Consider the following 56,012-nt stretch of genomic DNA (forward strand, 5'->3'; position numbering starts at 1 on the left):
GCTGGCAGTTGCGGTCATTGCCGGAACCATCGATTCCATTCAGTCCGTCGCATCATCGCAAGTGATCATGACCCCGATGTCGGATGCATGGCAGGATGTCAGCCCCTCGACGCTTACAGCGCTCCAGTCTTCCGTCTCTTATTATGTCCATCCGCGTTTCTACGCCTTCATCTTTCAGTGGCTCATGCTGCAGCCGGCCTTTGCCGTGTTTCTGGTCCTGTCGCTCATCCTGTGGATGATCGGCTATAAGAAGCCGCCGGTGGCGGGTCGCTTTACCGCATAGCTGAAGGGGTGGAGGGTCTGAAAAAGTGCAATCGGCAGTTCCTGAAATGGCAGGAGGATGATGCCGATGCCGCCAGGGCATTGGTTAGAAAATCCGCATTTTAGCGGCCGATTTGCCCAGAATTCAGGACCCGTGGACTGATTTTCGGCAATCGTGGCAAATCTTTACCAACCGAAAAATTTCTCGTGAATTTTTCGTTGAGCCATGCAAGGATGCGCGCAGCCAGGCCTCCGGGGGGAGGTCGGTGGTTCCGCAGACATGCCTGAAAAAGGCTTGCGGGAGGACCCCAGATAAATAGCAACAACAGGGCTGCAAACTCATGAAAAAATCCCTTCTCACCCTCCTTGCCGTGGCAGCGATGTCGACGACGGCGCTTGCCGCCGACATCAAGCCGGCTCTCGTTTACGGCACCGGCGGGAAGTTCGATAAGTCCTTCAACGAAGCTGCCTTCAACGGCGCTGAAAAGTTCAAGAAGGAAACCGGCATCGCCTACCGCGATTTCGAGCCGACCGGCGACACCCAGGGCGAGCAGGCCATCCGCAACTTCGCAAGCCGCGGCTTCAACCCGGTCGTTGCCGTTTCCTTCGCCTGGACCTCAGCTGTCGAGAAGGTTGCCGCTGAATTCCCGGATACCAAGTTCATCATCGTCGACTCCGTCGTCGACAAGCCGAACGTCCGCTCGGTCCTCTACAAGGAAGAGGAAGGCTCCTATCTCGTCGGCATTCTCGCCGGTATGGCCTCCAAGACCGGCAAGGTCGGCTTCGTCGGCGGCATGGACATTCCGCTGATCCGCAAGTTCGAATGCGGCTACGAGCAGGGCGCACGCGCCGCCAAGGCCGACATCGAAGTTTTCCAGAACATGACCGGCACGACCGGTGCAGCCTGGAACGACCCGGTTCGCGGCGGCGAACTCACCAAGAACCAGATCGACCAGGGTGCCGACGTCGTTTACGCGGCAGCCGGTGCCACCGGTCTCGGCGTCCTGCAGACGGCAGCCGACAACAAGAAACTGTCGATCGGCGTCGATTCCAACCAGAACCACCTGCATCCGGGTTCCGTTCTGACCTCGATGGTCAAGCGCGTCGACCTCGCCGTCTATAACGCCTTCAACGACACCAAGAACGACAAGTTCACCGCTGGTGTCCAGTCTCTCGGCATCAAGGAAGACGGCGTTGCCGCCGCGATGGACGACAACAACAAGCCGCTGATCACGCCGGAGATGCAGGCCGCCGTCGACAAGGCCAAGGCCGACATCATTGCGGGCACCATCAAGGTTCACGATTACACCACGGACAACGCTTGCCCGAAGTGAGTCGTAACTGAGATCGGGCGTATGGCGGACAAGGATTTTCGCCATACGCCCTTTTCTTATTTGGAGCCTGCTGTGACAGACCAGCCTGCTATCGAACTTGTCGGCATCGACAAGAAATTCGGCGCCGTTCACGCCAACAAGGACATCAACCTCACCGTCGCCAAGGGCTCGATTCACGGTATCATCGGGGAAAACGGCGCGGGCAAATCGACGCTGATGTCCATCATCTACGGTTTTTACCAGGCCGACAGCGGTGAGATCCGCGTCGACGGCCAGCCCATCACCATCCGGGATAGCCAGGCAGCGATCGCCGCCGGCATCGGCATGGTGCACCAGCATTTCATGCTGGTCGACAATTTCACCGTCCTCGAAAACATCATGCTCGGCGCCGAAGGCGGCGCGCTGCTGGCAAGGGGCGTGGCTTCCGCGCGCGCCGAGCTCAAGCGGCTGGAGACCGAATACGGGTTGGAGGTCAATCCGGACGCGCTGATCGAGCAGCTTCCGGTCGGCCTGCAGCAGCGTGTGGAAATCCTCAAAGCCATGTATCGCGGCGCCGAGATCCTGATCCTCGACGAGCCGACAGGCGTGCTGACCCCGGCCGAGGCCGATCACCTGTTCCGCATCCTCGGCGTACTGCGCGACGAGGGCAAGACCGTTGTGCTGATCACTCACAAGCTGCGCGAAATCATGGCGATCACCGATACGGTCTCCGTCATGCGCCGCGGCGAGATGGTCGCCACCCGCAAGACCAGCGAGACCACAGTCGAGGAACTGGCCGAACTCATGGTCGGCCGCCGCGTGCTGCTGCGTGTCCAGAAGGGCGAGGCGAAGCCTGCCGACGTCTTGCTGTCCGTCCGCAACCTGACCGTCAAGGACAACAGAGGCGTCACGATGGTCGACAACGTCTCCTTCGATGTCCGCGCCGGCGAGATCGTCGGCATTGCCGGTGTCGCCGGCAACGGCCAGTCGGAACTGCTGGAGGCAATCGCCGGCATCCGCAAGCCGGCATCCGGCGAGATCCTGCTCGACGGCCAGCCGATCGACAAGGCCGATCCGGCCCGTCTTCGCGAACTCGGCCTCGCGCACATTCCCGAAGACCGCCACCACATGGGCCTGGTCCTGAAATTCGAGGAATATGAAAATGCCGTACTCGGCTATCACCACCGTCCTGAGTACAGCCGCGGCCCGCTGCTCGATCTCGACGCCATCCGCAAGGATGCGATGGAGAAGATCGAGAAATACGATATCCGCCCGCCGAACCCGCGCCTGAAGACGGCGAATTTCTCCGGCGGCAACCAGCAGAAGATCGTCGTCGCCCGCGAGATCGAGCGCGATCCGAAGATGCTGATCATCGGCCAGCCGACCCGCGGCGTCGATATCGGCGCCATCGAATTCATCCATCGCCGGATCATCGAGATGCGCGATGCGGGCAAGGCCATCCTGCTCGTATCCGTCGAGCTCGACGAAATCCGCGCCCTTTCAGACCGTATCCTTGTCATGTTTGCCGGCCATGTCGTCGGCGAGAAGACGCCCGATGCCGGTGAACAGACCCTCGGCCTGATGATGGCCGGCATTGCCGCGTGAGGCCTCGATGAGCACTGCTTCCGTAACCCTACCGAGATGGATCAATTACGGTCTGATCCCTCTACTGAACCTGATCGTCGCCTTCCTGATCTCCGGCTTCGTCATCTGGCTGATCGGTGAAAGCCCGCTGGCCGCACTTTCGCTGCTCATCGAGGGCGTCTTCGGCAGCGGCGAAGGCATTGGCTTCACGCTCTATTACGCGACGAGCTTCATCTTCACCGGCCTGTCGGTAGCCGTCGCCATCCATGCCGGCCTCTTCAACATCGGCTCGGAAGGTCAGGCCTATATTGGCGGGCTTGGATGTGCGCTGGTGGCACTGGCGCTCGACAATTATGTGCCCTGGTATGTGACCATGCCGATCGCCGTTATCGGCGCCGGCATCTTCGGCGCTGCCTGGGCCTTCATCCCTGCCTTCCTGCAGGCCAAGCGCGGCAGCCATATCGTCATCACGACGATCATGTTCAACTTCATCGCAGCCACGCTCATGGTCTATCTACTGGTGCATGTGCTGATCGTGCCGGGCAAGATGGCGCCGGAAACCCGCACCTTCCTCGAAGGCGGGCAGCTTCCGAAGCTCGGCTGGATCATGAGCATGTTCGGTTCCAAGCTCGGTGCTGCGCCGTTCAACGTCTCCTTCATTATTGCCCTGGTTGCCGCCTGGTTCGTCTGGATGCTGGTCTGGCGCAGCAAGCTGGGCTTTGAGATGCGCACGCTGGGCGTCAGTCCGACCGCCGCTGTCTATGCCGGCGTTCCCTATGCGCGCACCGTCATCATCGCCATGCTGCTTTCAGGTGCGCTTGCCGGCATGATGGCGCTGAACCCGGTCATGGGCTCGTCTGCGCGCTTGCAGGTTGAGTTTGTCGGCGGCGCGGGCTTCGTCGGCATCGCCGTGTCGCTGATGGGACGAAACCATCCGCTCGGCATCATCTTCTCCGCGATCCTGTTTGGCGCTCTTTACCGAGGCGGTGACTGGATCTCCTTCGAAATGCCGAACATCACCCGCGAGATGATTCTCGTCATCCAGGGTCTGGTGATCCTCTTTGCCGGCGCGTTGGAATATATGTTCCGCCCGGCGATGGTGCTCATCTACCAGCAGTTCAAGCGAGCCTGAGGAACGGACGATGGATTATTATGAAATTTTCATCAGCGTTCTGAGCTCGACGATCCGGCTCTCGATCCCGCTGATCTTTACCGCACTGGCCGGCCTGTTTTCCGAACGCGCCGGCGTTTTCGATATCGGTCTCGAAGGCAAGATGCTGGGCTCGGCCTTTGCCGCAGCCTGCGTGGCTTACCTCACCGATTCGGCCTGGCTGGGGCTCGGCGCCGGCATCGTGTGCTCGGTGGCGCTAAGCCTGGTGCACGGCTTTGCTTCGATTACCAATCGCGGCAACCAGATCGTCTCAGGTGTGGCGATCAACTTCTTCGTCGCCGGCATCACTATCGTGCTCGGCCAGGCCTGGTTCGGCCAGGGCGGCCGCACTCCGCAACTGGTACCGGAGGCCCGCTTCGCGCCGATCATCCTTCCGGGCGCCGATGCCATCCGCGAGGTGCCGATCATCGGCCCGCTCTATGCCGGCGTCATCTCCGGCAACAATATCCTGACGTACCTTGCCTTCCTCGCCGTCCCCTTCTCCTGGTGGGTGCTCTACCGCACGCGTTTCGGCCTGCGCCTTCGTGCCGTCGGCGAAAATCCGGGCGCGGTCGATACGGCAGGCATCTCGGTCACGTGGCTGCGCTACCGCGCCGTCATGTGCGCCGGCATCCTCTGTGGCTTTGCCGGCACCTATCTCGCGATCGCCCAATCGGCTGCCTTCATCAAGGACATGTCGGCCGGCAGAGGCTATATCGCGCTTGCAGCGCTCGTCTTCGCCAAGTGGAAGCCCGTGCCGGTCATGTTCGCCTGCCTGCTTTTCGGCTTTCTCGATGCTCTGGCGAATTTCATGCAGGGCAAGTCGGTGCCGCTGATCGGCGAGGTACCGGTTCAGGTTTTCCAGGCTCTGCCCTATATCCTGACCTGTGTTCTGCTCGCCGGCTTCATCGGCGTTGCAATTCCGCCGAAGGCCGGCGGCGTGCCCTATACGAAGGAGCGTTGATATGTCTCACGACCTGTTCGAAGCCGCTCGCGGCGCCATGGCCTTCGCGCACGCTCCGTATTCCAAGTTTCCGGTGGGTGCTGCGATCCGCGCCGAGGATGGCAAAGTCTATACCGGCGCTAATATCGAGAACCTCTCCTTCCCGCAGGGCTGGTGCGCCGAGCCGACGGCAATCGGCGCCATGATCATGGGCGGCGCCAAGAAGATCGTCGAAATGGCGGTCATCGCCGAAAAACTGCCGCTCTGCCCGCCCTGCGGCGGCTGCCGGCAGAAGATCTCGGAATTCGCCTCGAAGGAGACGAAGATCTATCTCTGCGACGAAGCCGGCGTGAAGAAGACGATGACCATGGAAGAGCTTCTTCCCTTCAGCTTCGAGACCGAACTCGGATGATCGCGACCGTCGATCTGCTCGCGGCTCTGCTCGGCGGGCTCAAACCGCGCTACGGCATCGTGCTCGGCTCTGGCCTCGGCTCGCTCGTCAGCGAGCTCACTAATGTCGTTCGCATTCCCTACAAGGATCTGCCGGGTTTTCCGGTCAGCGCCGTCTCAGGCCATGCCGGAGAGGTCGTCGCCGGCCATCTCGGCTCGGTGCCGGTCATCATGCTCTCGGGTCGTGTGCATTATTACGAAAAGGGCGATGCCAACGCCATGCGCCTGCCGATCGAGGTTTTGCAGGCCCTCGGCGTCGAGGCCCTGATCCTCACCAATTCGGCGGGTTCGCTGAAGGATGACATGCCGCCCGGCTCGGTCATGCAGATTGCCGACCACATCAATTATTCCGGCATGAACCCGCTGATCGGCGAAGAAAGCGATCATCGTTTTGTCGGCATGACCAATGCCTATGATGCCGAACTTTCGGCGGCCATGCGGAAGGCAGCCAAGACACTCGGCATTCCGCTCGCAAGCGGTGTCTACATGTGGTTCTCAGGCCCGAGTTTCGAGACGCCGGCCGAAATCCGCATGGCCCGTATTCTCGGCGCCGATGCGGTCGGCATGTCGACCGTGCCCGAGGTCATCATCGCAAGAATGCTGGGCCTGAGGGTTGCGGCCGCCTCGGTAATCACCAACTATGGGGCTGGCATGACCGGAAACGAGCTCAGCCACGAGGAAACCAAGGATATGGCGCCGGTTGGCGGTGCCCGTCTCGCCGCCATACTCAAAGAGATGATTGCCGGTAATTGATTGCCGGCGGAGAAAGCGAAATGAATAGCCATTCCAGCCGGGAAACGGCCGCCGTCGCCCTTTCCCTTCTCGATCTGACCAATCTGAATGACGAATGCACGCAGGAGCAGATCGACACGCTTTGTGCCCGCGCGCAGACGCTCTATGGCAATAGCGCCGCGATCTGCATCTGGCCGCGTTTCGTCGCCCATGCTCGCACCGTGCTCGGCAAAGGCCATCCGGTCCACATCGCGACCGTCGTCAATTTTCCCTCCGGCGACCTGGAAATCGCCGATGTCGCCGCCGAAACGCGTGAGGCGATCGCCGACGGCGCCGATGAGATCGATCTCGTCATTCCCTATCGTAAGCTGATTTCGGGCAACGAAAAGGCCGTCACCGATATGGTTTCGGCCGTGCGCGCCGAGTGTGTCGCACCTGTGCTCTTGAAAGTCATCATCGAGACCGGTGAGCTGAAGGACGCGGGCCTCATCCGCCGTGCCTCCGAGCTTGCGATCGAGGCCGGCGCCGATTTTATCAAGACCTCCACAGGCAAGGTTTCCGTCAACGCCACGCTGGAAGCCGCCGACATCATGATCCGCTCTATCAGGGAGAGCGGCCGGAAGGTGGGTTTCAAACCCGCCGGCGGTATCTCGACTGTCGCGGATGCGGCCCTTTATCTGAGCCTGGCCGAAACCATCATGACGCCGGACTGGCCGATGCCCTCCACCTTCCGTTTCGGTGCCTCCGGCCTGCTCGACCATATCCTGGCCGTCCTCAGCGGCACGGAACCGAGGCCGGCGGCTGTCTTGAGCTATTGAGATGATCCCGCAGGAGATCATCCGCCAGAAACGCAACGGCGCCGAATTGCTATCAGGCGATATCGACGCCTTCATTGCTGCGCTTGCGGCCGGCGACCTCTCGGAAGGCCAGATCGGCGCCTTCGCCATGGCGGTCTGGTTCAAAGGCATGTCGCGCACGGAGACCGTGGCGCTGACGCTCGCCATGGCGCGTTCCGGTGACATGCTGTCCTGGGCGGGGATCGACCGCCCTGTCGCCGACAAGCACTCGACCGGTGGTGTGGGCGATAATGTTTCGCTGATGCTTGCCCCGATCGCTGCTGCCTGCGGTCTGGCCGTGCCGATGATATCAGGCCGCGGCCTTGGTCATACCGGCGGCACGCTGGACAAGCTCGAATCCATTCCAGGCTATACGATCAATCCGGATGCCGCTCTCTTCCGAAACGTGGTGAAAGAGGCCGGCTGCGCCATCATCGGTCCGACGGGTGCCTTGGCGCCAGCCGATGGCCGGCTCTATGCCGTGCGCGATGTGACGGCAACCGTCGATTCCATCCCGCTGATAACGGCCTCGATCCTTTCCAAGAAACTTGCTGCCGGCCTTCAGACACTGGTGCTCGATGTCAAGACCGGCAACGGCGCCTTCATGGCCGATCCGGCGCAGGCGATCGTGCTGGCGCATTCGCTGGTCGAGGTCGCCAACGGTGCGGGCGTGAAGACATCTGCGCTGATCACGGATATGAACCAGCCGCTCGCCGATAGCGCCGGCAATGTCGTGGAAGTGCGCAACTGTCTCGATTTCCTGGCTGGCCGAAAGGCCGGTACCCGCCTTGAAACCATAGTGCTTGCCTTTGCCGCCGAAATGCTCGTGCAGTCGGGTGTTGCCGGCTCGCTTATGGAGGCGGAGAGCAAGGCGCAGGACGCGCTTTCGTCCGGCAAAGCTGCGGAGATCTTTGCGCGCATGGTCCATATGCTCGGCGGCCCGGCCGATCTTCTGGAGCGGCCGGATGCCTATCTGCGCAGGGCGCCCATTGAGCGGCCTGTTGCGGCATCGCGCGCCGGCTGGCTCGCCGCCTGCGACGCCCGCGATGTAGGCATGAGCGTGATCGACCTTGGCGGCGGGCGACGCCATCCCGCCGACAGGATCGACCACAGCGTCGGTTTCACCGGTCTGCTGCCGCTGGGAACGCGTGTGAATGAGGGCGATCCGATCGCGCTCGTTCACGCGGCCGACGAGGTTTCCGCCGAACGGGCCGTCGTCGCACTTGCCGCAAACTATCGCATTGCAGACGAGAAACCGGAGCTGCCGCCCGTCATCGCCGGCCGCATCTGACGAAAATTACTGCTTCAGGCTGAGAGAGCCGTCGGCAACGGAATAGGAGGCAAGCTTCTGCAGGAAGCTCATGCCGACCAGCGTGCCGCTCAGCGCCTCGTCTTTCAGCACGAAGGCTTCGACGCTGCGAACCCGAATACTGCCGATTTCCACGCGGTCGAGCATCACATGTGCCGCCTTGGTCTGGCCGTTCGCCGTATTGACCGCATAACGGAAGTCGAGCTGATTGCCGCTGAAGCCGAGCCTGCGGGCAAGGCTTTCGTTCAGTGCGACATAGGTGGCGCCGGTATCGATCAGCCCCTGCACCGGCTTGCCGTTGATCCTGAAATTGCCGGTATAGTGGCCTTGCGCGTCGGCCTGCAGGCGGATCATGCCGCCATCGGCGATCGTGGCCGCCGCGTCGGGCGCGCTGTCGGTCGAGACGAAATTTGCGGAGATCGTATTGCCGGGCTGCGTCGTGCGGGTGAGCAGAGAAGGTACTTGTGTCGCCAGCGCAGCCGCGATGCTGGCAAATATGACGGTGCGCATGAGCATGAAACAGAAATCCTTCCTGTACAAAACCCGCCTCATGCGGACCTCATGCTTCAAGCAGCTAAGCCACAACTGCTGAAAAGTTGCTAACCGCGATATAAAAAGGCCCGGAATGAAGCGCCGGGCCTTGGAAGTCTTTCGAATTGGTAAAGGAAGTCGAAATTACTTGGTGCCGTACATGCGGTCGCCGGCATCGCCGAGACCGGGCACGATATAACCCTTCTCGTTCAGATGGCTGTCGATCGCCGCCGTGAAGACCGGAACGTCCGGATGGGCGGAACGGAAGTTCTTGATACCTTCAGGGGCGGCCAGCAGGCAGAGGAAGCGGATATTGTGAGCACCGCGCTCCTTCAACTTGTCGATGGCGGCAATCGAGGAATTGCCGGTCGCAAGCATCGGATCGACGACGATGATCAGGCGCTCGGAGATATCTTCAGGCGCCTTGAAGTAATATTCGACCGGCTGCAGCGTTTCGTGATCGCGGTAGACGCCGATATGCGAAACGCGGGCGGAGGGCACGAGATCGAGCATACCTTCCAACAGGCCGTTGCCGGCACGCAGGATGGAGGCGAAGACCAGCTTTTTGCCTTCGAGGATCGGCGACTGCATCTCCTGGATCGGCGTTTCGATCGTCTCCATCGTCAGTTCCAGATCGCGGGTGACCTCATAACAAAGCAGCGTCGAGATTTCGCGCAACAGCCGGCGGAAACTGCCTGTCGAGGTTTCCTTGCGCCGCATGATGGTGAGTTTGTGCTGCACGAGCGGGTGATCGATGACTGTGACGCCGTCCATAGGGGAAACCTTCCAATTCTTTGTTCTTATCGGCTGTTTCTTCCATGGAAACCGCCTTCACTTCAAGAGCGGAGGCAAATTTGCCTGGAGCTTTGACAATCCCACGCCCTTAAAGGCGGGCGAGCAACGCCTTGCGGGTCTCTTCATCGACGAAGGCCGCCTCGATGGCCGTACGCGTCATCGCATTGATCTCAGCATCGCTTAAGCCGAAGGCCTGCGAGGCAAGCTCGTATTCCCGCTTGAGCGACGTATGAAAGAACGGCGGATCGTCGGAACTGATCGTCACTTTCACGCCCGCATCCCTCAGGTTGCGCAGCGGGTGCAAAGTGAAATCCGCAAAGACCTTGAGCGCGATATTCGAGCCGGGGCAGACCTCCAGCACTGTGCCGAGATCGGCAAGCCGCTTGACGAGATCGGCATCCTCGATTGCCCGCACACCGTGGCCGATACGCGAAGGGCGCACCTCATCCAATGCGTCCGAAACACTGAAGGCGCCGCAAACTTCACCGGCATGGATGGTCAGGCCAAGCCCGGCATCGCGAGCAATGTCGAAAGCGCGCGCATAATCGGCAACGCGGCCCATCCGCTCTTCTCCGGCAAGGTTGAAGCCGGTGATCAGCGGATTTTTGGCCTTCGCCGCATATTCCGCAGCGCCGATCACGCTTTCCGGGCCGAAATGCCGTTCCCCGGTCACGATCAGCCGCGCTTCGATGCCGCTCGTTGCCTTCGCCCGGCGGATGCCTTCGCAAACACCGGATATATAGGCGTCGGCGCCGAGGCCGATGCGCTTGCCGTGGTCGGGCGAAACGATGAGCTCGCTGTAGATCGTGCCGATTCCTGCAAGCTCTTCAAGATAGGTTTCCGTCAGCAGCGCATAGTCTTCCTCGGTCTTGTAGACCTCGGAAACCTTGTCATAGCATTCCAGAAAGCTTGCGAAATCATGCCAGACATAAGTGCCGTCCTGCAGATAGGCACTGATGTCGACGCCGTATTTATGTGCCTGCGCTTCCGTCAGTGCCGGGGGAGCCGCACCTTCCAGATGACAGTGCAGCTCTACCTTCTTCAAATGCGACGTCACAGAAAGCTCCTTCCATGCGGTCCGGAGGGAATACCGAGATGCCGCGCAACGCTCTCGCCGATATCGGCAAAGCTCCTGCGCACGCCGACAGAGCGCGATCTGACACCGGGACCATAGGCGATAACAGGCACGCGCTCGCGCGTATGATCGGTGCCGCGCCAGGTCGGGTCGCAGCCGTGATCGGCCGTGAGGACCACGAGATCACCGTCCCGCAGCTTCTGATGAACCTCGCTCAGGCGCGTGTCGAAGGCTTCAAGGGCCGCCGCATAACCCGCAACGTCGCGGCGATGGCCATAGAGCATGTCGAAATCGACGAAATTGGTGAAAACGAGATCGCCATCGTCAGCTTCGTCAATGGCAGCAAGGGAGGCATCCATCAGCGCGTCGTTGCCATTAGCTTTGATGACCCGTGAAATGCCTTGATGGGCGAAGATATCGCCGATCTTGCCGACGGCGTGCACATTGCGGCCATGCTGGACGAGCCGGTCGAGCAGCGTCGGTTCCGGCGGCGGCACCGAAAAGTCGCGGCGGTTGCCCGTTCTCTGGAATGTTGCCACGCTCTGGCCGATGAAGGGACGCGCGATGACGCGGCCGATATTGTAGGGATCGAGAAGGCCACGAGCGATCTGGCAGAAGTTGAGCAAGCGGTCGAGGCCGAAATAGACCTCGTGGGCAGCAACCTGGAACACGGAATCCGCTGATGTGTAGCAGATCGGCTTGCCGCTGCGCATATGCTCTTCGCCGTAGCGCGCAATGATCTCGGTTCCCGAAGCATGGCAGTTGCCGAGAATGCCGGGCACATCGGCTGCGCGGCAGAGCGCTTCGATCAGTTCCTGCGGAAAGGCATCGCCCTCGCTTGGAAAATAGCCCCAGTCGAAGGTAACAGGCGTTCCGGCGATCTCCCAATGCCCAGAAGGTGTGTCCTTGCCGCGTGAGGTTTCGTTGGCGGCGCCATAGACACCGTAGATCTCGTCCGGCAGCGGCATGCCGGCGGGAAATTGCCCGGAGGCCGCTCGCGCAATATGCAGTAGCCCGAGCGCCGACATGTTCGGGAGCGAAAGCGGGCCGGACCGCAGGCCAGCCCGGTCGGCAGCACCGGCCGCACAGAATTCGGCGATATGGCCGAGCGTGTCGGCGCCCTCATCGCCATAGGTTGCGGCATCCGGCGCCCCGCCGACGCCGAAGGAATCCAGAACGAAGAGAAAGGCACGCGCCATTTTTCACCCGTATGATCTGCTGTCGTCAGCGTATAGCTGGAACGATCTGACTACAGCGCCGCGCGTCTTTTCAGACGCGCAAAGGACGCTGTAGCACCTTAAATTACTGCATAATTCCTTAAACCGATTCTGATTTAAGGAATTATGCAGTAGCGCCCAGCCATATAATGACGGAAACCGCTTGGCAAATTCGAGGTGTGGAAGGGCTAGCGCAAAAGCGCGACGTGCTTCAGCAATCGCCGCAGGGAATATTATCGTTTTGCCGCTGGCGATAGAAATAGCTGCGGCTGATCGTGATGGTGCGCATCTCCGCCGGCATGAAGTTGGGAGCAAACACGAACAGCGCATAGGGTATGCTGAGTTCGCTTCGGATGAGGAAGCTGTTGGCCTTCTTCATTTCAGTAGGCACGTCGGAAACCGTGCTGTTCTTGGCATAAGGCGCTGCCCCCGTTGATGCCCAGGACCACATGACCGTAGGATTGGAGCTGCCGTCGATCTGAATTGCGGTGACCTTCACCAACATACCCGCGCTGTCGTAGGGCGAGTAGATTGGCGGCGCGGCCTTGGCAATATCTGTGAGCGAGCTCTTTGTGACGCTCTGTTGTTGTGTGACGATATCGGCGATCGACCCGGCGGCACGTGTCGTGCGCTTGCTGACGCTGAGACCGATCGTGATCTCGAACGCGCCGAGATAGAGCATGACCAGAACCGGGAAGATGATGGCAAACTCGATGGCGCCGACACCCTTCCGGTCGGTCGCAAAGCGCCGCGCCGTCGAAGCCAGCCGTATGAGAAGTCCGCGACGCGCCATTATGGATATTGCTCGTTCTGGAAGGCAGCCGTTGAGACGATCAAATATTCGCTCGGCATGGAACTGCCGGCCGGGCGCAGCCCCGTAATATAGGGACGCACGAGATCGACAATGATGGACCAGCGATAGTAGGCGCGCAGCATGTTGATCGAACCGGGGCCGCCGGGCGTGAACTTGAAATCCGAAACCTTCAAATCGGAATATTTGTCCGAAGACACGCGCGGGATCGTCGTCGGGATCGAAGCAAAGGTCGTGAAGTTGCGCACATCGAGATAAAGCTTGCTGGGTGTCGCCGCTTCCGTTGCCGAACAACGGATGATGATCGAAATTTCCTCGCAGAAAGCTTGCCGGAATTGGGTCTGCGTCTTGTAACTCGCACGCGCGGGATCGACAAAGGTGATCTGCCCCGTACGCATCTGGCGGCTCATCGTATCGACGGCGTTCGAGACGAGTTCTTCTGCTGCAAAGGCAATAAAGGTTTCCAGGATGGCGAATATGACGATGAAGTAGGGGATGGCCAGCAGCGCGAACTCGATCGCTGCGGAGCCGTCGCGCGAGCGGGCCAGGGCGCGAAGTCTGGATAAACGGAGGGACGCACGCACCTTGCCCGTCTCCTGCTCACTGATCGCCATAGTCTGGCCTCGAAAATGTTCTTCGGGCGCCACACTAAGGCGTGTTCGTTGATTTTCCGTTTCAGGCCGGAGCAGCTATTTTAACGAATGTGCGTGAGTCTCGTTGATGTCGTTCAGTTTGCGGACGCGGCCCCGCCTTGCTGTGAATGCTGCTCGCAATTGGGCGTGCAGGAAAGAACCGAGCGCTCCGTCTGGCGATAGACGCGTACCGTATTGCCTTCATCGATGGAGACCAGAATGCGTTCGTCCAGAATGGCGTTGCCGTCGCCATCGAGCAGCACGATGTTGGTCGTACCGAAGGCGCGGCCCGTCAATACGATTGTCTTGGCGTCGGCGACGGTCGCATCGGCAACCTTGGCATTGCCGACGATGACCTTGCTGACCGGCCGGTCGAGCTTCAGGACGCGCGCGTGGTCCATATAGACGCGCAACATGTCTTCCTGGGCGCAGGCCGCGGATGCCGTAAGAGCCGCAATCACCCAGGCAAAGAAAACGGACTTGCCGTTCGATGGCATTTTGGCCTCTTTCACGATCGCAATGCAAATTGCGGATAGAATGGAAAAAAATGGTGAACGAAGCTTTAAGCTTCCCATGCCCTGTTCATGAGTGAAACGCATCGGATCGTTTCGGTACGCGTCGATGAGGCGTGAAATCGACGGACAGCAGAAATTCGTACCATTTCTGGATGCTTGAAAGCTATTGTTCCACTTTGCTCCCGGAAATTCCTTAGAAATGCAAGCAATGCAGTAAGGAGTTACTTACCCTGACGGACCCACTTGTCTCGTTTACACCCTGTTAACGTATTTCATTAAGTCGATGGAAACGGCCATTCGGTACGTTGCAGCCATCCGATCAACGGCAACAGTTGGCGGACGTGCTGAACATCAACTGGAGTTAGGAGTAACCATGACCAAGCTTTTTAGCCGTTTTCTGAAGGATGAATCCGGCGCGACCGCAATCGAATACGGCCTGATCGCCGCCCTCATTTCCGTAGCGCTCATCGCCGGCGCCACGACGCTCGGCGGCAAGATCGGCACCACGTTCAACAATCTGGGCAACCAGATGACCAAAGCTGCGACGGCTTCTCAGTAATACAATCGCCGTCGAGCGGTGCAGGCAAGTGCCGGATTGATCCGGCAGATGGATTGATTGGGCTCACAGCTGTATTGCCGTGGGCCTTTTCTCATCCCCGTTGAGGTCGGTTGGAACATGATCGCGGCTGCAGTTTTTGTTATATTGCCACTCTGCCTCGCTATGGCGGCATTCTCGGATCTGTTTACGATGACGATCCCGAACCGCATTTCCCTGATCCTCATTACCTCTTTCGCTGTCATCGCGCCGCTCTCAGGGATGAACTGGGATGCTATCGGTATGAACCTTGCTGCCGCTGCCATAATCTTCTGTGCCTGTTTTGCGCTTTTCGCACTCAATGTGATGGGCGGCGGAGATGCCAAGCTCTTGAGTGCCACCGCACTCTGGTTCGGCTTCAATCAATCGCTTCTTTTCTTTGTAGCAAATGTCGGATTGATAGGCGGTTTCCTGACGCTGCTTATTCTACTGGTAAGGTCGCAATCGAATACTATTCTGGCCATCGGCCTGCCCATTCCCAATTCGCTCCTGCTCGCCAAGAAAATTCCCTATGGCATCGCCGTTGCGATCGGCGGCTTTCTGACCTTCCCGTCCTCGCCGCTCTTCGTTGCCGCGCTGGAAAGCCTGAAATAACGGCGATTTTTAATAAGCCGTTAACTTAGAATGTAAGTGCTTCATTAACTATAATTATACCAATTCCTGAGCATTCTGCGGGCGAACGCGTTGTGCCCCAAGGAATGATCGATGAGACCGGCCCGCCTTATTATTCTAGCTGTCGCCGTGGTGGCAGCCGGCCTTGCCGGTCTTCTTGCCATGAACATGGCCGGTAGTGGCGGTGTCGTGACGAAGGTCCAATCCGTCATCGAGAAAGAGCCGACCGTCAACGTGCTGGTCTCCAGCGCCAATCTTCCCGTCGGTGCAAGGCTGGGCGAGAATTCCGTCCACTGGATGGCCTGGCCTCAGAATGGCGTTGTCCAGGGCTTCATCACCGAGACCGATCGGCCGGACGCCATCAAGGATCTGCAGGGCGCAGTCGTGCGCTTGCCCGTCTTCGAAGGCGAGCCGATCCGTCCGGAAAAGGTCGCCGATTCCAACAGCCGTATCCTGTCTTCGCTGCTGCCGGCCGGCAAGCGCGCCGTGGCGACCGAAATCTCCGTTGCGACCGGCGCCGGCGGCTTCATCCTCCCCAATGACCGCGTTGACGTCATCATGGTGCGCAAGGGGCAGGGCACGGACAAATACATAACCGAAACCGTGCTGAGCAATGTTCGCGTTCTCGCCATCGATCAGCAGATCGAAGAGAAGGAAGACGGCACCAAGGCGGCAGTCGGCACCACTGCGACGCTGGAACTGACCCCCGACCAGACCAAGGTTCTGGCCGTCGCCCAGCAGATGGCCGATCGCCTTTCCCTTGCCCTGCGCTCGGTCGCCGACGCGCAGGAGCAGGATACCAGCGCGGCAGACTATCTGCTGAGCGGCGATAACGGCAGCGCAATCATCCAGGTCATCAAGTCCGGCTCCGTCGTCACGGATGCCACCGGCTCAGTGAAGCCGGAGTAAGGGAAATGCAGATGGGCAACTCAAAACAGCGCACCAGGCTTTTCCTGACCGGCTGCCTGTCTTTGGCAATGGCGGCGACGGGCGTTACACCGCTTTCCTTTCATGCGCCCTTCGACGTGAAGCAGGCCAATGCCGGCTCGGAAAGCCTCATCCGCATTTCGCAAAGCGGTCCCGGTGCGCATCGCCGCCTGAAGCTCGGCCTCAACAAGGCTGTTGTCGTCGACCTGCCGGAAGACGCGCATGACATTCTCGTTTCCGATCCGAGCATGGCCGATGCGGTGACCCGCACCTCGCGGCGCATCTATTTGTTCGGCAAGAAGGTCGGGCAGACTAACATCTTCGTTTTCGGCGCCAGCGGCGAGGAGGTCGTCAGCCTCGATATCGAGATCGAGCGCGATGTCTCCGGTCTCGAGACCAATCTGCGCCGCTTCATCCCCGACTCCGCGATCAAAGTCGAGATCGTCTCCGACAATATCGTTCTGACGGGTACCGTCAGAACGCCGCAGGATGCGACCCAGGCAGCCTCGCTTGCCGAAGCCTTCCTGAAAGGCGGCGAAGCCACGACGCGCACCGAGACTGCCTCCGGCACGGGGGGCGACAGTGCGGTTGCGCTGTTTGCCGAAAACCGCCAGGTCTCCCAGGTCGTCAACCTCCTGAAGATCGAGGGCGAAGACCAGGTCACGCTCAAGGTCACGATCGCCGAGGTTCGCCGTGAAGTCCTGAAACAGCTTGGTTTCGACAATCTCGTCACCAATTCCTCGGGCATGACGGTCGCCCAGCTCGGCAGCCCATCGGCCGATAGCGCCACATCCGTCGTCGGCGGCGGCCTTGCCGCACTCTTCAAGAACTCGATCGGCAAATACGATATTTCGACCTATCTGAATGCGCTGGAACAGGGAAAGGTCGTCCGCACGCTGGCCGAGCCGACGCTGACGGCGATCTCTGGCCAGGCTGCGACCTTCAATTCCGGCGGCCAGGTTCTCTATTCGACGACGGACAATAACGGCAACGTCACGGTCGTTCCCTACAATTACGGTATCAATCTGGCTTTCAAGCCGGTGGTCCTGTCTTCCGGCCGCATCGCGCTGCAGATCAAGACCAATGTTTCCGAACCGGCACCCTCGGTATCGGGCGCAGCGCCGACCTATCAGCGCCGTTCGGCCGAAACTTCGGTCGAACTTCCCTCGGGTGGTTCGATCGCTCTTGCAGGCCTCATCCGCGACAATATCTCCCAGACGATGAACGGCACGCCCGGCGTCTCGAAACTCCCGCTTCTCGGCACGCTCTTCCGCCAGAAGGGGGTCGAACGCCAGGAAACGGAGCTCGTCATCATCGCGACGCCCTATCTGGTGCGTCCGGTGGCGCGCAATCAGCTCAATCGGCCTGACGATAATTTCAGCCCGGCCAATGATGCGTCCGCCTTCTTCATGAACCGCGTCAACAAGGTTTACGGCAGCTCTCAGGCGCCGGTTGCCGATGCGCAGTTCCACGGTTCCATCGGATTTATCTACAAATGAGCGGGGCACGATCTGAACCGATGAAAACGAACAGAAATCAGGCGATGGCCCTTTGGAGCGCGAAACATTCCCGCACGACGAAGCCTCTGCTCGTTGCTGCATCGCTCGCCGTTGCAATCCTTTCCGGCTGTGCCGGCCCGCGCGATCAGTTGACGACCGGCGGTATTCCCGACGATTACCGGGAGCGCCATCCCATCGTCGTGACGGAAGCCGAACAGACGGTAGACATTCCCGTCGCCTCCAGCGATCGCCGCCTATCGATCGCCCAGCGCGAGTTGATCCGTGGTTTTGCGCAAAATTACGTGTCACGCGCCTCCGGCCCGGTCTATATCCTGTCTCCCGAGGGGTCGGCGAATGCAGGAGCGGCCCGCGCCTTGCGCAGCCAGGTTCGTGCCGAACTTGCTTCGCGCGGCATTGCCAGCAGCAGGATCATCAATACGTCCTATGCGGCAACCGGCCTTCTCGATGCCGCGCCGATACGCTTGAGCTTCACCGGTACGACGGCGGTAACGACCCAGTGCGGCCAATGGCCGAAGGATATCTCTACCGATTTCACGAACCAGAATTACTACAATTTCGGTTGTGCCTCGCAGAACAACCTCGCCGCCCAGGTCGCCAATCCGGAAGATTTCGTCGCTCCGCGCGGCATGACCCCGATCGACGCAGAGCGGCGCAATCAGGCGATCCAGGAATACCGGACGACGACGTCCACGATCGAGGACGTCGATTCCGGCCAGACCGGTTTCTGATCAGGCGGGATGGAACGATGAGCACTGTCGACTACGAGATCAGGAATACCAGCGAGCTCCGCCATGCCGAAGAGGCGATGCGCATGGGAGAACTGGAAAACATGCGGCCGCTGCCGCGCATCTCCGTTCATGCCTTCTGCGAAAGCGAGGGATTGCAGCGGGTCATGGAGCGCTGTGCCAATGACCGGCGCATGTCGAAAGTCAGTCTGCGCATCACCAGCGGCGGCACGGCCGCCGCTGCGAACATGTTCTCCGGCGCACCCACACCGAACCTGATCATCCTCGAGACCAGGGCGAACCCGGCCAGCCTGCTTGCCGAACTCGCGCCGCTCGCCGCCGTCTGCGATCCCTCGACCAAGGTCATCATCATCGGTTACTACAACGACATCAGTCTCTACCGCGATCTGATCCGTAACGGCATTTCCGAATATATGGTCCAGCCCATCGCCATGCCCGACATCATGGGGGCGATGGCGGCAATCTTCGTCGATCCGGAAGCCGAGCCGCTTGGTCGCAGCATCGCCTTTATCGGCGCCAAGGGCGGGGTCGGCGCATCGACCGTTGCTCATAATTGCGCCTTCGGCATCTCGAACCTGTTCTCGACCGAGACGATCCTGGCCGATCTCGACCTGCCCTATGGCACGGCGAATATCGATTTCGATCAGGATCCGGCTCAGGGTATTGCCGAGGCCGTCTTTGCACCGGAGCGGCTTGATGAGGTTTTCCTCGATCGCCTGCTGACCAAGTGCTCGGAGCATCTTTCGCTGCTGGCCGCCCCCTCGCTGCTCGACCGCGCCTATGATTTCGAGGGCCAGGCCTTCCAGCCTGTCATGGATGTGCTGCAGCGCAGCGCGCCAGTCACGGTGCTCGACGTTCCGCATGCCTGGTCGGACTGGACCCGTTCGGTCCTGTCGAGTGCCGACGAAGTCGTTATCTGCGCGGTTCCCGATCTCGCCAACCTGCGCAATACCAAGAACATGCTCGATGCGCTCCGCAAGATGCGCCCGAACGACAAGGCGCCGCATCTCATTCTTAATCAGGTCAGCATGCCAAAGCGGCCGGAAATCTCGATTTCCGATTTCTGCGAGCCGCTGGAAGTCGAACCGATTGCCATCATTCCCTTCGATATCGGTCTTTTCGGTAACGCCGCCAATAGCGGCCGGATGATTTCCGAGGTCGACCCGAAGTCGCCGACATCAGAGACTTTTTCGCAGATCTCGCACATCGTCACGGGACGAGTGGCGATCAAGAAATCCAGGAAGGGCGGCCTTCTCGGCCTTCTGAAGCGTAAGTGAACGAGTAGAATTGGATCGGATCAATGTTCGGAAAACGCGGAAATGAAGGTTTCGGAAAGGCCGGTGCCGGCGGTGTCGCCGCTCCGCCGCCGCCGATGCCCGCTGCCGCCCCGGCAGCGCCATCCGGTCCCGCGGTGTTCGTCGAGCCGTCGCGCGAACCTGTCCGCCAGCAGGTGGCGCCGCCGCCGATGCAGACGCCGCAGCGCAAGCGCCCCGCCCGCACGGACGAATATTACGATACCAAGGCGCAGGTTTTTTCCGCGCTGATCGATACGATCGACCTCTCGCAGCTTTCCAAGCTGGATGGCGAAAGCGCGCGCGAGGAAATCCGCGATATCGTCAACGATATCATCACCATCAAGAATTTCGCGATGTCGATCTCCGAGCAGGAGGAGCTGCTCGAGGATATCTGCAACGACGTCCTGGGCTATGGTCCGCTCGAGCCGCTGCTGGCGCGTGACGATATTGCCGATATCATGGTCAACGGCGCGGGCCAGACCTTCATCGAAGTCGGCGGTAAGACGATCGAATCCGAAATCCGTTTCCGCGACAATTCGCAGCTTCTGTCGATCTGCCAGCGCATCGTCAGCCAGGTCGGCCGCCGCGTCGATGAATCGAGCCCGATCTGCGACGCGCGCCTGCCCGATGGCTCGCGCGTCAACGTCATCGCGCCGCCGCTTTCCATCGATGGGCCGGCGCTCACCATCCGCAAATTCAAGAAAGATAAGCTGACGCTCGATCAGCTGGTCCGCTTCGGTGCGATCACGCCCGAAGGCGCAACCGTGCTGCAGATCATCGGCCGCGTCCGCTGCAACGTCATCATCTCGGGCGGCACGGGTTCGGGTAAGACGACGCTTCTGAACTGCCTGACGAACTACATCGACCGCGACGAGCGCGTCATCACCTGCGAGGATACGGCCGAACTGCAGCTCCAGCAGCCGCATGTGGTGCGCCTGGAAACCCGCCCGCCGAATATCGAAGGCGAGGGCGAGATCACCATGCGCGACCTCGTCAAGAACTGCCTGCGCATGCGTCCCGAACGCATCATCGTCGGCGAAGTGCGCGGACCGGAGGTGTTCGACCTCCTCCAGGCCATGAACACCGGCCACGACGGCTCCATGGGCACTATCCACGCCAACAACCCACGTGAATGCCTGAGCCGCATGGAATCGATGATCGCCATGGGCGGCTTCACCTTGCCGGCAAAGACCGTACGCGAGATCATCTCCTCCTCGATCGACGTCATCATCCAGGCACAGCGCCTGCGCGACGGTTCGCGCCGCATCACGCAGATCACCGAGGTGATCGGCATGGAAGGCGACGTCATCATCACTCAGGATCTGATGCGCTACGAGATCGAAGGCGAGGACGCGAGCGGCCGTCTGATCGGCCGTCACATGTCGACGGGTATAGGCAAGCCGCATTTCTGGGATCGCGCCCGCTATTACAACGAAGAAAAACGCCTCGCCGCCGCGCTCGACGAGATGGAATCGAAATCGAAGGATTGAGATGTTCGGCATCGATCCGACAGTGCTGGCAATTATCGTCCTCGCAGCCGTTGCGGCGGCCGCAGTGAGCTATGCCGTATTGTTCTCGCGTATCGAGAGCGACAAGAAATCGGCAAGCCGCATCAACCGCGTCAAGTCGGCTGAAGTCGATCGCACCAAGGTCAAGGCCGCCCGCGACCGTGTGCAGGAATTGTCGAAGCGCCGCAAATCCGTGCAGGACAATCTCAAGGATCTCGAAAAGCGGCAGCACGAAAAGACCAAGAAAACGCTGTCGCTGAAATCCCGCCTGGTGCAGGCGGGGCTGCCGATCACGCCCGTCCGCTTCTATCTTTTCAGCGCACTCTTCGCATTTGTGCTGCTGGTCTTGCTTTTCCTCGCCGGCGCATCGACACCGATCATGCTTGGTATTCCCGTGGCCGCAGGGCTTGGCCTGCCGCGCTGGGTGCTCGGCTTCCTCGTCTCGCGCCGCCAGAACAAGTTCCTCGACGAGTTTCCGAATGCGCTCGACGTCATCGTCCGCTCCATCCGCTCCGGTCTGCCACTGAACGATGCGATCCGCCTCGTTGCGACAGAGGGGGTCGAGCCCGTCAAGGGCGAATTCCGCCGTATCGTCGAATCGCAGCAGGTCGGCCTCAGCGTGCCCGAAGCCTGTGCCCGCATGACCAATCAGATGCCGCTGCAGGAAGTCAATTTTTTCGCGATCGTCATCGCCATCCAGTCGCAGGCCGGCGGCAACCTGTCGGAAGCGATCGGCAACCTTTCCAAGGTGCTGCGCGACCGCAAGAAGATGAAGGCCAAGGTTAAGGCACTGTCGATGGAAGCCAAGGCGTCTGCCGTCATCATCGGCGCCCTTCCATTCATCGTTGCCACGCTCGTCTACCTGACGTCGCCGCAATACATGATGGTCCTGTTTACCGATCCGCGCGGCCACTTCATCATGGGCTTTTCGGCGGTCTGGATGTCGATCGGCATCTTCGTGATGCGCAACATGATCAATTTCGATATCTAGCGGGAGCAGGGCAGCATGTCGGAAGAACTCGCCGCAAGATTGACCGATCCCGCCATGATCGTGGCGGTGCTCGTCGCCATCGCCGTCTTCGCCACCTTCTACACGCTTGCCGTTCCCTTTTTCGAGCGTGGCGATCTCAACAAGCGCATGAAGGCCGTCTCGACCGAGCGCGAGCAGATCCGCGCCCGCGAACGCGCCCGCCTGAATGCCGACGCCGGCGGCAAGGCCACGCTCAGAAGCCAGAACAACCGGCCCGTCCGCCAGATTGTCGAGCGTTTCAACCTGCGCAAGGCACTCGTCGACGACAACACGATGAACAAGTTGCGCGCCGCTGGTTTTCGCTCGGAAAACGCGTTGAACACTTTCCTCGTCGCGCGCTTTCTTCTGCCATTTCTCTTCCTGGCCGTTGCCGCCTTCTGGATGTTCGGTCTCGGCAACCTTGCCGACAAGGGCCTGCCGATACGGGTCTTCATCGTCATCGGCATCGCCTATGTCGGCTTCTATGCCCCAAACATCTATATCTCCAACCGGATGGGCAAGCGTCAGCACTCCATAAAGCGCGCCTGGCCGGATGCGCTGGACATGATGCTGATTTGCGTGGAATCGGGCATTTCCATCGAAGCAGCCATGCGCCGTGTTTCCGAAGAACTCGGCGAACAGTCGCCGGCGCTCGCCGAAGAAATGGTGCTGACGACCGCTGAGCTCTCTTTCCTGCCGGATCGGCGCGTGGCGCTCGAAAACCTCGCGACCCGCACCCAGATCGATCTCGTCCGTTCCGTCACACAGGCGCTCATTCAGGCAGATCGCTACGGTACGCCCGTTGCGACGGCGCTGCGCGTGCTTGCGCAGGAAGGCCGCGACGAACGTATGAACGAGGCGGAAAAAAAGGCCGCTGCCCTGCCGCCGAAGCTGACCGTGCCGATGATCCTCTTCTTCCTGCCGGTCCTGATCGCCGTCATCCTTGGTCCTGCCGGCATCCAGGTCGCCGACCGGTTCTGACGCTTGTCGCTATAAGGGAATCCGGCTAGCTTGCGCTTCCGCATAATTGGCGAAGCTGGGCCATAATCGGGAAGCACGAAAGTTTTTCGCCGCTCGCCTGCGCATCCCTCGATCATCAGGGCAATTCAGCGAAAATGTGCGGCGGTTTCGCGGGAAACAAAGAGATGGAGTTTTGCCATGTCGTCTCTCGGCATCTTTATCAGTATCATCAGTGCATTGATGATCGGCGCCATGAGCCCCGGTCCGAGTTTCGTTGTCGTCTCGCGCATTGCCATCTCCCGCTCCCGCTTTGATGGGCTCGCCGCAGCACTCGGTATGGGCGTCGGCGGCGTGACGTTCGCTATTCTCGCTCTCGCTGGTCTGACGGCGCTTCTCTCGCAGTTCGAGTGGCTCTATCTCGTGCTGAAGATCGCCGGCGGTGCCTATCTGATCTACATTGCTTTGGCGATCTGGAAGGGCGCCAGCGAACCGCTTGCGCTTTCAGGTGACATTACCGGCAAAAGCATGCCGGCGCGCAGTTTCACGGCGGCGATGCTGACGCAATTGAGCAACCCCAAAACGATCGTCGTCTACGCCAGTATCTTTGCAGCACTCCTGCCGAAGACCGTGCCGGTGGAACTTTTGCTGGCGCTGCCGGTCGGTGTCTTCCTGGTCGAAGCGGGATGGTATGCGATCGTCGCGCTCGCTTTTTCGGCCCAGCACCCGCGCAGGGTCTATATTGCTGCCAAGGCCTGGATCGACAGGGCCGCAGGCGCGGTCATGGCCGGTCTCGGCCTGCGTCTCATCCTGTCCGGCTTGAGCGGCAAATAACTCAGTTGGTATTGCTGGTGGTGGCGGACGTCGTGTCTTTCGCCGCGAGCTTCTGCCAGGAATTCTGCTGGGAAAGCATGCCACGCAGATAGGCGACATTGGCATCGGCCTGCTGCGGCGAGAGTTCGCGCCGCGCGATCTGCTCGGCCTCGGGGAAACGGCCCTGCAGCCCGACGGCGAGGGCGAGGTTCTGGCGCACGCGGCTGTCGGCGGAGGGCTGAGCTGCCGCCGAGCGAAGATAGGTTTCCGCCGTGCGCAGATCGCCCGTCAGCAGATAGGACATGCCGAGGTTGGAAAGGATCGACGGCTCGTTCGGCTGGATGTCGAGCGCATCGCGGTAGCGCTGACGTGCCTCGTTTGGTTTGCCCATTTGATCGAGGATCGCGCCTTCTGCCGAGATCAGCCGCCAGTCGGGACGGTCGGGCGTCTGTGCCCTGCCGATCGTGTCCAGCGCCTGCTGAAGCTGCCCCGCGGCTGCCTGCGCCTTGCCATAGGCGGCAAGCACATTGCGGTCACCGGGATTGGCGATGGCGACCTGCTGCATGACCGCCAGTGCCTGTGCGTCGCGCCCGTTCATGCGCAGCAGATTGGCGTAGTTGACGCCGTTGACGGGATCGCGCGGGTTCTTCTCATAGGCCTGGCCGACGCGGTCGGTGGCGGCGCGCAGTTGATTGGCGTCCATCTGCTCGACCGGCCTGTCGAGCTTCGGGATCGAGCCGGTCGTCATCCGGTCTTTTGCCGTCGTCGAGCAGCCGGCGAGCGCCAGCATGACGAGAGCAGCGGCGGTTCCTTGAAAGGCACGCTTTTTAAGAGGAGTAGAGGCCGGGAGGGGCATTGCGCGTTCCTGAATGAAATCGGCGCCTAACCTCAAAGCGGAACAGGGAAAGGTTTGACGCAATCTTCGCTCCAGCAATAGTCTGTTAACCCTAACAGACAGTTAAGAAGTGATTCTGCCCCCGCCTCTAAGGACAATCATGGCCCCCTTCCAGTTCATCGAAAGACCGACCCCTTTCAACACCAAGGGCGGGGCGACGCTGCCGATCTTCGCTGTCACGCCCGCCCATATCGAAACCGGCACCATCGATCCGATCGCGCTCGATTGGGCTCGCAAAGCCGGCTACAAGGCGGAAAGCGGTTCGTTGCTTCTGATCCCCACGGCCGAAGGCCATCTCGGCGGTGCGCTTTTCGGTCTCGGCACCAATCCGTCGGAGCAGCCCTACATTACCGGCAAGCTCGCCCGCGCGCTTCCTGCCGGCGATTGGCATATCGAGACCGCACCGCTGACGGCGAACCGCCTCGCGCTCGGCTTCGGCCTCGGCAGTTATCGTTTCGACCGTTACAAGTCTGAAAAGTCGCCCGCCGCGACGCTGATGATCCCGCGCGACGCCGACGGCAACGAGATCAAGCGCCAGCTCGCCGGCGTCTTCCTCGCCCGCGACCTCATCAACACGCCGACCAACGACATGGGTCCGGAGCAGCTCGAAGCCGCTTTCCGTGACCTGGCAACACACTACAAGGCCGAGATGTCGGTCATCATTGGTGACGACCTGCTCAAGGAAAACTTTCCGCTGGTCCATACGGTCGGCCGCGCCAGTGCCGACGCGCCGCGCCTGCTGGAGCTGCGCTGGGGCAAGAAGGGCCACCGCAAGGTTACGCTGGTCGGCAAGGGCGTCTGCTTCGATACCGGCGGCCTCGACATCAAGCCCGCTTCGTCCATGCTGCTGATGAAGAAGGACATGGGGGGTGCTGCAAACGTCATGGGCCTGGCACTCATGATCATGGATGCCAAGCTGAAGGTGGACCTGCGCGTCATCATCCCGGTCGTCGAGAATTCCATCTCGTCGAATGCCTTCCGCCCCGGCGACATCTACAAGAGCCGCAAGGGCCTGACGGTCCAGATCGACAACACCGATGCCGAAGGCCGCCTGATTTTGGCCGACGCACTCGCTTATGCCGACGAGGAAGAACCGGATCTGCTGATCGACATGGCGACCCTGACGGGTGCCGCCCGCGTCGCTCTCGGCCCCGATCTGCCGCCCTTCTTCACTGATGATGAGAACCTCGCGCAAGACCTGATGGAAGCAAGTCTCGAGACGGACGATCCGCTCTGGCGCCTGCCGCTTTACGCTGGCTACGAGAAGGACATCCGCACCAAGTTCGCCGATATCACCAACGCTCCGGCGGGCGGCATGGCGGGCGCCATCACCGCAGCACTCTTCCTGAAACGCTTCGTCGGCAAGGCGAAGAGCTGGGCGCATCTCGACATCTACGGCTGGGCGCCGAACGAGCGCGCCCATTCGCCAGGAGGAGGCGAGGCGCAGGCGATCCGCGCCCTCTACCACCATATCCGCCACAGCATCCGCTGAGCCAATTCTTAAAATTTTATTCACCTTGCGAGGCGGCATTCTGTGCCGCCTCTTGCGTGTGCGGGATATCTGCCGGAAAATGAAACGTTAGCGTAACGATTTTCCGGAGGGGCCGTGCCGATCGAACTGACCGCCTCGCAGGCGCTTGGCCTCTGGCACGGTGTCTCGCTCAACCAGGTCCGTCATGATACGCGCGATTTGACGTTGCGCCAGATGGCGATCCTGCTGCATATCTATCTCGTGCCGCCGCCGCATACGGTGCGCGGGCTGGCCGCGACGCTGAATGTGACGAAACCGGTCATCACTCGCGCGCTGGATACGATGGGCGAAATGGGCCTCGTCGATCGCGTTCGTGACGATGCCGACCGGCGAAATGTCATCATCAAGCGCACCGTCAGCGGTGCGCTCTATCTCGAAAAGCTTGGCGATCTCGTGCGCGAGCAGGGCCGCAAGCTTCCGGTCTGAAAGGCCATCTGAAAGGAATCCCATGACGATGCTCGACCGTCGCCTTCATGCCTATCGCCCGGATCTCGCGGAAGCCTGCCTTGAAGGCAAGGTCGAAGCGACGCGCTTTGTGAGCGGGACGCCGGCCCGCGTCTGCGTTCCGGTCATTGCCTTGCGTCCGCAGCCGGATCTTGCCCGTGGTGTCGATACGGAGCTGCTTTTCGGCGAGGACGTGACGGTCTTCGATCGTGCTGATGGCTGGTGCTGGGTCAAGGCCACATCCGACGGCTATGTTGGCTACCTGCCCGAGGACGCAATTGCGGAAGCAGCGACGGCCCCGACCCACATCGTCCTTCCGCAGCGCACCTTCCTCTATCCCGAGCCGGAATTGCGCAAACCGTATAAGACAGTGCTGTCTATGGGCAGTCGCGTCCATATATCAGGCGAAACGGAAGCGCGCGGCAATCACTATCTGGTGCTCGGCGACGGGACCGCGATCTTCGCGAAACATCTCCAGCCGCTCGGTGCGCTGGATGGCCAGGACTATGTCGATATCGCTGCCCGCTTCCTGGAAACACCCTATCTCTGGGGCGGCCGCTCAGGCCTTGGCATCGATTGCTCCGGCCTCATCCAGCTTGCGCTGCAGATGACCGGCAGAAGCGCGCCGCGCGATACCGATATGCAGGCGGCCGGCCTTGGCGAGCCGATCGAGCGCTCAGATGTACGCCGCGGCGATCTGGTCTTCTGGAAGGGGCATGTCGCCATCTTCGAAGATCCCGAAACCATCATCCATGCCAACGGCCACACGATGACCGTGGCGCGCGAGAATTTCGAGGCGGCCGTGAAGCGTATTGGCTGGCTGTACGAACAGCCGACAGGCTATCGGCGCCCGTTCTGAGATTGCTTTCAGGCGGTCGGCGGCTTTGGCCAGTCCTTGATGCCACCCGTCCAATCCTCGAATGCTTTTGAGAGTTTCAGCACCCGCATGTCGTCGAAGCGCGGCCCGACGATCTGCAGGCCGATCGGGATGCCCTTCGAGAAACCGCAATTGATGGACGAGGCCGGCTGCTCCGACATGTTCCAAGGCACCGTGAAGGCGATATGCTCGAAGGGCAGCTTCGGATCGTTGGTCGGCGAGGGCCATTCGGCCGGATAGGAGACGATTGGATTGGTCGGCGACAGCACCGCATCGACCTCGGTGAAAAGCCGGCCGCAGGTCTTGCGCATCTCGATTGTCTGGTTGAAGCCCTTGACGGCATCCACACCGCTGACATCGGCGCCGCCCTTAGCCCATTCATAGATATAGGGAAGGATACTCTCGCGTCGCTCTTCGCTCAGCCCGGCAATGTCGCCCCAGAAACGCGCACGCCAGAAATCGTCGAGCCCATCGAGCATGGTCCGTGTCAGCACCGGCCCTGCGGAAACGATCGTCGCACCCGCCTTCTCGAAAAGTTTCGCGGCCTGCTCGACGGCAATCTTCACATCGTCATCGACAGCCAGGCCGCAGCCCGCATCGAGCATCAGTCCGATCCGCATGCCGCTGAGATCGATAGCAAGATTCATCCAGTCGAAATCATTCGGCGGCAGACTGGTGCCGTCGCGCCAGTCTGGGCGGGAAAGGGTCGCCATCGACCAGGCGGCGTCCTCCACGGTGCGGGTCATCGGCCCCGCGCAGCGCCCGACATAATAGGGATCGACCGGAATGCGCCCATGGCTCGGCTTGAAGCCGAAGACGCCTGTCCAGCCTGCCGGCAGGCGCACGGAGCCGCCGATATCGGTGCCGACATGCAGTGGCCCGTAACCGGCCGCCGCTGCTGCCGAAGCGCCGGCGCTCGAACCGCCGGGATTCTGCGTGATGTCCCAGGGATTGCGGCTGAGATGATGGAAACTGGAAAGGCCTGACGAGAGCATGCCATAGTCTGGGCAGGTCGTCTTGGCGAAGATGATCGCGCCGTCCTCCCGCAGCCGTGCCGCCGCCGGCGCGTCCGCTTCCGCAGGCTTCAGTTCGACCGCCTTGGTGCCGAGTGGCACCGGCTGGTCCTTAGTCGCGATCAGTTCCTTCAGAGTAACCGGAATGCCGTCCAGCGGACCAAGTGTTCCGCCTTTCATCCAGCGTTCGGTCGAAGCCTTTGCCTGCTCGCGGGCCGCTTGCGGGTCATAGAGGTAGAGTGCGGCAATGGAGGGTTCCCAGGCATCGATATGTTTTTCGAGCGCGAGCCAGTAGTCGAGCGGCGAGAGGGTTTTGTCAGCGAAGCGTTGCCTGAGCTCACTGATGGTGAAATCGGTTTCGGACATGGTCTGATCTTTCGGGCGGTTTGTCTTGGGAGGACATCAGCGGCTCGCTTCGCGCGGGTCGAACAGATCGCGCAATCCGTCACCCAGCATGTTGAAGCCGAAGACGGTGAGCGCGATGGCAAGGCCGGGCAGGATTGCCAGCCACGGAGCAAGCGAAAGGAAGGTCTGGGCGTCTGCGAGCATGCGTCCCCAGGTCGGCGCCGGCGGCGCCATGCCGAGGCCGAGGAAGGAAAGGCCGGCCTCGGTCAGGATCGCAAGACCGAGCTGGATGGCCGCATGCACAATAATCTGGCTCACGATGTTCGGCAGCACGTGCCGCACCGAGATCGTGAAACGGCTGTTGCCGATCGCCTGCGCGGCCAGCACATAATCGCGGCTCCAGGCCTGCAGCGAGGTCGCGAGCGTCACACGCGCAAAGACGGGCACCATGAAGACGGCGATTGCCGTGATGGCGGTAAAGCGCCCCGGTCCCAGAAAGGCGCCGAGGATCATGGCCGAAAGGATCGGCGGCAGTGCGAAGATGACGTCACAGGCGCGCATCAAAAGCGCCTGATAGGGGCCGCGGATGGCAGCCGCAGAAATCCCGGCAATGGAACCGAGTGTGCCGCCGATGGCGACTGCGCTGACAGCGATCGACAGCGAATTCCAGCACCCGACCATCAGCATGGAGAGCACGTCGCGGCCGAACTGGTCCGTGCCGAGCAGGCCGAAGGCAAGCGGCGGCTGCAGCTTGTGAATGATCTGCATCTTGGCCGGCGGCAGCGGCGTCCAGAACAGCGACAGCAGGGCAATGGCGGCCAAGAGGCCGATGACGATGGTACCGGTGATGAGGTTCTTTCGCCGGCTAAGCCTGAAGCTTCGGCGCCGTGGAAAGATGGCGGAGGAGACGATGGGTGCCATCATGCCGCCTTTCGCATACGCGGATCGATCGCCAGATAGGAGAGATCGACGATGAAGTTCATCACGATGACAAGCCCCGCGAAGAGCAGCACGACATCCTGCATCACGATGATGTCACGCTGCGACAGGGCCTGAAAGGCAAGCCGCCCGAGGCCCGGAAGATTGAAGACGTTTTCGACCAGCACCGCGCCGGCGACGAGGAAAGTGAATTGCAGGCCGAGGATGGTCAGGATCGGCACCAGCGCATTCGGCACGATATGCCGCCAGAGCACCGTGCTGCGCGACAGTCCCTTGGCGACGGCGGTACGCGCAAAATCCTCGTGCATAGTGTCGAGCACCGCCGACCGCGCGACGCGGGTCAGCACGCCGGCTTGCGGCAGCGCGAGCGCCACTGCCGGCATCAGCAGCGCCTGCAGTGCGGGCAGAAGCCCGGCGCCCCATCCCGGAAAGCCGCCGGCCGGCATCAGCCCGAGCGTGGTGGAAAACAGGATGATGAGCAGCAGCGCCACCCAGAAGGCCGGCACGGCGATGCTGATCTGCGAGAAGACCGTGGCGATCGCATCGACGATGCCGCCGCGCTGCGCTGCCGCCAGTACGCCGAGCGGCAGTGCAATCAGCACCGACAGCATAATGGCCATCAGCGCGAGCGGCAGCGTCACGGCCAGCCGCTCGACGATCAGACCCGCGACCGGGACGCCATAGGTATAGGACTGTCCGAGATTGCCGGAGAAGACACCGGCAATCCATTGGCCGTAACGAAGGATGAGCGGCTGGTCGAGGCCAAGCTCATGCCGCAGCGCCGCCAGGGTTTCCGGGCTTGCCGAGGTACCGAGCATGATTGAGGCGGGATCGCCCGGCAGCAGATCCATCACGGCGAAAATGACAAGCGAAACGACCAGAAGTGTAAGGACAAGGCCGGCAAGGCGGCGGGAAAGCAGTGCGATCATATCGTCTTCATCACCCTGTCAGCCGCTGCCCGCACCCGGTTGTTCAATCTTCCCAGGAAACGTTGCTGAGAACGTTGGAGGGGATCGGCTCGTTCTCCCACAGGCCCTTCAGCTTCTTGTCCCAGACGCCGAGCTTGGGCATGACGAAAAGGTAGAGCGCCGGCACGTCCTCGGCGAGGATCTTCTGCGCTTCGCCATAGATCTTGGCCTGTCCGGCCGGATCGGCAGTCTCCTGCACCTTCTTCACAAGATCGTTGAAGGCGGGGTTCTTGTAGTTGAAGTAATAGGGATCGCGCGAATAGATGTCGATGTCCATCGGCTCGGCATGGGCGACGATGGTCATGTCGTAGTCGCGGCTGGTCATCACATCCTTCACCCACTTCGCCGGAAATTCCGTGGGCTCGATATTCATCGTCACGCCGATCTCGGCCAACATGGCCTGCATCACCTGTGCGCTGCGCGGTGCATAGGCCATCTGCGGTGATTTGATCGTGAAGGTGAAACCGTTGGGATAGCCGGCCTCGGTAAGCAGTGCCTTTGCCTTTTCGACATTATAAGGCAGCACGCCCGTCATGTCCTGATAACCGGGATCGTTCGGCGTATAGTGGCTGCCGATCGCCGTGCCGAGGCCGGACCAGGCACCATCAATGACGGTCTGGCGGTCGATCGCCATCATCAGGGCCTGGCGTACGCGCTTGTCGTCGAACGGCTTGCGGGCATTGTTCATGCCGGCAACGACCTTGAGTTCGGTATTGCCGACCTTGGTGGTCAGGCGGGCATCGCCATCGAAGGAGCTCATCAGTTCCGGTGCGGAGAATTCCGGAAAGGCGTCGAGATCGCCGGATTTCAGGGCCGCCGCCTGTGCCTGAGGATCGTTGATGAAGCGGAAAGTCACCTTGTCGAGCCTGGCGCTACCCTCCTTGTTCCAGTAGTCGGCATTCCTGACGAGTTCCACGCGGTCGCCCTTGGCCCAGGTGGAAAATTTGAACGGTCCGGTGCCGACAGGCGTCGTCTTGTCGTCGGCTGCAGATTTCGGCCCGACCATGACGGAGGCCGGCCAGCCGAGCCAGTAGATCAGGCTGCCGGTCGGGGTGGAAAGATGCAGCACCAGCGTTTCGGTATCCGGCGTGTCGATAGAGGCGATCGATGCGAAGAAGCGCTTTTGCGGATTGATGGAATCCTTGCCGCGGGCGCGGTCGAGGGCGAATTTGGCGGCGGCGGAATCAAAGACCGCGCCATCATGGAATTTCACGCCGCTCTGCAGCTTGAACGTATAGGTCAGTCCATCAGGGGAAATCTCCCAGCTCTTGGCGAGCTGCGGCTGCACCTTGCCGGTCTCGTCAATCCTGACCAGCCCTTCGAATATATTCTGCCAGGTCACCTGGCCGATGGCGACGGGGGCGGCAATCGTCGGGTCGAGCCCGGTCGGTTCTACGCTCATGCCGAGATTGAGTGTGGTCTTGGCGGCTTCCGCGGGCGTCAGCGCCAGCATCATGATGCCGGCGGAAAGCGCAACGCCCACTGAAAGACGCCGCATGAGACGCGCCGACGGCGCGAGCGAAACCTTGATCATCCTGTTCCCCTGTTTGGCTCCGTTGTTCGGCAGAGCCCTTTTGCGCGTAGAGTGACACCACGGCAGTGCACACACAATGACGATTTTGTGTGCTCAGTGTAGCCGAAAAAGCTACACAGTAATTCTCGGCCCAATGCAAGCCCGTAGGTCTACTCCTTGCTTCCCGCCCTGCGGTTGGCGCGTTCGCGCATGAAGCGTTCGATGAAATCGAGAAGCTTCGTTGCGGCAAAGGAAAGCTGTCGGTCGGGCGCCACGCAAAGATCGACATGCGTTCGGATGCCGGTCTTGCCGGCAAGGGGAATGGCGCAGAGCTGCCCGGCCTCGATCTCGCGACGAACGGTCAGCGCCGGCAGCAGCGTTACCGCCGCGCCGCTCAATACCAGTTCTTTGAGCATTTCGAGCGAACTCGTCACGAAGACCGGATCGAGGCTCAGCCCTTCCCTTTCGAAGAGCGCGTCGAAGGCCTGGCGGAAACCGAAGGATTGGTCGGGCAGCGCCAAAGCATATTCGGCCAGCTCCTTGAGCGGAATATCCGGCCGCGACGCTGCGGGATGGTTCGGCGCGATGATGAGATCATAGGCGATTTCCGAGCGCAGCCGTACTTTGGTGCTGGACATCGGCGGCGCAAACAGCGTCACAGCAATATCGGCTTCCGCGTGGTTGACGGCTTCGATGGCTGCCCGCGCGCTGGTGATCGTCACGGCAAAGCGCAGCTTCGGATATTTCAGGCTAAATTCGGCGAGCGCAGGAGCAAGCAGATTAGCGACCGTCGCGCCGTTCGCATAGATGTTGACGCGGCCGCGCTGCAGGCCCTTCAGGTCCTCGATCAGCTGCTGAACATGATCGAGCTCGCGCAGCGTTCGCCCGGCGCGTGCCGCCAGCAGTTCGCCGGCAGCCGTCAGCTTCACGCCGCGAGCGCTGCGCTCCACCAGGGGCGCGCCGAAATGGTATTCGAGATTCTCGATCTGCCGGCTGATCGCCGTCGGCGCAACATTGAGGTTTTCGGCTGCCTGGCGCATGGAGTTGGTTCGCACCAGCTCGTCGAAATACATCAGCGCCCGAATCTGCATTCACCCGTTCTCCGCCGTGAGGCAATTTTCACGATAGTCTAAGCAATCAGCGTCCGGCCGCATAGCGGTCGCGCCACGCCATCTGCGCGCCCGGCACCGGAAGCGCCGTCGCCTCGTAGACGCCGCGCGCGATCGCCCGCGCCATGACGATCCCGGCCAGATGGCACAATTCCATCAGGCTTGCCATGTCGTTGCGCTGTTGTTTGCCGGTGGAAGCCGCAAAAATCGTATCACCATCGAGCGGCAGGTGGGCGGGCAGCACCGCTCGCGCCAGCCCGTCATGAGCGGCGATGGAAAGCCGGTGCGCTTCCGCCTTGATCAGTGATGCATCGGTGACAACAGCGCCGATCGTCGTTGCCGTCGTCTTCACGCCTTTCAGCCGCAGTTTATGGTCCATCTGGTCGGGCATGCCAAGCCCGCCGAATTCTCCACTCTTTTCGAAGGGGGCCGCCCAGAAATGCGGGCCTTCGCCGATCGTCGTCGTACCGACGGCATTGACGGCAACGATGGCCGCGATGCGATGCCCGGTGCTGTTGACCGCACTTGCCGAGCCGAGCCCGCCCTTGAAGGTCGCGGTCGTTGCCCCCGTGCCGGCACCGACAGTGCCGAGATCGAACGCGCCCTTGCGGGCGGCTTTCACGGCCTCATAGCCCATGTCGCGATAGGGCGAATGCAGACCCCAGTCCTTGTCGCCGCCATTCAGCAGATCCATCAGGATCGCTTGCGGTACGATCGGGATACGAACCGGGCCGACCTGAAATCCGCGTCCCATCTCCCGCAATCCCGCCTGCACGCCGCCTGCCGCATCGAGACCGAAGGCCGATCCGCCCGACAGCACGAAGGCGTCGACGGCATCGACCACCATGGAAGGGTCGAGCAGCGCTGTATCGCGCCCGCCCGGCGCACCGCCGAGCACGCTGCCGGAAGCGACCGCCGGTTCATCGAAGACGATGGCAGTGACTCCGGAACCAAGCGACAGGTTGGTTGCGTGACCGACGGAGACACCTTCGATATCGGTGAGAAGATTGAGAAGATCGGACAAGCGCGGGCTCCTGTCTTGAAGGGAAGCGCGCCGATAGGAAGTCAAATGCGTTTAAAAGACAAGACAGGCAAAAAACAAGACCGGCCCGTTTTGCCGGGCCGGTCGGAAATCCTCTGATAGTATCGAAGCCGCTTCCCGCATCAGGCGTGCAGAGGCTTCGGATGACGACGGGTCATCAGGTCGTGAATGGCGACTTTCACCTCGGCGGGCGAGCTGAAATGCTGCTCATCGAGGTCATGGACATGGAATTTGACGGCGATGAATTTCAGCCGGTCTTCATCCGGAATGACGATCCCGACCGGGATGCCTGCATATTCGATAACTTCTTTTTTCATACGTAGAACTCCTGCCGCGCGGATGCGCAAGCTATGGCGAATTGACTTGTCTGGTACCGTTGAAAGGAAGGACGAACGTCACATTCGACAGTTCGGGCGGGAGAGGGCGCCCGGACGGTCATTGCCGAGCACAGATCGCCCAGGCAGTACGGCGAGAATTTCGAAATCAATCATGTCTCGTTCCTTGCGTTGGCGTTGCACTCGCGAGGTCCCGGAAGAGTCCGGGGCCGGTGAAAGACCATCTCTATAATCTACAAACTTGGTAGAGAATAGCTCATGGTCTGTAAGAAACATATTCCGAAACGTGTCAAAATATCGACGGTCCGAAAAATTTCATTCCATCACATCTCGATTTACAGGAAGAATTCTATCACGCCTTCGTGCAATCAATGTGACGGTTCGAGACGCCTCGAAATCGCCGAGGCAGACATAGGAAGTCGGTTTGATTCCGGCAATGGGTGTTTCGTTAAAAATCGGAAAGCCGCGAAAAGACCGAATTCGTTAATGGCCGCAGTTCCCTGTTTACCAGCCTTCCCGAAGCACCTTTTCCAGCATGTCGACAAAGAAATCAGCGCTTTGTTCGGTCAAGCAGAGTGGTGGTTTGATCTTCAACACGTTCAGGTGATCACCCGTCGGCTGCATGACGACGCCGAGTGCCAGCAGCCGGTCGCAGATCGCTGCCGTCTCTTCGGTCGCCGGCTCCAGCGTCACTCTGTCGCGCACGAATTCGAGGCCGAGATAGAGGCCCATGCCATGCACGGCGCCCACAATCGGATAGCTGTCTATGAGTGCCGCCAGACGCGCCTTCAGATGGTCACCCACCTCCCGGGCATTGTCCTGCAGGCGCTCCTCGGCCATCACGTCGAGAACCGTCATGCCGGCAACGCAACTGACTGGGCTGCCGCCGGCCGAGGAAAAGAAATAGCCTTCCTTCTCCAGAGAAGCGGCTATCTCTTTCGTCGTGATGACGGCGCCGAGCGGGTGTCCGTCGCCCATGCCTTTGGCGATGGTGATGATATCGGGCACGACGCCTTGCTGCTCGAAGCCCCAGAAATAGTGGCCGAGCCGCCCATAGCCCACCTGCACCTCGTCAGCGATGCAGAGGCCGCCGCGTTCGCGCACCTGCCGGTAGACCTCCGTGAGATAGCCGTCGGGCAGTGGGATACCGCCGGCATTGCCATAGACCGATTCGGCAATGAAACCGGCGAGCCCCTCTCCCTCGGCATCAATGGCCTCTAGCACCGGCATCACGGTGCCGAGATAATCCGCAGTCGACTCCGGCCCGCGGAACTGGCCGCGATAGGTGTTGGGCGAAACGACGGCGTGAACCCAGTCCGGCCGTGTCGTCAACGCCTGCGGATTGTCGGCGATGGACGTGGAGACAGCGTCGCTTGCTACCGACCAGCCGTGATAGCCCTCCAGCAGGCAGAGCATGTTGCGATGGCCGCTATGTGCCCAGGCAAGCCGCAGCGCCAGGTCGTTGGCTTCCGAGCCGCTGTTGACGAGGAACACGGCATCCATGCCGTCGGGCGCCAGCGACGCGAGGCTCTCGGAGAATTCCGCGACGGCGGCATAATGGAAGCGCGAATTGGTGTTCAGCATCAGCCATTGCTGGCCGATCGCTTCCGCCATGCGCGGATGGCCGTGGCCGAGGATCGTGACATTGTTGACCATGTCGAGATAGGCGCGCCCTTCGACATCGAAAAGATGCTCTTTCCAGCCGCGCTCGATCTGCGGCGGGTGCGCGTAATAATGCTTCTGCGGACTGGCGAAATGCGCCTGCCGCAGCGCGAAAAGCGCTGCCGTTTCGTGTTTCGGCGCATCGGCGCCCGGCCCGAGCAGCACCGAAGGCGAGGGGCAAAGCGCGGACCACGCCTCGGCTTGTTGCGGTGTCGAAAAGAGTGGCGGTTCGAAACCGGTGATGCTGCAAAGCTGCAGGCGCAATCCGCCGAGTGAGGACGTCTCGCCGGAGACCGTGCCGAGCGCCTGACCGGCGGCGACCTCGCTGCCATCTGCGACTGAAAGGTCGATGCCGTCAATGTGCAGCTTCATATCGGCGCCTGTGAGGACCAGATGCTGGTCGTACCAGGTGATCCGGCCGTCAAAGGGTGCGGCAACGGTGCTGCCCGCCGCAAGGCAGATATCCATATGCAGGGCATAGGTCGCCTGGGCCTTTGCATGGTGCAGGCTAGTGCGGGACAGGCGATATTCGCCGTAGCGCGTTGCTGCTGCTCCAGTTTCCGCCGCCGCGCGGGCAAGAAGTCGCCAGTCCATGTCGGCCGTGAGCCAGTTGCCATCAGAAAAATGCGGGCTCTGCACGCCGAGATCGACATAGGCGATGGATTCAGCATCAATCTCCGGCAAGAGCGGCTGCCAGTCCGCCATATTGGCACCGGTAATATCGAGGCCGGCCGCTTGCAGGATAGCCGCTTCCATCAGCTCGAACGGCACGGACATCGCCGTATCGAAGATGCGCCGTTCGCCTTCCAGATTTCCTCTGACATAGTCGTTGTCGGGATCGATCGCGATCTGCTGTTCGCTGCTGGCGACGAGGATGACGGCGCGCGCCACGACGAGCGGCCAGAGTGCCTTCAGCTCTTCCTCGATCAACGGATAAATCTCGTGATAGGCCTTCACCGCGGGCAGGATGTAAAAGGGATCGCCATCTGCCTGATGCAGCAGCGAGGCGCAGGTCACGGCAAGGTCACCGACCAGCCAGGCGCGGATGATGTCGCCGAAGTCGATCACCCCGTCGGGAACAGGCCGCCCATGCGCATCAGGTCGGCTGACGACATTGTCGCCCGTCACGTCGTGATGAACCGCCTGAAGCCGCAGCGACGGCGCAAGAGGCTGGATGCGGCGCACAGCCATGACCATTGTCTTGGCGATCCTGTCGCGCGCGACGCTGTCGGTAATGGAGGAAAGCAACTGCACGGCCACGGGTCCGGCGCGGCGCAGATCCCATTGCAGGCCGCGGTCGAGTCCGGGATGGGTAAAGTCGGCAAGCGCCTCAGCCAGCCGCGCGCAGAGCGCGCCGAGCGCCGCGACCGAGGCGGGCGCCAGATAGGCACGGTGCGTCAGGCCTTCGCCCTCGAGATATTCCAGCAAGCGGACCTGATAATCCTGCTCACGCACCCTGACGGAAACGATCTCCTTCCCCTCGGTGGAAGCCATCACGTTTGGAACACGCGGCGCATTTGCCTTGGCGCGCAAATGATGGATCGCCGCATTCTGTGCTTCGAGCTCTTCGGTCGCATAGGCGGCATGGCAAATTTTCAGCACATAGCGGCCGTCTTCCGTGTCGAGCCGGTAATTGCGGTCCTGCTGGCTGCCGAGTTCAGACAGCGTGCCGGAAAGCCCGTAATGGGAAAGCAGAATATCCGCGGCTTCGGAAGCGGTAATATCGGGGCGCGGCAGCGCCATGCGGTCCACAAGCGCTTCGTCGGTCATGGCACCCCTCCGCGGCATGATTCGATTACCTAATGAAACAGATAATCAAGCACTTGCCGACAAGCAACGGAAGATTGTGCCAGCCGAGGATTTGGCGGCGTGGGTCCTGAGTTCAACCCATGCGTTCGGAGGCGTAGCTTCCGGGGCTCGCGGGGAAGACGATCGTGCGATTGCCATTGAGGAAAACGCGGCGGTGGATATGCGCATGGATGGCGCGCGCCAGCACCTGGCTTTCGACATCGCGGCCGATCGAGACATAGTCCTCAGCGCTCTGCGCGTGCGTAATGCGCGCCGTATCCTGCTCGATGATCGGGCCTTCGTCGAGATCGGCCGTCACGTAATGCGCTGTCGCGCCGATCAGCTTCACGCCGCGCTCATAGGCCTGCTTGTAGGGGTTGGCGCCCTTGAAGCTCGGCAGGAAGGAATGGTGGATGTTGATGATGCGGCCGGACATCTTCCGGCACATCGCATCCGACAGAACCTGCATGTAGCGGGCGAGAACAACGAGTTCCGTGCCGGTCTGTTCGACAAGATCAAGGAGCTGGGCCTCGGCCTGTGGCTTGTTTTCCTTCGTTACCTTGATGTGGTGGAAGGGAATGTCGTGGTTCACCACGACCTTCTGATAGTCGAAATGGTTGGAGACGACGCCGACGATGTCGATCGGCAGGGCGCCGATCTTCCAGCGGTAGAGCAGATCGTTGAGACAGTGGCCGAAACGGGAGACCATCAGAAGCACCTTCAGGCGCTCGCTGCCGTCATGCACCTCCGCATCCATGCCGAACTTCTCGTAGATCGGCTTGAAGCCTTCGCGGATCTCCGCAAGCGTTGCTCCTTCTTCGGAAATGAAGCTGACGCGCATGAAGAACTTGCCGGTATCGAGGTCGTCAAACTGCGAACTGTCGATGATGTTGCAACCCTTTTCGGCGAGATAGGTCGAAATCGCCGCCACGACGCCGCGCGTCGACTTGCAGGTTACCGTCAGTACGTAGTCCGTCATGTCCTCTTCCCTCCTTGCGGCCGCCGCGCAGTGCTTAGATCAAAGCCGTGGCCTCGAACAGGCCGGCAAGCTTTCATTTCTGCAATAAATTGCAAGCCGAACTTTCATGCCTGCGGCATTTGCTTTCATGGCCGTAAGCTTATGACAGGCTATGCAGGATTCCGTTCTGCCTGCGCCGTCGGAAAGCCCGTCCTCGCCTTTTGATGGATTGAAGTCAGATGGCCGGCCGGCTGGCAACCCGGACCTTTCTGCGCGGGGTGATGATTTCGTGAATGATCGCTCCCACGATGGAAGAGAGCACGAGGCAAAGGATCACGAAAATAACAGGCTGCTGGAGCGCGCCGATCGGGAAACGATTGGCGATTATCCGCAGGAAGGCCAGCGTGAAGGCATGCGTGATGTAGATTTCGTAAGAGGCGTCGCCGAGGTAGTTGAGCCAGCCGACGAAGGACAATTTCGAGAAGTCGATCGAAATAGCGCTGTAGACGATGAAGATCGCCGGTATCCCCCAGCCATAATAACGGTCATCCGGCCGCACCAGACCCTCGTTGATGAAGAGGAAGGCGAAGCCGACGGCCAGCAATACCCAGGCCCAGCGCTGCGGCAGCAGAAGCTTCTGGACATAGAGCCAGCCAAGTATCGCGCCGGCCAGGAATTCCAGGATGATCGGCTCGCCGTAGAATTTCGTAGCCGTCGTTTCCGGCAACAGATGGCAGACGATGAGGATGGCTGCAAAGGCACCAAACAGGGCCGGCAGGCGATAATTCTCGCGGATCGGCAATAGCAGCGCGAAGACGAAATAGAAGAACATCTCGTAATTCAGCGTCCAGCCGGGCACGATGACAGGCACGATCATCGTCGGATCGACCGGATTGATCCATGGTATGAAGAGCAGCGATGCCATCAGATGCGGCAGGTCGAAGGCCGTCGATTTGAGAAGCGACGGTGCGACAAGCGCCACAGCTGCCGAAAACAGCGTCGCCAGCCAGTAGAGCGGCACGATCCTCTTGACGCGCTTGCGGGCGAAATCGACCGGCGTCATGTTTCGTCCGCTCGTTGTCAGCCACATCACGAAGCCGCTGAGCACGAAGAAGATATCGACACCCGTTTCGCCATAGATGAACGAGGTCGCGTCGATGGCGGGATTGACCTTGGCAAGCTGCAGGATGGCATGGAAGTAAACGACCATCAGCGCCGCAATGGCGCGCAGATATTGCAGCTGGACAAGCATCTGGTGTCTTGCTCCCACAGGCTCCCGCGGATCGCCCGTCGGGCAGGCCGCTTCGTCAACTCACTACATTTGCCGGACGATCCTGCCGGATGCGTGGCGTGTCGCGGAAACGCATGAACCCGATGACAAGCCAGAGGAGGCCGGCGATCTTCATCGAGAAGATTGCCGTTCCCCCGATCATCATATTCAGAAAAATGAAAAGAGAAAGTGAATGGGCGCAGCGCTTCTGTGCCGGACTTGTGCCCGCCGGAAACAGGCAGACGAAGAGCCAGAAGGCGATGACGCCGAACACCGTGGCGCCATAAACTAGATAGACATAGCCGCTGTCGGCAAATTCGGCGACCTTATCGACCGAAAGTCCGAGGATCGCCAGCGGATCGAGATCCATCAGTTTCTTCATCGTCAGATTGATACGGCCGGTGAAGTTGTCGCCGATCGCATTGGGGTCCTTCATGTAGACGAGGAAGCCGGCGCAAACGATGAGCGGCATCAGAGCCAGATTGAAGGCCTTGGGGATTTTCGGAAAGACGAAATAGCCGCCGATACAGCAGATGCAGAAGATCAGCATCGTGCGGGTGTCGTTTGTCGTCAGGATCAGCATCGCCGTCCCAATGGCCAGAGCCCGGTCGGCCCGTGTCAGCCTATCCCACATCGAAATAAGGTAGATCGCGATCACACCGCAGAAATTGGCAAGCGATACCTGTTCCAGGAAGATCGATGACGAACGATGGTCGATGATGCCGAAGGAGAATCGGCCGGGAAAGCCAAGCGCATTCTGGAACAGGCCCGTCGTGTTGAAGCTGAGCGGCTTCAGCCCGCGTGTATTGGCGAAATAGTCGGAGGGGTGCACGATGCTGACATAGAAGGGCACGCTGATGATCTCGAAGATCAGGAAAAGCAGCACCATGATGCAAGCCACCCGGAAGATCAGCTTCAGCGTCCGTTCGTTGCACCAGCCTCCAAGCCCCGTGAAGCAGAAGATGATCAGCACGTTGCGGAAATGATCGATGAAGGCCATCCGGTTGAGTACGCTGACATAGATCGTCACCATCAGTGTGAAGAGCATGAACAGAAAGGCCGGAAGGTCTTCCTCATAGATGCCCTTGCGCAGGATGTAGATGATTGCGCTCGCCATGATCAGGCCTTCGCTGGCCGCCACATGCGTCAACGAAAGCGGCATGACATTGTGGTTTATGAAGGCCAGGATGCCGTTGTAGAGAACCGAAAGCAGCCCGAGGGTCAGGATCGGGTAATCGAGACGCGAGGCCGGGCTCGCCGTATCCGCGACCGTTTCGAATCTCGCGCTCGTCTCTCCTATTGCTGCCATGTCACTTCCCCACGGGCTTTACCGCTGCGCAGACGGGGGCATGCTTGGCCACCATTTGCTCGAGAAGACGCATCTGCGGACGCTCCGGCGTATCGCGCGGCTGCACGTTGAAAGGTTCGTTGGCCGGCCACCATTCGCCTGCCGCCCAATAGGAGAAGCCGATCCACGCATCGCTGTTGTCGGACATGGTGGTGAGCATCGTCTTCAGTCCATCGAGGCAATCCGCATTCGCCGAGGCGCCGAACTCGCCGAGAAAGCCGCGTTTGCCGTTCTTCTTCAGCCAGGCAGTCACGTTGGTGATGGCATCGGTCGCCGCCTGTGCACCCTCGCAGGTATCGTGCGTGCCGGAGGAATCCGCATCGAGATACTGATGGAATTCATAGGCGTAGAAATCGAGCGGATCACGCACGCCGAGCATGACGGTTCCGTTCGCACCACCGATCACATCGGTTTCCCAGCTTGCCGCTCCGCTCCAGGCCGTGCCGGGAACGAGGATGAGATTGCGCGCGCCGACCGCCCGAATGCCGCGGATTGCGGCATTGGCGGCTTTCAGCCAATCGGTCGCCGGAATGTCGTGCGGCTCGTTCATCAGCCCGAAGAGCACGCCGTCCTGATTGGCAAATTCGACGGAGAGCCGTGCCCAGAAATCGGCAAAGGCTGCATTCGTTGCTGGCTGCTTGCCGACCTGATCCTTGTCGTAATAACCGAAATTATGCGGATCGATCAGCACGCTCATCTTGTGTTTGCGAACCAGCGAAACCGTATCCTTCAGGCGCTGCAGCTCGTCATCGTCGAGCCGTGCGCCAAGCGCCGGCTGCAGCCGCTCCCAGCGGAAGGGCAGGCGGATGATCGTCATGCCCTTCTCAGCGAAATAGCTGATCGTTTCTTCGGTTGGGTAGGTGTAGTTCGTGCCGTAGACCCCGCCGCGCTCGCCATATTCGGCCCCGGAGAGATTGACGCCATAATAGCAGAGTGGCACGTCAGCGGCATGGGCGGTGGACGAAATGGTCGTGACGGCGGCAACCAGCACCCTGTGCAGCAGTCTTTTCCGTTTCATGGCTATCCTCGCGGGGTCGCGGCAGGTCGCCACGTCGGCTTCGATGCCGGCATCTTAACGGTCCGTTAGCTAAGAATTTCTAAAGTCGCTCTTGCCCGGCCATGCTTTCTCGCCGGGCGGATGCGGTGGTTATGAATCAGTATGACGGGAACAGGGTGAGCCGCCTGCCTGCCTGGCGCAGTTATGAGTCGTCTCAGTCTGCGCCTGAAGGTAGCCGTGCGCGCAGCCCGATCATCCGGCCGACCGATTTCGTTCCGCTTCCACCGCCCCCCGAGCCCGATCCTCTTCCGGTTCGCGGGACAGCGTCGGAAAGTCGTCCCGCCGAACCATCACGCCGCGATATTCCTGCCGCCTCCGAACCCCCGTCAGCGCCCGAACCCGCAGTCGAGCAGGAACCGGCCGCCGGACCATTGCTGGATATCCGATCTGCGGTTGCCGCCGTCTGGAGCCGGCGCCTGATCATTGCCGGTCTTTGCCTTCTCGGTGCTGCCGCCGGCGCGGTGATCGCGCCCCGTATTCCGCAGAAATTCACCGCCGTCGCCGCCCTCTATTTCGATCCGCGTCAGATCGGTCTTGCCGACAGCGGCTCTCAGAACGCGGCCCCGTCGCCGGAAATGATTTCGACGCTGATCGACAGCCAGGTTCAGCTGCTGACCTCGGGCAACGTATTGCGTCGCGTAGCCGACGCCATGCAGCTCGATCACGATCCGGAATTCACCGGCGGCAGAACGGATGGCGCCGCCATCATCGGCACCCTTCAGAAGGCTCTGCTGATCACCCGCGAGAACAGCACCTACGTGGTCTCGCTTGCCGCGACGACGCGCGATCCGGAAAAATCCGCGAAACTCGCAAACCAGGTCGTCACCTCCTTCATGCAGGAGGAAAGCAGCGCATCATCAGGCCTTTACGAGACCACGTCGTCAGCACTCGACGGCCGCCTCGACGATCTGCGCCAGAAGGTGCAGGAAGCAGAGCAGGCGGTGGAAACCTTCCGCGCCGACAACGACATGGCGGCGACCGAGGGCAATCTGATCTCCGACCAGCGCCTTTCATCCCTGAATACGCTGCTCGTCGCCGCCCAGGAAAAGACCATTCAGGCCAAGGCCCGTGCCGACGCCGCCGCAAATCTGCGGGTCGAAGATGTCGTCGCCGGCAGCCAGACGGATGGCGCCACGGGCACATCGCCGCTCGTTAGCCTGCGGCAGCAATACGCCGCCCAGGCCGCTGTTGTAGGCAGCCTGCAGAGCCAGATGGGTTCGCGTCATCCGCGCCTTCAGGCTGCCCGCTCTTCGCTTGATAGTATCGGAACGGAAATCAAGGGCGAACTCCAGAGGGTCGCGACCTCGGCAAGAGCCGAATATGAGCAGACCAAGAAGGCCGAAGACGATATCGCCAAGGAGTTGGCAGTGCAGAAAGCCCTGCAGGCCACGACCTCGGACAAACAAGTGCAGCTGAACGAGTTGCAGCGCAAGGCGACGGCCGCCCGCGAACTTTACGAATCAGTCTTGAAGCGTTCCGGCGAGACCAGCGAAGAGCAGAACCTGAGCCAAAGCAATATCCGCGTCGTCTCGCCCGCCGAAGTTCCCGTCAAGGCGGATGGGCCGAGCAAGAAAGTCATCATGGTCGCAGGCATGATCGGCGGGCTGCTTGCAGGCTTTGCCATCGGCGCAGGCTTTGCGGTCCTCGCCGGCCTCTTCTCTCATCCCATCATCAGAAGCTATTTCCGCAAACCTGCCCGCGCTTCCGCTTGATGGCGACCGCCGATCTTCCTACATCCTGAACAAGGGCACCGAACGAAAGACGCCCGTGAAAGAGGTTGTGATGCGGTTCGCTGCGGTTCTCCTGCTATCGCTTGTTGCCGGCGCTTCGGCTGCGCCCGCCTTTGCCATAGACTGGCAGAATTCCGGCAAGCAGGCTGTGCAGCCGCTCTATCCCTACAAGGATCTTCCGGGCGTGAAGGCGCAACCGGATAAGAAGGTGGAAGAGTCCTACGACTGCCACACCGAAACCGTGCAGATCCGCCGCCGCTACGACGAGATCTTTCGCTCCGGCGGCATGCCGACCCTGATGTATGTTTGTGAGCGTGACGGTGTCGTGTCTATGGACAGCCGCGTGCCGCTGCGCGGCCATTACCAGCCGGTGCGGTGAAAGCCGGAGGCGAAGGACGCCACCGGCTCGTTCATTTCAAGCATCCAGCCAGACCAGTTCCAGACCCGGCTTGTGCAGGTATGGCATATTGCCGATTGCAGCGCGTGCTTTCAGGGGGTTGAGGCCGATGAACAGGGCCTCTGCGTCTTCGGCGATTGCCGTCGGTGCGGTGACCGGGTGGCCGAAATGCGTTGCATTTTGCATGTTCGGGTTCTGATCCAGGAAGGCCGTCACCTCAACGTCTTTGCCGATGCGGCTGAAGATCCAGCTTCCATAAAAGCCTGCGCCATAGATTGCCGCCTTGCGTCCGCGGAAGTTCGCTGCCTGTTTTTCCAGTCCGTCGGCCGAAGCCCGCCAGAAATCGCAGATTTCCAGCCCGCGATCGACAGCCTGCCGAACGAGAGTTGCGTCCTGTTCTTCCTTTACAGGCGTTTCGCTGCGCACAGCGACGACGAAGAAAGCGCCCGGGAAGGATGTCGTGTCGAGCACCGAAACTTCGAAACCGCCAGCGGCAAGGGCTCGACGCAGCGAGGCTTCGCTGAAATGATTGACATGGTCCGCCACCGTCATATCGCCCGGATTGGCCGAAACGTCAGGCATCGAAAGCAATAGCGTGCCGTGCGGCTTCAGCAGTTTGCGGATGCCGCTGATGAAACCGACGGGATCGGCCACGTGCTCGATCACGAAATGGCTCATTGCCGCGTCAAAACGGCCCGCCCATTCTTCCGGCGCCTCGTAGGTGGCCTGTGCCTCGGGCGCGATCCAGCCTTCCCATGCCGGTGCATAGTCGGCGGAAACATCGAAGACATGCGGCTTGATATCGGGCCGGGCAGCAACCACTTTGTGCAGTGTCGTGGCCTTGGCGGCGCCGTAATCGAGAAGCTTGGCACCCTGAGAAAGAGCGAGCAGATTGCGGGAGATCTCTGCTTGATGATCCGTGCGATAGATTACAGTACCATCTGGTTTGACCGCAAAGATCTGGTCATGGTCCTCGCTGCTCAGCGAAATACGATAGCCGGTATCGTAGAAGCCTTTGATATCCGGAATTTCATCGCATTGCGCGTGGCCGCACCCATCGCAGATATAAACGCGGGTCGGAATGTCCAGAAGAGTCATGATGGAAGTAAGGGCAGGCGCCGGCGTTTCATAGGCCGGCGACACAATCTCCTTGCTGCAAACGCGGCAGGGCGTCATTCGGCTGCCTCGCGCTGTACGGAAAGCTCCGGGAGCACGTCGGCGAACTTAATGCCGGCGGCAAAGGAGCCCTTCCAGCCGATGCGGATGCCGACCGGCTCAAGATAGTTGAAATAGCGGAACTGGATGCTCCAGCGCGGCGTGGTCGAGACGTTGTGGCCCGACTGATGCAGCGTCAGGAAGTCCATCAGCACGAGGTCGCCAGGGTTCGTCGGTGGTGCGACATGCTTGTAGCGGGCCAGACGCTCTTCGGCGCGATCGAGATGCAGCGCGTAAGCGCCCGTCTTGCCGGCGCCGGCATCGTCTTCATAGACCGGAACGAGGCCTTCGGCATGTGAACCGTGGGCGATCTGCACCGGCCCCATGTCCTGCGTGACCGGCAGAAGAGGTGTCCAGAAGACAACGCCGTCGACACTGCGCAGCTGCGATGGGAATTCCTGATGCCATTGGGCACGGAACTTTTCCTCGCCCGGATTGTCGATCCGGATACCGTAGCCGCCGGCTGCAATGCCCGGAACACTGTCCGGACGCAGTCCCCTGAAGGCTTCGTCATTGGTTGCGTTGGTAACGAGCCGCATGAAGGCCGGGATCTGCTTGACGGCGTCATAGACTTCGCCGCCCCATACGCGGTTCTTGGCGATTAGCATCGGATAGGCGATCGTCATCGCCTCATGGGTCGTTTCGGTCGGGGCATCGATGCCGTATTTCCTGCAGATCACTTCAAGGATCTGGCGGATGCCTTCCTGGATCGGCGCGATGTCTGCAGCCGGATCGTAAAAGCCGCGCATGACGAGATAGCCGTTGCTGTTGAATTCAGCGCGCAGGCCGTCGGTGATCTTTGCGTTGGTCATGATGTTACCGTTTCCTCCTTCAGGAAGTCTTGCCACGCCACGGTGGCCGGGATGAGACAGCTACGCGCCTCCGGACCCATTCGGGCGATGAGATCGAGTACAGAAACATAAGGGGTGAACGTGCCGACCGGCTGGGGCCAGGGTGTACGGCTGTAGTTCATATACTCAACCTGCACACCGGCCCGTTCGAAGGCCGCATGGTCGAGATAGTTCGCTGCCCCGTGACCCGTCAGATAGCGGGTGCCGCTCACCTTCAGCACGATGTCGAGCACGCGCTGCCATGACGTACCTTCGACGCCCATCTCGCTGGTCTTCTCGATCGTCCGGTTCGCACCGATGCCGAGATAGCGGGCGGGTTCTTCGATACTGGCGATCAGCAGTTCTAGCAGCGAGGAATGACTGTAAACGCTGTCGAATATCGCAAGCGCATCGTCGATGTAGGGCGCTCCGAGCAGCGATTGGCGCAGCAGAGAACGATGGCTTGCCTTCCAGTCTTCGCCCGCCGCCGTGAGCTCCGAAATCATCTGGAAGCTGCCCTTGCCAGCAAGCGGGATCGTCATCCAGCAGCGATCATTACCACGCAGAAGCTGGATGCGGTTCGTGAAGCTGCCCTTCGAGAACTGCGTATCATCAAGATAGATATAACAGTCGGCAAGCATCAACTGCTCGAAGAAGCCGGGCCATGGAAACAGCATCGGTTGGGTAATGACAACGGCGGTCATGGGACCAGATACCCCTCAAGAGCTGATCGTGTCTTTTGAAAATCGGAGAATGCCGAGAGGAGAGACGGTGTTTGAATCGCAGGCGCGGCAGACGCCGTAACGCGCAGTCCTTCGGACAGGACCACAGTTTCGGAGGCCGGCTTGATGACAAGCAAGTCATTGGCAACAAGATCGATTGCGCAAAGCGTTAGATAGACCTTGTGTAGAAACGACAATGGCCCAAGTTCGTCGGCAGTGAAGGTTCCGAGCGCGGGCGTTGCAACCTGCGCCACAATGGAGCCGTCGTCGACGCCGGCACTGACGGCATGCAGTGTCGAACCGATAATCGGAACTGGATACTGCACTGCCTGTTTGAGTGCGTTTATTCCGGCAAAAGCCGGAAGAAGCGACGGGTGCACGTTCAGCGAAGGGATGACTGAAAAAAGTTCGGCGCTGATAAGCCTTGCGAAGTAGAGGAGGACCAGATCCACGCCGCGTTCCTGGAGAATCGTGCACGCTTTCCTGCTGAATTGGACGCGATCCTTTTCCTCCAGTCGCTGTCTGTAGACAGATCGGCTGTCGGCTTCGGCTTCTGCGCCGCACGGCCGATCGGTGATCAATGTCAGGTCAGCGTAATCGAGAAAGGACGTCCGCACCGCCAGGTCGGCGGCCGTGAAAAACGGCGCCCCACCAGCAGAGCAAATCACACCAATCTTCAGTCTGCGCTTGTCAGCCACGGACACACCTTATGTAACCGCCCGGCGAACTGGAAAGCACCAGCTTGCCGTTCAGCACTTCGTCAGTCTCGAAACGGTCGGTTTCCTTGAGATAGGCATTGAGCGCCGCGTAAGGCTCGTCGCCCGGATACCAGATCTTCGAGCGCTTTGTCGGCGTCTGCGACATGTCTCCACGGCCGAGCAGCGTATCGGCGACGACGATATACTGACCTTCGGTAACCAGTGGGCCGTAGCAGCGCAGCTCGTCGAGCACGTGATCGCGGCTGTGGTCGCTGTCGAGAACCACCATGACGGAGGCGCCGGCCGGGATTTCGGCCTTCACCTTGGCAAGCGTCTCGACGGTGGTCGACGGTCCCTCGATCAGTGTGATCAACGGCGAAAGCGGGTGCTTCTCGATGGAATCGCGATTATGGGCGCGGATGTCGATATCGACGCCGATCACTTTGCCCTTGCCGATCACTTTCAGCAACGACGCCATGAAGATCATCGAGCCGCCGCGCGCCACTCCGGTTTCGATGATGATGTCGGGCTTGGTATTCCAGATTACTTCCTGGGTGGCCATCACATCGGCCGGCATCTGGATGATCGGCACGCCCATCCACGACCAGAGATAGGAGTAATCATATTTGTCGAGTGTCACAATCGTGTTGAGCGCGTGCTGAAAGGCTTCCTCGTCCTTGCCCAGCGCAAGCGACATTTCGCGCTTGTGGGCTTCGAATTCGAGGCGATCGTCCTTGGTGGTCATAACTCTGAAACCTTCTGTCTATTCTGCGCTCAGGCCGACTGGCGGAGTTGAACGGCGCTATTGTCCTGATGGCTGCGGACGACCGAGATCAGCGTTTCCGCCACGCGCTCGATATCGGCCTCGCTCATGTCATGATAGCTCGGCAAGTTGATCGCCCGCTCCGGAATGCTCCAGGCGTTGATGTTGGCTGGCTTTTCCTCAAACATCGAAAGGCTGGACAGCGGGTGGAAGAAGACGCGCGCGTCGATATTGGCGGCTTCGAACGCCTGTTGCAGCACTTCGCGGGTGATGCCGGTGGCGGGGTGGAACACGGCCGTCGGCATCCAGGCGCCGTTGATCGTGTCGGTATATTCCGGGTTCATGCTGATGCCGTTGAGCGTCGAGAGACGCACCATATAGGCGGCCAGGATATCCCGCTTGCGGGAAACCAGTTCCTCGATTCGCTCCAGCTGGGCGCAGCCGATCGCCGCCTGAATGTTCGACATCTTGTATTTGAAGCCGATCGCATCAGGCCAGAACTGTTTGGTTTGCCCACGCGCCCGGCCGTGATTGCTGAGCGTCAGTACCTTTTCATGGAGATTGGCATCGCTGGTCACGAACATGCCGCCTTCTCCCGTCGTCAGCGTCTTGGTGCCGTGGAAGGAGAAGGTGCCGAAAATGCCCATGGAGCCGGCGCGGCGGCCATGCCAGACGGAGCCGATCGCTTCTGCCGCGTCCTCGATAACAGGGATGCCGGTGCGGCGGCTGATATCGAGCAGCGCATCCATGTCGCAGAGATTGCCGTAGATATGGGTGGCGATGATGGCGCGCGTGCGCGGGGTGATATGGCGCTCGACTTCGCTCGGGTCGATGCACCAGGTATCGGGCAGCACATCGACGAACACGGGCTCGGCACCCAGATGCTTGATAGGAGCGACGGTCGCGATCCAGTTCGTGTCGGCGAGGATCACCTCGTCACCGGCGCCGATGCCGAGCGCGGCAAGACCCATATGCATGGCGCCGGTGCAGCTCGATGTCGCGATCGCATGGCTGGTGCCGAGATAGGCCGCGAATTCCTTCTCAAAACGAATGATATAGTCGTAACAGCGCGCACCCCAGCCGTTCGCTGCAGCATCGGCTGCATAGCTCGTCTCAAGCTCGGTGATCGACGGTTTGGTGTAGAATATCCTGTTGGTCATGCCTTAATTCTTTGTGATGGGGCCTGAGACTCACGAAATCGGGGCACACGGAACTCTGTAAAAACTAGGGGGTGAAACTGGCGCGAGGCTTTGCAGCGCCGGACGCAACTTCAGATGAGCACATGCTGAGTCAGGTCGGTTTCGATGAAGATGAGGTTCGGCTTGTAGCCGAGCTTGAGGAAATTCTCGCGTCGCGGCATGTCGGCGGCGAAGATCGCGGTCTTCTCCAGACGCGCCGGCTCATGCGTCTGCGGGTCGGCGACAATCTCGATCTCCGACAGCAGGCCCATGTTCCGCAGCATCTCGCCGATCGATTTCGGATCGGCCATGCCGCTGAGGATGAGCCTGCTGATGCCGGCGGTCGCGTTGACCTGATAGACGAGCGTCTGGATCGCCACCATCATCGGGAGACTGTGGCGAAGCTCAGCGACTTCAGGATGTTCGCCAAGGCCGCCGAGGGCCATGCGGGTGTAGAGCTCGTACGCCTTGATGAAATCCTTGCGTGCCACCCAGAAACGAATGGCGACAGAGATGCGGTTCAGCGTGAAGACCTTGCACATCTCGTCGTAGATGGCGCGCGCCTCGCGGCTGGTGTTCAGCTTGCCGCGCTTGGCGGCGATATAGAGGAAGTATTCGAGACCACCGCGATACTTGTCCCATGAGGTCATCACATCGTCATTGCCGGCCTGCTGGCGTGCCGGCGCGATCTTGGAGACCGCTACCGAGCGATAGAAGGGCTGCTTGAGGAAAGTGACCGCACCCTGATCGACGAAATGCGCGAGATAGGAAAAGGCCCAGAAGCAGAAGTCGCGTGGCACCCAGGCGGAGCGCAGGGCAGAGGAGCGATAGATGCCGATCTCGGGGAAGATGTGTCCGTTAAAGATGAACTGGAAGAGCTCTATGAAATTCTGCTGCGCGAACTTGGTGTTCTCGGCGATATCGTAGAATTGCGAGAGGTCCCGATCGTGAATTTCATCGTACAGATACCAAGGCGCCTGGCACGCGACGACATCGGGATTGGCGTCCAGATAGGTCATTGCCGCTTCGACGCCGGCAGGCACCAGGAAGTCGTCATCGGCAAGGTAGATCGAATATTCGCCGACCGCATGATGGAAGGCGCAGGCAAGGTTCGGTCCCGAGCCGCCGTTGACGGCACGGCGGTGATAATGGATCGGCAGGCCCCTGGCGATGAATTCCTCGGCAACCTGTGTTGTATTATCCGTCGAGGCGTTGTCGGAGATGACGATCTCGTAGGGGAAGCTGAAATTATAGGTCGCACAATGCTCCAGCGCGTTTCTGAGATAGGCCTCACGATTGTAGGTCGGAATGCAGATGCTGAGTTTGATGCCGCTCAAAGGCCTGTCTCCTGGCTGTAGCTTTCAAGCGCGGCGTCGCGCTCGCTGATGACACCAGGCGTGAAGGGCCAGGCGATGGAAAAGGCGGGATCGTCCCAACGGACGCCGCGGGCAAGCTCCGGCACATAGACTTCCGACATCTGGTAGAAGAGCTCGCAATCGTCCTCGAGCGTCAGGAAGCCGTGTGCGCAGCCGGCGGGTATGTAGAAGGCGTTGTACTGCGCTGCGTCGAGTTCAACGGCGGCCCATTTCAGATAGGTCGGCGAATCCTGCCTCAGATCGAGCGCCACGTCGAAGACCCTGCCGCGCGTTGCGCGCACCAGCTTGATCTCCGGCCGCGGCTCGGCCTGATAGTGCATGCCGCGCAGCGTCCCGCGCTTGTGGTTCTGCGAGACGTTGCATTGCGGATAGACAGGCACGAGACCGTGGTCGGCGAAACTCTTGGCGTCGAAGGTCCGCGCGAACAGTCCGCGCTCGTCGGAACGCGCGTCGACTTCGACGATAAAGGCGCCTGAAACCGCGGTCGGGACGAATTTCATCCGATCACCGTCAGTTCCGGCACGGCGACGGCGAAGCGTCCGCCCCAGTCGCCGACCCGGCTATTGGCCGCAACGACTTCGTTCTTGATGTTCCAGGGCAGGATGAGGACGTAGTCCGGCCGCGTCTCGTCCATCTTTTCCGGCGCGTAGATCGGCAGTTTGCTACCCGGCAGGAAGTGGCCCTGCTTGTGCGGGTTGCGGTCGACGACATAGGCGATGAGGTCGGTGCCGACACCGCAGAAATTCAGGAGCGTATTGCCCTTGGCGGCGGCCCCGTAAGCGGCGACCGTCTTGCCGTTGCGTTTGGCTTCGGTGAGGAAGGCGAGCAGCCCGTCCTTGATCGGTGCCACGCGGCTCTGAAAGGCCTCATAGGTTTCGACCTTGTCGAAGCCGGCGGCTGCCTCGTCAATGCGCACCTTGGCGACACCGGGGCCGGTCGGATGAGCGGTAGACGTTGCGCGGCAGGCGAGCACGCGCAGGCTGCCGCCATGCGTTGGCAGCTCTTCCACGTCGAACACCTTGAGGCCGTGTGCCCCAAAGACCTTTTCGACTGCGAGCAGCGACAGGTAGTAGAAATGCTCGTGATAAACAGTGTCGAACTGAATGTTCTCCATCAGCCGCAGCAGATGCGGGAATTCGACGCTGACGACGCCGTCAGTCTTCAGCACGCCAGAGAGCCCGCCGACGAAATCGTTGATGTCAGGGACATGCGCCAGCACGTTGTTGCCGATGACGATATCGGCAGCAAGGCCGCGGGAGACGAGATCGGCAGCCGTCTCCTTGCCGAAGAAGCGCGCTTCCGTCGGCACCCCGATCTGCCGCGCCACCTCGGCGACGTTTTCGGCCGGCTCGATGCCGAGCACCGGCACACCGGCCTCGACGAAATGCTTCAGCAGGTAGCCGTCATTGCTCGCCACCTCGATGACCTGCGATGTCTCGTTGAGGCCGAAGCGCTTGCGTGCCATGATGGTGAACTGGCGGGCGTGCTCCACCCAGCTGTCGCTGTAGGAAGAGAAATAGGCGTAGTGGCTGAAGATGTCCTCAGGCGGCACGAAGGCATCGGCCTGCACCAGCCAGCAATCGGAGCAGACGAAGGCGCGTAGCGGATAGGACGGCTCCGGCTGCTCGAGCTGCTCTTCCGTCAGATAGGCGTTGGCAAGCGGCGTCGAGCCGAGGTCGACGAAGCGATGATTTAACGGAGCGCCGCAGAACCGGCAATTATGCGCTGTCATGATATTGCTTCCTCATAGGCCGCGATCTGGCTGAGCGAGAAGGCGCGCATGTCGGCTCCTTCGCGGTTGGCCTTGTACCAGGCGGCTGTCCAGTCGATTGTCTGTTGCAGGCTCAGGCGCGGGCGCCAGCCGATGGCGGAAAGCGCCAAGGCCGAGCTCAATGTCAGAGCAGGCGCCTCCGGCAGATGCGTTCCGGGCGCCTGCTTCCAGACGTCGTTGACGCCATGGGCAAGGCCGAGCGCATCGGCGAGTTCGCAGACGGTTGCGAAACTCTGCGGGTCCGGGCCGAAATTGAGCGCCTCGGGCAACTCCTTTTCATCCGAAAGCGTCAGCGCTTCGGCGAAGGCGAGATAACCGCCGAGGGGCTCAAGCACATGCTGCCAGGGACGGATCGCTTGCGGGTAACGAAGCAGGATCGGCTGGTGGCTCTCGAAAGCGCGGATGAAATCGGGGATCAGCCGATCCCTGGACCAGTCGCCGCCGCCGATAACGTTGCCGGCGCGCACGGTCGCAACGCTGATGTTGCGCCCCTTGAAGAAGCTGTCGCGATAGCTCTGAACGACGAGTTCGGTGCAGGCCTTGGAATTGGAATAGGGGTCCTTGCCGCCGAGCGTATCGCTTTCGATAAAGGGAACACCGCTGCCGTTGTTGGCATAGACCTTGTCGGAGGTGACGACGAGAACCGTTCGAACCGAAGGTGCCTCGCGCACCGCATCGAGGACGTTAGCGGTTCCCATCACATTGGTTGCGAAGGTCTCGGTCGGATTTTCATAGGAGCGTCGCACCAGCGCTTGCGCTGCCATGTGGATGACGATTTCGGGCTCGAAATCGGTGAGGCGCTGCTTGAACGCGGCTGCATCCCTGATGTCGGCGATGTGGTGACCCTGCCCGTTCCAGGGGGAAAGCCGCGCATAAAGAGAGGGACTGGTCTCGGGTTCGAGCGAGACCGCCGCCACCTCCGCGCCGAGCTTTTCCAGCCACAGCGAAAGCCAGGATCCCTTGAACCCCGTATGTCCCGTCAGGAACACACGTCTGCCATTCCAGAAGTCCGTCAGGCCCATATCTTCCACGGCGCCTTTCCGGAGCTCCAGAGCTCTTCGAGCTGGTTGCGCTCGCGTAGCGTATCCATCGGCTGCCAGAAGCCGTCGTGGCGGAAGGCGGCCAGTTGCTTGTTGGATGTCAGCCACTGCATCGGGCCGGCTTCCCAGATCGTGTCGTCGCCTTCGATGAGGTCGATGACGGAAGGATGCAGCACGAAGAAGCCGCCATTGATGCGCTGGCCGTCGCCCTTCGGCTTTTCGATGAAGGCGGTCACGACATCGTTTTCGATATTCGTCGCGCCGAAACGGCCAGGCGGCGTCACCGCGCACATCGTCGCTTTCAGGCCGTGGCTGCGATGGAAGGCGATCTCCGAGGTGATGTCGATATCGGCGACACCGTCGCCATAGGTCAAGCAGAAGGGCTCGTCGGGGTTCAGATGCTCGCGGACGCGCCGGATACGGCCGCCCGTCATCGAGTTCATGCCGGTATCGACGATAGTCACCTTCCAGCTGGGCTTCGAACCCTTGTGATATTCGATCGCGTTGGTGGCGAGGTCGACGGTGATGTCGCTGTGATGCAGGAACAGGTTTACGAAATATTCCTTGAGCATGTAGCCCTTATAGCCGGCGCAGATGATGAAATCATTCAAGCCGTGATGGGCGTAGATGTTCATGATATGCCAGAGGATCGGCTTTTCTCCGATCTCGACCAGAGGCTTAGGCCGCACGCTGGTCTCTTCGGCGAGGCGCGAACCCAGACCACCTGCCAGAATTACGACTTTCATCCCAAGCGAACTCCAAAGTGTCTGATAACATCCATTGCCGCCGGCATGCGCCTGGCGAATATGTCCGGTATGCGGGCAACGATCTCCACGGAGCGGAACGGCAGTAACTTCATCGTGATGCCGGTATCCGATTTCGTTCTTGTGCGAGGCTTGCCTTAGCCAAGGCGAAAATAACCATCAGCCGGGTGGTATCTGCCCGCCCGCTGAGTGGTTTGCCCGATAGTCTCTTGGAATTATTTGCTATTTTGCAACGCCCTGCATCGGCGCTGCATGCCTATGATTTTTGAGGGGTAAGAAAAGCGCTCTGCAGGGAATG

At 60.6% G+C, this 56,012-nt stretch carries 55 protein-coding genes (1 of these 55 cut by a window edge); 24 read left to right on the forward strand and 31 right to left on the reverse strand.

The window, feature by feature from the left end; all coding sequences use genetic code 11:
- The 9 genes from KQ933_RS20730 to deoA form a co-directional block, all read left to right on the forward strand.
- A protein-coding gene (locus KQ933_RS20730; protein WP_216756617.1) for a hypothetical protein crosses the window boundary here: on the forward strand, window positions 1-283 show its 3' portion. Its footprint begins 35 nt before the window's first position; the window shows 283 of its 318 coding nt (coding positions 36-318); its start codon lies off the left edge, out of view; it ends in the stop codon at window positions 281-283.
- Between the two features lie 319 nt (window positions 284-602).
- Window positions 603-1,595, forward strand: a complete 993-nt coding sequence (locus tag KQ933_RS20735; protein WP_216756618.1) for a BMP family protein — start codon at window positions 603-605, stop codon at window positions 1,593-1,595.
- Between the two features lie 72 nt (window positions 1,596-1,667).
- Window positions 1,668-3,179 carry an ABC transporter ATP-binding protein gene (locus KQ933_RS20740; RefSeq protein ID WP_216756619.1) on the forward strand — a complete coding sequence of 504 codons (1,512 nt, stop codon included), beginning with the start codon at window positions 1,668-1,670 and terminating at the stop codon, window positions 3,177-3,179.
- A gap of 7 nt (window positions 3,180-3,186) precedes the next feature.
- Window positions 3,187-4,290, forward strand: coding sequence for an ABC transporter permease (locus tag KQ933_RS20745; protein WP_216756620.1), 1,104 nt, complete (start codon window positions 3,187-3,189; stop codon window positions 4,288-4,290).
- 10 nt (window positions 4,291-4,300) lie between these two features.
- Window positions 4,301-5,272, forward strand: a complete 972-nt coding sequence (locus tag KQ933_RS20750; protein WP_216756621.1) for an ABC transporter permease — start codon at window positions 4,301-4,303, stop codon at window positions 5,270-5,272.
- Between the two features lies 1 nt (window position 5,273).
- Window positions 5,274-5,663 carry a cytidine deaminase gene (locus tag KQ933_RS20755; protein ID WP_003544464.1) on the forward strand — a complete coding sequence of 130 codons (390 nt, stop codon included), beginning with the start codon at window positions 5,274-5,276 and terminating at the stop codon, window positions 5,661-5,663.
- Window positions 5,660-6,454 (forward strand): purine-nucleoside phosphorylase, encoded by a 795-nt coding sequence (locus KQ933_RS20760; RefSeq protein WP_216756622.1) that lies wholly within the window; start codon window positions 5,660-5,662, stop codon window positions 6,452-6,454. The genes KQ933_RS20755 and KQ933_RS20760 overlap by 4 nt, the downstream gene beginning before the upstream one ends.
- 20 nt (window positions 6,455-6,474) lie before the next feature.
- Window positions 6,475-7,251 carry a deoxyribose-phosphate aldolase gene (gene deoC, locus KQ933_RS20765; protein ID WP_216756624.1) on the forward strand — a complete coding sequence of 259 codons (777 nt, stop codon included), beginning with the start codon at window positions 6,475-6,477 and terminating at the stop codon, window positions 7,249-7,251.
- Between the two features lies 1 nt (window position 7,252).
- Complete coding sequence (gene deoA / locus KQ933_RS20770; protein WP_216756626.1) at window positions 7,253-8,560, forward strand: thymidine phosphorylase; 1,308 nt, start codon at window positions 7,253-7,255, stop codon at window positions 8,558-8,560.
- Window positions 8,561-8,566: 6 nt separating this feature from the next.
- On the opposite strand, the gene KQ933_RS20775 is transcribed toward deoA, so the two are convergent.
- The 7 genes from KQ933_RS20775 to KQ933_RS20805 form a co-directional block, all read right to left on the reverse strand.
- Complete coding sequence (locus KQ933_RS20775; protein ID WP_216756628.1) at window positions 8,567-9,130, reverse strand: TIGR02281 family clan AA aspartic protease; 564 nt, start codon at window positions 9,128-9,130, stop codon at window positions 8,567-8,569.
- 123 nt (window positions 9,131-9,253) lie between these two features.
- Entirely contained in the window at window positions 9,254-9,883 is a 630-nt protein-coding gene (upp, locus tag KQ933_RS20780; protein WP_216756630.1) for a uracil phosphoribosyltransferase, read from the reverse strand.
- A gap of 109 nt (window positions 9,884-9,992) precedes the next feature.
- Window positions 9,993-10,961, reverse strand: coding sequence for an adenosine deaminase (locus tag KQ933_RS20785; protein ID WP_216756631.1), 969 nt, complete (start codon window positions 10,959-10,961; stop codon window positions 9,993-9,995).
- On the reverse strand, window positions 10,958-12,178 hold the full coding sequence (locus KQ933_RS20790; RefSeq protein WP_216756633.1) for a phosphopentomutase: 1,221 nt from the start codon (window positions 12,176-12,178) through the stop codon (window positions 10,958-10,960). The genes KQ933_RS20785 and KQ933_RS20790 overlap by 4 nt, the downstream gene beginning before the upstream one ends.
- 229 nt (window positions 12,179-12,407) lie before the next feature.
- Entirely contained in the window at window positions 12,408-12,989 is a 582-nt protein-coding gene (locus KQ933_RS20795) for a TadE/TadG family type IV pilus assembly protein (RefSeq protein WP_216756635.1), read from the reverse strand.
- The gene (locus KQ933_RS20800; RefSeq protein WP_216756636.1) at window positions 12,989-13,621 is read right to left on the reverse strand and encodes a TadE/TadG family type IV pilus assembly protein; all 633 of its coding nucleotides are present in this window, start codon (window positions 13,619-13,621) and stop codon (window positions 12,989-12,991) included. Before KQ933_RS20800 ends, KQ933_RS20795 begins: the two co-directional genes overlap by 1 nt.
- Window positions 13,622-13,734: 113 nt before the next feature.
- Entirely contained in the window at window positions 13,735-14,136 is a 402-nt protein-coding gene (locus KQ933_RS20805) for a pilus assembly protein N-terminal domain-containing protein (RefSeq protein WP_216756638.1), read from the reverse strand.
- 391 nt (window positions 14,137-14,527) lie between these two features.
- On the opposite strand from KQ933_RS20805, the gene KQ933_RS20810 reads away from it, so the two are divergent.
- The 10 genes from KQ933_RS20810 to KQ933_RS20855 all read left to right on the forward strand — a co-directional run bounded on the left by KQ933_RS20810 (window position 14,528) and on the right by KQ933_RS20855 (window position 24,157).
- Window positions 14,528-14,713 (forward strand): Flp family type IVb pilin, encoded by a 186-nt coding sequence (locus tag KQ933_RS20810; RefSeq protein WP_216756640.1) that lies wholly within the window; start codon window positions 14,528-14,530, stop codon window positions 14,711-14,713.
- A gap of 117 nt (window positions 14,714-14,830) precedes the next feature.
- A complete protein-coding gene (locus KQ933_RS20815) occupies window positions 14,831-15,343 on the forward strand; it encodes a prepilin peptidase (protein ID WP_216756642.1) in 513 nt (170 codons plus the stop codon).
- 111 nt (window positions 15,344-15,454) lie between these two features.
- Window positions 15,455-16,270, forward strand: a complete 816-nt coding sequence (cpaB, locus tag KQ933_RS20820; RefSeq protein ID WP_216756644.1) for a Flp pilus assembly protein CpaB — start codon at window positions 15,455-15,457, stop codon at window positions 16,268-16,270.
- An 11-nt stretch (window positions 16,271-16,281) separates the two neighbouring features.
- Complete coding sequence (locus KQ933_RS20825) at window positions 16,282-17,787, forward strand: type II and III secretion system protein family protein (RefSeq protein ID WP_216756645.1); 1,506 nt, start codon at window positions 16,282-16,284, stop codon at window positions 17,785-17,787.
- Window positions 17,784-18,536 carry a CpaD family pilus assembly protein gene (locus KQ933_RS20830; protein ID WP_216756647.1) on the forward strand — a complete coding sequence of 251 codons (753 nt, stop codon included), beginning with the start codon at window positions 17,784-17,786 and terminating at the stop codon, window positions 18,534-18,536. The genes KQ933_RS20825 and KQ933_RS20830 overlap by 4 nt, the downstream gene beginning before the upstream one ends.
- 17 nt (window positions 18,537-18,553) lie before the next feature.
- On the forward strand, window positions 18,554-19,831 hold the full coding sequence (locus tag KQ933_RS20835) for a CpaE family protein (protein WP_216756648.1): 1,278 nt from the start codon (window positions 18,554-18,556) through the stop codon (window positions 19,829-19,831).
- Between the two features lie 23 nt (window positions 19,832-19,854).
- The gene (locus KQ933_RS20840) at window positions 19,855-21,339 is read left to right on the forward strand and encodes a CpaF family protein (protein ID WP_216756650.1); all 1,485 of its coding nucleotides are present in this window, start codon (window positions 19,855-19,857) and stop codon (window positions 21,337-21,339) included.
- Between the two features lies 1 nt (window position 21,340).
- A complete protein-coding gene (locus tag KQ933_RS20845; RefSeq protein ID WP_216756651.1) occupies window positions 21,341-22,348 on the forward strand; it encodes a type II secretion system F family protein in 1,008 nt (335 codons plus the stop codon).
- Window positions 22,349-22,363: 15 nt separating this feature from the next.
- The gene (locus KQ933_RS20850; RefSeq protein WP_216756653.1) at window positions 22,364-23,347 is read left to right on the forward strand and encodes a type II secretion system F family protein; all 984 of its coding nucleotides are present in this window, start codon (window positions 22,364-22,366) and stop codon (window positions 23,345-23,347) included.
- Window positions 23,348-23,524: 177 nt separating this feature from the next.
- Window positions 23,525-24,157 (forward strand): LysE family translocator, encoded by a 633-nt coding sequence (locus KQ933_RS20855; protein ID WP_216756654.1) that lies wholly within the window; start codon window positions 23,525-23,527, stop codon window positions 24,155-24,157.
- A gap of 1 nt (window position 24,158) precedes the next feature.
- Here KQ933_RS20855 and KQ933_RS20860 read toward each other — a convergent pair whose 3' ends face one another.
- Window positions 24,159-24,992 carry a tetratricopeptide repeat protein gene (locus KQ933_RS20860; protein WP_216756655.1) on the reverse strand — a complete coding sequence of 278 codons (834 nt, stop codon included), beginning with the start codon at window positions 24,990-24,992 and terminating at the stop codon, window positions 24,159-24,161.
- A 139-nt stretch (window positions 24,993-25,131) separates the two neighbouring features.
- On the opposite strand from KQ933_RS20860, the gene KQ933_RS20865 reads away from it, so the two are divergent.
- The 3 genes from KQ933_RS20865 (at window position 25,132) to KQ933_RS20875 (ending at window position 27,865) form a co-directional block, all read left to right on the forward strand.
- Window positions 25,132-26,523 carry a M17 family metallopeptidase gene (locus KQ933_RS20865; RefSeq protein WP_216756656.1) on the forward strand — a complete coding sequence of 464 codons (1,392 nt, stop codon included), beginning with the start codon at window positions 25,132-25,134 and terminating at the stop codon, window positions 26,521-26,523.
- Between the two features lie 114 nt (window positions 26,524-26,637).
- On the forward strand, window positions 26,638-26,988 hold the full coding sequence (locus tag KQ933_RS20870; protein ID WP_216756658.1) for a helix-turn-helix domain-containing protein: 351 nt from the start codon (window positions 26,638-26,640) through the stop codon (window positions 26,986-26,988).
- 22 nt (window positions 26,989-27,010) lie between these two features.
- Window positions 27,011-27,865 (forward strand): NlpC/P60 family protein, encoded by an 855-nt coding sequence (locus KQ933_RS20875; RefSeq protein WP_216756660.1) that lies wholly within the window; start codon window positions 27,011-27,013, stop codon window positions 27,863-27,865.
- Between the two features lie 8 nt (window positions 27,866-27,873).
- On the opposite strand, the gene KQ933_RS20880 is transcribed toward KQ933_RS20875, so the two are convergent.
- The 12 genes from KQ933_RS20880 to KQ933_RS20935 form a co-directional block, all read right to left on the reverse strand.
- A complete protein-coding gene (locus KQ933_RS20880) occupies window positions 27,874-29,262 on the reverse strand; it encodes an amidase (RefSeq protein ID WP_216756661.1) in 1,389 nt (462 codons plus the stop codon).
- 36 nt (window positions 29,263-29,298) lie between these two features.
- Entirely contained in the window at window positions 29,299-30,162 is an 864-nt protein-coding gene (locus KQ933_RS20885) for an ABC transporter permease (RefSeq protein WP_216758961.1), read from the reverse strand.
- On the reverse strand, window positions 30,162-31,109 hold the full coding sequence (locus KQ933_RS20890) for an ABC transporter permease (protein WP_216756663.1): 948 nt from the start codon (window positions 31,107-31,109) through the stop codon (window positions 30,162-30,164). Before KQ933_RS20890 ends, KQ933_RS20885 begins: the two co-directional genes overlap by 1 nt.
- A gap of 43 nt (window positions 31,110-31,152) precedes the next feature.
- On the reverse strand, window positions 31,153-32,682 hold the full coding sequence (locus KQ933_RS20895) for an ABC transporter substrate-binding protein (protein WP_216756664.1): 1,530 nt from the start codon (window positions 32,680-32,682) through the stop codon (window positions 31,153-31,155).
- Window positions 32,683-32,831: 149 nt separating this feature from the next.
- Window positions 32,832-33,752 (reverse strand): LysR family transcriptional regulator, encoded by a 921-nt coding sequence (locus KQ933_RS20900; protein ID WP_216756665.1) that lies wholly within the window; start codon window positions 33,750-33,752, stop codon window positions 32,832-32,834.
- A 46-nt stretch (window positions 33,753-33,798) separates the two neighbouring features.
- On the reverse strand, window positions 33,799-34,794 hold the full coding sequence (locus KQ933_RS20905; protein WP_216756667.1) for a P1 family peptidase: 996 nt from the start codon (window positions 34,792-34,794) through the stop codon (window positions 33,799-33,801).
- A 140-nt stretch (window positions 34,795-34,934) separates the two neighbouring features.
- Window positions 34,935-35,129: a hypothetical protein gene (locus tag KQ933_RS20910; protein ID WP_184394344.1), complete on the reverse strand. Its 195-nt coding sequence runs from the start codon at window positions 35,127-35,129 to the stop codon at window positions 34,935-34,937.
- 522 nt (window positions 35,130-35,651) lie between these two features.
- Complete coding sequence (locus tag KQ933_RS20915; protein WP_216756669.1) at window positions 35,652-38,579, reverse strand: aminotransferase; 2,928 nt, start codon at window positions 38,577-38,579, stop codon at window positions 35,652-35,654.
- A 112-nt stretch (window positions 38,580-38,691) separates the two neighbouring features.
- The gene (gene purU / locus KQ933_RS20920) at window positions 38,692-39,576 is read right to left on the reverse strand and encodes a formyltetrahydrofolate deformylase (protein WP_216756670.1); all 885 of its coding nucleotides are present in this window, start codon (window positions 39,574-39,576) and stop codon (window positions 38,692-38,694) included.
- A gap of 214 nt (window positions 39,577-39,790) precedes the next feature.
- On the reverse strand, window positions 39,791-40,807 hold the full coding sequence (locus KQ933_RS20925) for an acyltransferase (protein WP_216756672.1): 1,017 nt from the start codon (window positions 40,805-40,807) through the stop codon (window positions 39,791-39,793).
- A gap of 55 nt (window positions 40,808-40,862) precedes the next feature.
- Window positions 40,863-42,134 carry a hypothetical protein gene (locus KQ933_RS20930; RefSeq protein WP_216756673.1) on the reverse strand — a complete coding sequence of 424 codons (1,272 nt, stop codon included), beginning with the start codon at window positions 42,132-42,134 and terminating at the stop codon, window positions 40,863-40,865.
- A 1-nt stretch (window position 42,135) separates the two neighbouring features.
- Entirely contained in the window at window positions 42,136-43,191 is a 1,056-nt protein-coding gene (locus KQ933_RS20935) for a glycoside hydrolase family 5 protein (RefSeq protein ID WP_216756675.1), read from the reverse strand.
- Between the two features lie 131 nt (window positions 43,192-43,322).
- On the opposite strand from KQ933_RS20935, the gene KQ933_RS20940 reads away from it, so the two are divergent.
- The gene (locus KQ933_RS20940) at window positions 43,323-44,942 is read left to right on the forward strand and encodes a GumC family protein (RefSeq protein WP_216758962.1); all 1,620 of its coding nucleotides are present in this window, start codon (window positions 43,323-43,325) and stop codon (window positions 44,940-44,942) included.
- Between the two features lie 70 nt (window positions 44,943-45,012).
- Window positions 45,013-45,339 (forward strand): hypothetical protein, encoded by a 327-nt coding sequence (locus tag KQ933_RS20945; protein WP_216756677.1) that lies wholly within the window; start codon window positions 45,013-45,015, stop codon window positions 45,337-45,339.
- A gap of 36 nt (window positions 45,340-45,375) precedes the next feature.
- Here the strand turns inward: KQ933_RS20945 and KQ933_RS20950 are convergent, their stop codons facing one another.
- From KQ933_RS20950 to rfbF, 11 genes are all read right to left on the reverse strand, one after another.
- The gene (locus tag KQ933_RS20950) at window positions 45,376-46,533 is read right to left on the reverse strand and encodes a class I SAM-dependent methyltransferase (RefSeq protein ID WP_216756678.1); all 1,158 of its coding nucleotides are present in this window, start codon (window positions 46,531-46,533) and stop codon (window positions 45,376-45,378) included.
- Complete coding sequence (locus tag KQ933_RS20955) at window positions 46,530-47,384, reverse strand: phytanoyl-CoA dioxygenase family protein (RefSeq protein WP_216756680.1); 855 nt, start codon at window positions 47,382-47,384, stop codon at window positions 46,530-46,532. Before KQ933_RS20955 ends, KQ933_RS20950 begins: the two co-directional genes overlap by 4 nt.
- Window positions 47,381-48,106, reverse strand: a complete 726-nt coding sequence (locus KQ933_RS20960) for a WbqC family protein (RefSeq protein WP_216756682.1) — start codon at window positions 48,104-48,106, stop codon at window positions 47,381-47,383. The genes KQ933_RS20955 and KQ933_RS20960 overlap by 4 nt, the downstream gene beginning before the upstream one ends.
- Window positions 48,103-48,822: a formyltransferase family protein gene (locus tag KQ933_RS20965; RefSeq protein WP_216756684.1), complete on the reverse strand. Its 720-nt coding sequence runs from the start codon at window positions 48,820-48,822 to the stop codon at window positions 48,103-48,105. Before KQ933_RS20965 ends, KQ933_RS20960 begins: the two co-directional genes overlap by 4 nt.
- Window positions 48,815-49,567 carry a cephalosporin hydroxylase family protein gene (locus tag KQ933_RS20970; protein ID WP_216756685.1) on the reverse strand — a complete coding sequence of 251 codons (753 nt, stop codon included), beginning with the start codon at window positions 49,565-49,567 and terminating at the stop codon, window positions 48,815-48,817. The genes KQ933_RS20965 and KQ933_RS20970 overlap by 8 nt, the downstream gene beginning before the upstream one ends.
- Before the next feature lie 29 nt (window positions 49,568-49,596).
- Window positions 49,597-50,745 (reverse strand): DegT/DnrJ/EryC1/StrS family aminotransferase, encoded by a 1,149-nt coding sequence (locus KQ933_RS20975; RefSeq protein WP_216756687.1) that lies wholly within the window; start codon window positions 50,743-50,745, stop codon window positions 49,597-49,599.
- Window positions 50,746-50,855: 110 nt separating this feature from the next.
- Complete coding sequence (locus KQ933_RS20980) at window positions 50,856-52,100, reverse strand: glycosyltransferase family 2 protein (protein ID WP_216756688.1); 1,245 nt, start codon at window positions 52,098-52,100, stop codon at window positions 50,856-50,858.
- Entirely contained in the window at window positions 52,097-52,639 is a 543-nt protein-coding gene (gene rfbC / locus KQ933_RS20985) for a dTDP-4-dehydrorhamnose 3,5-epimerase (RefSeq protein ID WP_216756689.1), read from the reverse strand. Before rfbC ends, KQ933_RS20980 begins: the two co-directional genes overlap by 4 nt.
- A complete protein-coding gene (locus KQ933_RS20990) occupies window positions 52,636-53,871 on the reverse strand; it encodes a class I SAM-dependent methyltransferase (RefSeq protein ID WP_216756691.1) in 1,236 nt (411 codons plus the stop codon). Before KQ933_RS20990 ends, rfbC begins: the two co-directional genes overlap by 4 nt.
- A complete protein-coding gene (gene rfbG, locus KQ933_RS20995) occupies window positions 53,868-54,932 on the reverse strand; it encodes a CDP-glucose 4,6-dehydratase (protein ID WP_216758963.1) in 1,065 nt (354 codons plus the stop codon). The genes KQ933_RS20990 and rfbG overlap by 4 nt, the downstream gene beginning before the upstream one ends.
- Window positions 54,923-55,696, reverse strand: a complete 774-nt coding sequence (gene rfbF / locus KQ933_RS21000; RefSeq protein ID WP_216756693.1) for a glucose-1-phosphate cytidylyltransferase — start codon at window positions 55,694-55,696, stop codon at window positions 54,923-54,925. The genes rfbG and rfbF overlap by 10 nt, the downstream gene beginning before the upstream one ends.
- Window positions 55,697-56,012: the final 316 nt, after the last annotated feature.

The organism is Rhizobium sp. WYJ-E13 (genome assembly GCF_018987265.1).
GTDB lineage: Bacteria > Pseudomonadota > Alphaproteobacteria > Rhizobiales > Rhizobiaceae > Rhizobium.

What these genes read in the sequence shown, in the direction of transcription:
- KQ933_RS20735 (WP_216756618.1), top strand. Translation starts at nt 603, where the DNA reads ATGAAAAAATCCCTTCTCACCCTCCTTGCCGTGGCAGCGATGTCGACG.
- KQ933_RS20745 (WP_216756620.1), top strand. Translation starts at nt 3,187, where the DNA reads ATGAGCACTGCTTCCGTAACCCTACCGAGATGGATCAATTACGGTCTG.
- KQ933_RS20750 (WP_216756621.1), top strand. Translation starts at nt 4,301, where the DNA reads ATGGATTATTATGAAATTTTCATCAGCGTTCTGAGCTCGACGATCCGG.
- KQ933_RS20755 (WP_003544464.1), top strand. Translation starts at nt 5,274, where the DNA reads ATGTCTCACGACCTGTTCGAAGCCGCTCGCGGCGCCATGGCCTTCGCG.
- KQ933_RS20760 (WP_216756622.1), top strand. Translation starts at nt 5,660, where the DNA reads ATGATCGCGACCGTCGATCTGCTCGCGGCTCTGCTCGGCGGGCTCAAA.
- deoC (WP_216756624.1), top strand. Translation starts at nt 6,475, where the DNA reads ATGAATAGCCATTCCAGCCGGGAAACGGCCGCCGTCGCCCTTTCCCTT.
- deoA (WP_216756626.1), top strand. Translation starts at nt 7,253, where the DNA reads ATGATCCCGCAGGAGATCATCCGCCAGAAACGCAACGGCGCCGAATTG.
- KQ933_RS20775 (WP_216756628.1), bottom strand. Translation starts at nt 9,130, where the DNA reads ATGAGGCGGGTTTTGTACAGGAAGGATTTCTGTTTCATGCTCATGCGC.
- upp (WP_216756630.1), bottom strand. Translation starts at nt 9,883, where the DNA reads ATGGACGGCGTCACAGTCATCGATCACCCGCTCGTGCAGCACAAACTC.
- KQ933_RS20790 (WP_216756633.1), bottom strand. Translation starts at nt 12,178, where the DNA reads ATGGCGCGTGCCTTTCTCTTCGTTCTGGATTCCTTCGGCGTCGGCGGG.
- KQ933_RS20795 (WP_216756635.1), bottom strand. Translation starts at nt 12,989, where the DNA reads ATGGCGCGTCGCGGACTTCTCATACGGCTGGCTTCGACGGCGCGGCGC.
- KQ933_RS20800 (WP_216756636.1), bottom strand. Translation starts at nt 13,621, where the DNA reads ATGGCGATCAGTGAGCAGGAGACGGGCAAGGTGCGTGCGTCCCTCCGT.
- KQ933_RS20805 (WP_216756638.1), bottom strand. Translation starts at nt 14,136, where the DNA reads ATGCCATCGAACGGCAAGTCCGTTTTCTTTGCCTGGGTGATTGCGGCT.
- KQ933_RS20810 (WP_216756640.1), top strand. Translation starts at nt 14,528, where the DNA reads ATGACCAAGCTTTTTAGCCGTTTTCTGAAGGATGAATCCGGCGCGACC.
- KQ933_RS20815 (WP_216756642.1), top strand. Translation starts at nt 14,831, where the DNA reads ATGATCGCGGCTGCAGTTTTTGTTATATTGCCACTCTGCCTCGCTATG.
- cpaB (WP_216756644.1), top strand. Translation starts at nt 15,455, where the DNA reads ATGAGACCGGCCCGCCTTATTATTCTAGCTGTCGCCGTGGTGGCAGCC.
- KQ933_RS20825 (WP_216756645.1), top strand. Translation starts at nt 16,282, where the DNA reads ATGGGCAACTCAAAACAGCGCACCAGGCTTTTCCTGACCGGCTGCCTG.
- KQ933_RS20830 (WP_216756647.1), top strand. Translation starts at nt 17,784, where the DNA reads ATGAGCGGGGCACGATCTGAACCGATGAAAACGAACAGAAATCAGGCG.
- KQ933_RS20835 (WP_216756648.1), top strand. Translation starts at nt 18,554, where the DNA reads ATGAGCACTGTCGACTACGAGATCAGGAATACCAGCGAGCTCCGCCAT.
- KQ933_RS20840 (WP_216756650.1), top strand. Translation starts at nt 19,855, where the DNA reads ATGTTCGGAAAACGCGGAAATGAAGGTTTCGGAAAGGCCGGTGCCGGC.
- KQ933_RS20845 (WP_216756651.1), top strand. Translation starts at nt 21,341, where the DNA reads ATGTTCGGCATCGATCCGACAGTGCTGGCAATTATCGTCCTCGCAGCC.
- KQ933_RS20850 (WP_216756653.1), top strand. Translation starts at nt 22,364, where the DNA reads ATGTCGGAAGAACTCGCCGCAAGATTGACCGATCCCGCCATGATCGTG.
- KQ933_RS20855 (WP_216756654.1), top strand. Translation starts at nt 23,525, where the DNA reads ATGTCGTCTCTCGGCATCTTTATCAGTATCATCAGTGCATTGATGATC.
- KQ933_RS20860 (WP_216756655.1), bottom strand. Translation starts at nt 24,992, where the DNA reads ATGCCCCTCCCGGCCTCTACTCCTCTTAAAAAGCGTGCCTTTCAAGGA.
- KQ933_RS20865 (WP_216756656.1), top strand. Translation starts at nt 25,132, where the DNA reads ATGGCCCCCTTCCAGTTCATCGAAAGACCGACCCCTTTCAACACCAAG.
- KQ933_RS20875 (WP_216756660.1), top strand. Translation starts at nt 27,011, where the DNA reads ATGACGATGCTCGACCGTCGCCTTCATGCCTATCGCCCGGATCTCGCG.
- KQ933_RS20880 (WP_216756661.1), bottom strand. Translation starts at nt 29,262, where the DNA reads ATGTCCGAAACCGATTTCACCATCAGTGAGCTCAGGCAACGCTTCGCT.
- KQ933_RS20885 (WP_216758961.1), bottom strand. Translation starts at nt 30,162, where the DNA reads ATGGCACCCATCGTCTCCTCCGCCATCTTTCCACGGCGCCGAAGCTTC.
- KQ933_RS20890 (WP_216756663.1), bottom strand. Translation starts at nt 31,109, where the DNA reads ATGATCGCACTGCTTTCCCGCCGCCTTGCCGGCCTTGTCCTTACACTT.
- KQ933_RS20895 (WP_216756664.1), bottom strand. Translation starts at nt 32,682, where the DNA reads ATGATCAAGGTTTCGCTCGCGCCGTCGGCGCGTCTCATGCGGCGTCTT.
- KQ933_RS20900 (WP_216756665.1), bottom strand. Translation starts at nt 33,752, where the DNA reads ATGCAGATTCGGGCGCTGATGTATTTCGACGAGCTGGTGCGAACCAAC.
- KQ933_RS20910 (WP_184394344.1), bottom strand. Translation starts at nt 35,129, where the DNA reads ATGAAAAAAGAAGTTATCGAATATGCAGGCATCCCGGTCGGGATCGTC.
- KQ933_RS20915 (WP_216756669.1), bottom strand. Translation starts at nt 38,579, where the DNA reads ATGACCGACGAAGCGCTTGTGGACCGCATGGCGCTGCCGCGCCCCGAT.
- purU (WP_216756670.1), bottom strand. Translation starts at nt 39,576, where the DNA reads ATGACGGACTACGTACTGACGGTAACCTGCAAGTCGACGCGCGGCGTC.
- KQ933_RS20925 (WP_216756672.1), bottom strand. Translation starts at nt 40,807, where the DNA reads ATGCTTGTCCAGCTGCAATATCTGCGCGCCATTGCGGCGCTGATGGTC.
- KQ933_RS20930 (WP_216756673.1), bottom strand. Translation starts at nt 42,134, where the DNA reads ATGGCAGCAATAGGAGAGACGAGCGCGAGATTCGAAACGGTCGCGGAT.
- KQ933_RS20935 (WP_216756675.1), bottom strand. Translation starts at nt 43,191, where the DNA reads ATGAAACGGAAAAGACTGCTGCACAGGGTGCTGGTTGCCGCCGTCACG.
- KQ933_RS20940 (WP_216758962.1), top strand. Translation starts at nt 43,323, where the DNA reads ATGAATCAGTATGACGGGAACAGGGTGAGCCGCCTGCCTGCCTGGCGC.
- KQ933_RS20945 (WP_216756677.1), top strand. Translation starts at nt 45,013, where the DNA reads ATGCGGTTCGCTGCGGTTCTCCTGCTATCGCTTGTTGCCGGCGCTTCG.
- KQ933_RS20950 (WP_216756678.1), bottom strand. Translation starts at nt 46,533, where the DNA reads ATGACGCCCTGCCGCGTTTGCAGCAAGGAGATTGTGTCGCCGGCCTAT.
- KQ933_RS20955 (WP_216756680.1), bottom strand. Translation starts at nt 47,384, where the DNA reads ATGACCAACGCAAAGATCACCGACGGCCTGCGCGCTGAATTCAACAGC.
- KQ933_RS20960 (WP_216756682.1), bottom strand. Translation starts at nt 48,106, where the DNA reads ATGACCGCCGTTGTCATTACCCAACCGATGCTGTTTCCATGGCCCGGC.
- KQ933_RS20970 (WP_216756685.1), bottom strand. Translation starts at nt 49,567, where the DNA reads ATGACCACCAAGGACGATCGCCTCGAATTCGAAGCCCACAAGCGCGAA.
- KQ933_RS20975 (WP_216756687.1), bottom strand. Translation starts at nt 50,745, where the DNA reads ATGACCAACAGGATATTCTACACCAAACCGTCGATCACCGAGCTTGAG.
- rfbC (WP_216756689.1), bottom strand. Translation starts at nt 52,639, where the DNA reads ATGAAATTCGTCCCGACCGCGGTTTCAGGCGCCTTTATCGTCGAAGTC.
- KQ933_RS20990 (WP_216756691.1), bottom strand. Translation starts at nt 53,871, where the DNA reads ATGACAGCGCATAATTGCCGGTTCTGCGGCGCTCCGTTAAATCATCGC.
- rfbG (WP_216758963.1), bottom strand. Translation starts at nt 54,932, where the DNA reads ATGGGCCTGACGGACTTCTGGAATGGCAGACGTGTGTTCCTGACGGGA.
- rfbF (WP_216756693.1), bottom strand. Translation starts at nt 55,696, where the DNA reads ATGAAAGTCGTAATTCTGGCAGGTGGTCTGGGTTCGCGCCTCGCCGAA.